A 53990-nucleotide genomic window follows, 5' to 3' on the forward strand; every position below is an offset into this window, starting at 1 on the left:
GCCTGCAGCGCCTACTCCTTCCATCCTTCTGAACAAGCGCCCCCAGGCGCCTTTTCCCGGATAACGCGAACCATGAATACGGCGGATGCCAAGCGCATTCTCGAAACCGCCTTGATCTGTTCGAGCCAGCCGTTGCCGGTGCGCGATATGCGCGTGCTGTTCGACGACGAGCTGGGTGCGGACACCATCAAGGCGCTGCTGCTCGAACTGCAGGAAGACTGGGCGCAGCGTGGCCTGGAGCTGGTGAGCGTCGGCAGCGGCTGGCGCTTCCAGAGCCGGCCGGAAATGCGCGACCACCTCGATCGCCTGCACCCCGAAAAGCCGCCGCGCTACACGCGCGCGGCGCTCGAGACGCTGGCCATCATCGCCTACCGACAGCCCGCCACGCGCGGCGACATGGAAGACATCCGCGGCGTGACGATCAACTCGCTGATCCTTAAGCAGCTGGAAGATCGCGGCTGGGTCGAGGTCATCGGCCATCGCGAAACGGTCGGCCGCCCGGCGCTCTACGCGACCACGCGCCAGTTCCTCGACGACCTGGGCCTGGCCTCGCTCGACCAGTTGCCGCTGATCGAGACGCCCGCGCAGCAGGCGGCGCTGGTCGACGCGCTCGAGCAGGCCTCGGGCGAGCAGCAGGGGCTGCCGATCGATGCGGCGCCGGAGGGCGATGCAGATGCGTCCGGATCGGCGGAGCTGGAACTCTCCTTGGCCGGCGTGCCGGCGGCGGACGCCGAGATTGCTGCTGCGCAACAAGGCGAAGAAGCCGTTGCCGAGACGGCTGAAGCGCTGGAGATGCCTGCCCGGGAGCCCGCGGTCGTCGACACCGCGCCCGAAGTCGTGGAAGCAGTCAAGGCAGCCGAAGCTGCCGAAGCGATCGAGGCCGCCCAGGCACAGTTCGCCGAGAACGAAGCGGGCGCCGAATCTGCCCCCGCCGAGCCAGAACAAGAACCCGCGTCAGAGCCCGATGCCCCGTCCGAGGACGAGACCGACCCTGACGCTCCCTCCCCCGGAAAAACCTCATGAGCACAACCGACACCGAAGACGCAGCGATGCTGCCGGTCGAGCCCGAAGTCAAGAAGAAGAAAAGGGCGACCCCGGCCAGGAAGGCGGTCGATGCAGTCGAGGCGGTAGCGCCGGCCGAGGCAGAAGTCGAGGCACCGAAGAAGCCGCGTGCACCACGCAAGAAGAAGGTGGTCGAGCAGGTTGCGCCCGAAACCGAGGCCGAGACCGTGCCCGTGGCGGAGGCGCCCCGGCAAGTGGGCGAGCCGGAAGTTGTCGCGGCCGTCGTCGAAGAGGCGCCTGTTGCAGTCGTCGCGGAGGTGGCGCGTGATCCGGAGCCTGTCGAGGCGCATCGGGCCGAGCGCCTCGATGACCGCGATGATGACTCCCGTGACGAAGACGAGGAAGACGAAGAGCCGGACGAGGAAGAAGACGACCTCGACCGCGCCCGCCGCGCCGCCGAGCGCGAGCAGCGCAACGCGCCGCCGCCGGAGCCGATCCGCTTCGCGGACGTCATCTCCGGCCAGTTCGACGCCGACGAGGAAAGCCCCGAAGTCCCGCCGCTCAAGCGCGTGCTGCTCCCTGAGGCCGATTCGCCCAAGCTGCACAAGGTGTTGGCGCAGGCCGGCCTGGGCTCGCGGCTCGAAATGGAACAGCTGATCCTGCAGGGCCGCATTTCCGTCAACAACGAGCCGGCCCACATCGGCCAGCGCATCCAGTACGGCGACCAGGTCAAGATCAACGGCAAGCCTATCCGCTATCGCATCGCGCCACCGCCGCCGCGCGTGATCGCGTACCACAAGCCCGTGGGCGAGGTGGTCACGCACGACGATCCGCAGAACCGCCCGACCGTGTTCCGCAAGCTGCCGCGCCTGCAGCAGGGCAAGTGGCAGTCGGTGGGCCGTCTCGACCTGAATACCGAGGGCCTGCTGCTGTTCAGCAGCTCCGGCGACCTGGCCAACCAGCTCATGCACCCTCGCTTCGGCCTGGAGCGCGAGTACGCGGTGCGCGTGCTGGGTGCGCTCACCGCCGAAGAGAAGCAGAAGCTGCTGGACGGCGTGCGCCTCGACGATGGCATGGCGCAGTTCGGTGCCATCGAGGACGGTGGCGGCGAAGGCTCCAACTGCTGGTATCGCGTGACGATCTCCGAAGGCCGCAACCGCGAGGTGCGCCGGCTGTTCGAGTCGGTGGGCCACGCGGTCAGCCGGCTGATCCGCATCCGCTACGGCGCGATGGTGCTGCCGCGCGGCCTGAAGCGCGGCGCCTGGATGGAACTCGACGACCGCGATATCCGCGCGCTGTTCCAGGCCTCGGGTGGCGCGGTCGCCCGTCCGGGCCAGCAGCAGCGTGGCCCGGGGCAGGAGGGCGGTGGCGGCAACGGCCGCGGCGGCCGCAACAAGAAGCGCCGTGGCAATCGCAACGGCGGCGGCCAGCAGCAGCCGCGCGACATGCGCGAAGCGCGTGACGACGGCGGGCGCGAGGCGCCGATCCCGAATCCGCTTGGCGACGGACGTCCGCCGCGCGGCGAGCGGGGAGGGCGTTCCAACCGTGGCGGCGGGCAGCCCCAAGGGCAGGGACGCCGCGGCAACGGCAACCGCCAGGGCGGCGATCGCCAGCAGCAGGGTGGCGGTGGCAATCAGCCCGATCCGATGAAGACCTCGCTGGGCTACATCGGCGCCGACAGCTTCTCGCGCCAGCGCAAGGAGCAGCGCGGAGGAGGTCAGCGCCGCGGAGGCGGCGGGGGCGGTGGCGGCTTCGCAGGCCAGGGCGGCGGACGCCGCCGCGGGCGCTGAAAGTCTGCCGTCGCAGCGCGGCCTTTCGCGGGGTTTTCACCAATCCGCAAGGCTGTGCCGGTTAAAATCAGAGGCTTTGTCGACATGTGACGCAACAAACTCGTTGCAGTTGTGACAAAACACTTCAAAATCAAAGCTCCAGGAAGCATTTCAATGGCTATCGAACGTACCCTTTCCATCATCAAGCCCGACGCAGTTGCCAAGAACGTCATCGGCAAGATCGTTTCCCGCTTCGAGGCCGCTGGCCTGAAGATCGTCGCCGCCAAGCTGGTGCACCTGTCGCGCAACGAAGCCGAGCAGTTCTACGCCGTGCACAAGGAGCGTCCCTTCTTCAAGGACCTCGTCGAGTTCATGATCTCGGGCCCCGTGTTCGTGCAAGTGCTCGAAGGCGAGAACGCCATCGCCAAGAACCGCGACCTGATGGGCGCCACGGACCCCAAGAAGGCAGCCGCCGGCACCATCCGCGCCGACTTCGCCGACAGCATCGACGCCAACGCCGTTCACGGTTCGGACGCTCCCGAAACCGCCGCGAACGAAGTGGCCTTCTTCTTCGCCGGCCTCAACGTCTACGCACGCTGAAACCCGGATCTCGCCCCGATTCCATGACCACGGCCAATCTGCTCGATTTCGATCTCGAGGGGTTGGCTGCGTTCTGCGAAAAACTCGGCGAGAAGAAATTCCGCGCCACGCAGCTGTTCCGCTGGATCCACCAGCGTGGCGCCAGCGACTTCACCCAGATGACAGATCTGGCGAAGTCGCTGCGCGAGAAGCTCGCGACCACCGCTCGCGTCGAGGCCCTGCCGGTCATCACGCAGCACGAATCCAGGGACGGCACGATCAAGTGGCTGTTCGACGTCGGTGACGGCAATGCCGTCGAAGCCGTATTCATTCCCGAGGACGACCGCGGCACTCTTTGCGTGTCGTCCCAGGCCGGCTGTGCGGTTGGCTGCCGCTTTTGCTCGACGGGGCATCAGGGCTTCAGCCGCAACCTCAGCACGGGCGAGATCGTCGCCCAGCTCTGGTTTGCCGAACACTTCCTTCGCAAGCACCTCAAGCGCGACGAGCGCGTCATTTCCAACGTGGTGATGATGGGCATGGGCGAGCCGCTGCAGAACTACTCGGCGCTCGTGCCAGCGCTGCGCACCATGCTCGACGACAACGCCTACGGGCTGTCGCGCCGCCGCGTGACGGTGTCGACCTCCGGCGTGGTGCCGATGATCGACCGCCTCGGCGCCGATTGCGCCGTGGCGCTCGCGGTTTCGCTGCACGCGCCCAACGATCCGCTGCGCGACGACCTCGTTCCGCTGAATCGCAAGTACCCGATCGACGAACTCATCGAGGCCTGCAAGCGCTACCTGGCCCATGCCCCGCGCGACTTCATCACCTTCGAGTACTGCATGCTCGACGGCGTGAACGACCAGCCAGAGCATGCACGCCAACTGGTCGAACTGGTGCGCAGGCACGGCATCTCGTGCAAGTTCAACCTGATCCCGTTCAACCCGTTTCCGGCCTCGGGCCTGCTGCGTTCGCCGCAGCCGCGCGTCCTGGCGTTCGCCAAGGCGCTGAGCGAGGCCGGTCTCGTGACCACCGTGCGCAAGACGCGCGGCGACGACATCGATGCCGCCTGCGGTCAGCTCGCCGGCGACGTCAAGGACCGTACCCGCGCGGCCGAGCGCATGGCGCAGCGCCGTGCGGCCGAGCAGCGCCCCGTTGTTTTGCATCCGGTCCGCAAGACCGCCTCCCAGGAGCATTGAACCGATGAGCATGGCCATTTCGATGACGACCGCGAACGTGCAGCGGATGCTGACGGTGGGTTTCGCGGGCGTCGCCGTGTCGCTGCTGCTTGGGGGCTGCGTGAGCACGCGCACCACCACCACCAGCCTGGCCGACAGCAGCAACTCGTCCAAGGGCACCGAGATCGTCACCGAGTCCGACGAGTCCAGCCGCCAGCGCCGCGCGCGCCTGCGCATGGAACTGGCCGCCGGCTACTTCGAGCACGGCCAGACCACCGTCGCGCTCGACGAAATCAAGCAGGCGCTGGCCGCCGACCCGAACAACGCCGACGCCTACAACCTGCGCGGCCTGGTCTACATGCGGCTCGACGACGCCGCCCTGGCCGAAGACAGCTTCCGCCGTGCCATCGCGATCAATCCGCGCGACCCGAACACGCGCCACAACTATGGCTGGCTGCTGTGCCAGCAGAACCGCTATGGCGACGCGGCCGCCCAGTTCGGCGAGGCCCTGGCCGTACCGACCTACACCGAGCGCGCCAAGACGCTCATGACACAGGGCGTGTGCGAGCTCAAGGCCGGCCAGCGCGACAAGGCCGAGCGCACCCTCATGCAGGCCTACGAGATCGACGCCAGCAACCCGGTGGTCGCCTTCAACCTGGCTTCCGTGCTGGCGCAGCGCGAGGAATGGTCGCGCGCGCAGTTCTACATCCGCCGCGTCAACAACAGCGCCGCGGCCAGCGCAGAGACGCTCTGGCTGGGCATCAAGATCGAACGTAAGCTGAACAACCGCGAGGCAGTCGCGCAGTTGGGAGGCCAACTGCAACGACGCTTCCCCCAGTCGCGGGAGGCAACAGCGTACGAGCGCGGGAATTTCAATGACTGATCGGGTTTCGGAGTTCGGCACTTCCGCAGCATTGCCACTGGAAGCTGGCGATATCGCGAACAAGACGGCCGGTGACCTGCTGCGCGAGGCGCGCGAGGCCCACGGCCTGCACATCGAGATGGTGGCCGCGGCCCTGAAGGTTCCGCCGCAGAAGCTCATGGCGCTCGAGGCGGACGACATCGCCTCGTTGCCCGACCCGGTCTTCGCCCGCGCACTGGCCAGCAGCGTCTGCCGCGCCCTGCGCATCGACCCGGCCCCCGTGCTCGCGAAGCTGCCCAGCACGCAGAAGGTGTCGCTCGCCGAAACCGACCGCACCCTCCGCTCGAACATCAATTCGGGCACGCCGCGCTGGAACGGCAACGGCCGCTCCAGCGGGCTGCCTTCGCGGCCGCTTCTGATCGTCGTGCTGCTGCTGCTGATCGGCGCGGGTGCGCTGTTCTGGCTGCCGCAGTCGGTGTTCGATCAGCTCGGCGCTTCCGTGTCGCGCCTTGCGGCGCGCGGCGATTCCGGTGCGGAATCGCCTTCCGCCAACGGTCCGGCCTCGGCCGGCGGATCCGTGGCCGAAACCGTGCCCACACAGGCCGTGGCGCCCAGTGGTCCGGTGGCCAGCGAGGCTCCGGCCGCGGCGCCTGCTTCCGGTGCGCCCGCGGCTACCGCTGCCGCGCCGGCTGCCACGGCTGCTGCTGCACCTGCGGCCACGCCCGTGGCTGCAGCCTCGAGCAGCCAGCAGCTGGTCTTCGTGGCTCGCGAGGAATGCTGGATCACCGTGACCGAAGCCGGCGGCAAGCAGTTGCTGCGCCGCAGCCTGCAGGCAGGCGAAACGGTGGGGCTGTCGGGCACGCTGCCGCTGTCGGTCGTGGTCGGCCGCGCTTCGAGCGTCGACGTGCAGGTCCGTGGCCAGCCCTTTGACCTGAAGCCCTTCACCAAGGGTGGTGGCGTGGCGCGTTTCGAGGTGAAGTCGTGACCTCCACTGGCAATTGCCTTCCCGTTCCGATCGAGGCCGCGGCTCCCAAGGCCCGCCGCTCGCGCCAGGCCAGCGTGGTCTGGGGGCCGCGCGTGGTCACCGTGGGCGGCGACGCCCCGGTGCGCGTGCAGTCCATGACCAACACCGACACCGTCGATGCCATCGGCACGGCGATCCAGGTGAAGGAGCTGGCCCAGGCCGGCTCCGAGATGGTCCGCATCACGGTCAACACGCCCGAGGCCGCCGCGCAGGTCCCTTACATCCGCGAGCAGCTCGACCGTATGGGCATCGACGTGCCGCTGGTGGGCGACTTCCATTACAACGGCCACCGCCTGCTGACCGACTATCCGGCCTGCGCCGAGGCGCTGAGCAAGTACCGCATCAACCCGGGCAACGTGGGCAAGGGCGACAAAAAGGACAGGCAGTTCGGCCAGATGATCGACGCCGCCATGCGCTGGAACAAGCCCGTGCGCATCGGCGTCAACTGGGGCAGCCTCGACCAGGAACTGCTCGCCAGCCTGATGGACGCCAACAGCCGGCGCGCCGAGCCCTGGGACGCCAAGCAGGTGATGTACGAGGCGCTGATCACCTCTGCCATCGAGTCCGCCAGGCTGGCCGAGTCGATGGGCATGGCCGGCAACCAGATCATTCTTTCGTGCAAGGTGAGCGGTGTGCAGGACCTGATCTCGGTCTACCGTGAACTGGCCCGCCGCTGCGACTATCCGCTGCACCTGGGCCTCACCGAGGCCGGCATGGGCACCAAGGGCACCGTGGCGTCGGCCGCGGCGCTGTCGATCCTGCTGCAGGAGGGCATCGGCGACACGATCCGCGTGTCGCTCACGCCGCAGCCGGGCGAGCCGCGCACGCAGGAGGTGGTGATTGCCTCCGAGATCCTGCAGGCGCTCGGCCTGCGCGTGTTCGTGCCGAGCGTCACCGCCTGCCCGGGCTGCGGCCGTACCACCAGCACCACCTTCCAGGAGCTGGCCAAGCAGATCGACGACTACCTGCGCATGCAGATGCCGGTCTGGCGCAAGAAATATCCGGGCGTGGAGACGCTGAAGGTGGCCGTCATGGGCTGCATCGTCAACGGCCCCGGCGAGAGCAAGCACGCCGACATCGGCATCAGCCTGCCCGGCACGGGCGAGGCGCCTGCGGCACCGGTCTTCATCGACGGCGAAAAGGCCCTCACGCTGCGCGGCGACAATATCGCCAACGAGTTCCATCAGCTCGTCGAAAACTACATTGAAAAGCGCTTCGGCCAGCCGCTGGCTGCCGACGTCGCCTGACCGCTTTCTCCTATGGCTGACAAGATCAATGCCGTCAAAGGCATGAACGACATATTGCCGGCGAGCGTGCCGCGCACCGACCGCCTGCCCGATTCGGCGCTGTGGTCGTGGTTCGAACAGAAGGTGCGGCAACTGCTGGCCCGCTACGGCTACCACTACATCGTGACGCCCGTGGTCGAACCTACCGCACTGTTCGTGCGCGGTCTCGGCGAGGTCACCGACATCGTCGAAAAGGAGATGTACTCCTTCACCGACTCGATGAACGGCGACAAGCTCACGCTGCGCCCGGAGGCCACGGCCGGCATCGTGCGCGCGATGGTCGAGCACAACGCGCTCTACAACGGCCCGCTGCGCCTGTGGACCATGGGGGCGATGTTCCGCCACGAGAGGCCGCAGAAGGGGCGCTACCGCCAGTTCCACCAGCTCGACGTCGAAGCGCTCGGCTTCCCGGGCCCCGACGTGGACGCCGAACTGATCCTCATGGTGCGCGCGCTCTGGCGCGAACTCGGCCTGGTCGAGGGCGAGCATGTGCGCCTCGAGATCAACAGCCTCGGCCAGCCGGCGGAGCGCCAGGCGCACCGTGATGCGCTGATCCGCCATTTCGAGGCGCATGCCGACGTGCTCGACGCCGATGCGAAGCGGCGCCTGCACAGCAACCCGCTGCGCATCCTCGACACGAAGAACCCGGCGATGCAGGCCATCGTCGAGGCCGCGCCCCAGCTGATGGACTTCCTCGGCGAGGAATCGCGCGCGCACTTCGACGCCGTTCGCTCCGTGCTCGATGCCGCGGGCCTGGCCTATCGCGTGAATCCGCGCCTGGTGCGCGGCATGGACTACTACAACCTCACCGTCTTCGAGTGGGTCACCGACCAACTGGGCTCGCAGGGCACCGTCTGCGGAGGCGGGCGCTACGACGGGCTCATCGGGCAGATGGGTGGCAAGCCGGCGCCGGCCGTGGGCTTCGGCCTCGGCATCGAGCGGCTGCTGCTGCTGATCCAGGAACTGGGCCTGCCGGTGCCGTCCGCGGCGCCCGCGGCCTATGCCGTCGTTCCCTCGGCCGCGGTGCTGCCGCAGGTCATGGTGGTGCTCGAGCAACTGCGCGCCGCGGGCGTCAGCGTGCTGCAGCACGCGGGCGGCGGCAACATGAAGGCGCAGTTCAGGAAGGCCGACGCGAGCGGTGCGCGCTACGCGCTGATCTTCGGCGACGACGAACTGGCGCGCGGCGAGGTCACCGTCAAGTCGTTGCGCGACGCAGGCGGCGTCCAAGTCGCCCGGTCTCTTTCGGAAGTGGCCGCCTGGGCCGCCACCCTACAATCGCCGGCTCCCAATACCTGACACGCATGGCAACCCATCTCGACCTCGAAGAACAGGAACAGCTCGACCAGCTCAAGCATTTCTGGAATACCTACGGCACCCTGATCACCTCGGTCGTGCTGCTCGTTGCCGGCGCCTTCGTGGCCTGGAACGGCTGGCAATGGTATGGCCGCAACAAGGCGGCGCAGGCCTCGTCGCTCTACGACGAGATCGAGAAGACCGCGCAGGCGGGCGACCCGGCGCGCATCGCGCTCGTGCTCGACGACATGAAGAAGCGCTTCGCGGGCACCACCTACGCGCAGCAGGCCGGCCTGCTGGTCGCCAAGACGCTGTACGAGAAGGGCAATGCCGCGGGTTCGCGCGCCGAGCTCGAATGGGTGGCCCAGAACGCCATCGACCCCGGCTACAAGGCCGTTGCCCGGCTGCGGCTGGCGGCCGAACTGCTCGACGGCAAGTCCTACGACGAGGCCCTGAAGCAGCTCGACGGCGGCGTGCCGAAGGAATTCGAACCCCTGGTGGCCGACCGCAAGGGCGACATCTACCTGGCCCAGGGCAAGCGCGCAGAGGCTCAGACCGAATACCGCAAGGCCTGGACTGGCCTCGGCGCCGCTTCCGACTACCGCCGCCTGGTGGAGATCAAGCTCAACGCGGTCGGCGTCGACCCCAAGAGCTTGGCTCCTGTAGTCACCGTCACTCCCGCAGCTCCCAAGACTCCCTGACCGCATCATGAATTTCAAGCGCCTCATGCCTGAATCGTCCGCCCTGCGTGCGGGATCAGCTCTCGTTTTGGTAGCGCTCCTGGCTGCCTGCTCGGGTTCGTCCAAGCCGAAGCCGGACGAGCTTCCCGCCAACCCGGCCCTGATGGGCGTGCGCCAGGCGTGGACGGTGCGCATCCCCGAGGTGAAGTTCCCCCTGACCACCGACGTCAGCGGCGACACGGTCACCGTGGCCGGCAGCGACGGCACGGTGGTCGCCATCGACGCGCGCGCCGGCCGTGAAGTCTGGCGCGCCAGCGCTGGCGCTCCGCTGGCGGCCGGTGTGGGCAGCGACGGATCGGTGGCGGCAGTCGTCACCACCGGCAACGAGCTGGTCGCCATCGAGAACGGCAAGGTGCTCTGGAAGCAGAAGCTTTCGGCGCAGGCCTTCACCGCGCCGCTGGTGGCGGGCCGCCGCGTGTTCGTGCAGACCGCCGACCGCAGCATCAGCGCCTGGGACGGTCAGAGCGGCCGCCGCCTGTGGATCCAGCAGCGCGCGGGCGAGAACCTGGTGCTGCGCAAGTCGGGCGTGCTGCTCGCCGTGGGCGATACGCTGGTGGCCGGCATCGGTGGCCGGCTGGTGGGCATCAACCCCGCCAACGGTACCTCGCGCTGGGAATCGCCCATTGCGGCGCCGCGCGGCACCAACGATGTGGAGCGCCTGGTCGACCTGACCGGCAGCGTGAGCCGCTTCGGCGACACGATCTGCGCGCGTGCGTACTACGCGAGCGTCGGCTGCGTCGAAACGGTGCGCGGCTCGCTGGTCTGGAGCAAGCCCGCCTCCGGCGCCGACGGCGTCAGCGGCAACGAGAGCTTCATCTACGGCACCGAATCCGACGGCAGCGTCGTGGCCTGGCGCCGTGCCGACGGCGAGCGCGCCTGGCAGATGTCGCGCCTCAAGAACCGCGTGCTGACTTCGCCGCTGGCCGTGGGCCGCTCGTTGATCATCGGCGAGGACACCGGCACCCTGCATTTCGTCTCGCGTGAAGACGGCGCGCTGCTCAACCGCATCACGCCGGACGGCTCGGCCATCACCGTTGCGCCGGCACTGGCCGGCAACACGGTGGTCGTGGTGACCGCCAAGGGTGGCGTGTTTGGCTATCGCCCCGAGTAACCCTCTTTCTTCTTTCCTTCTCTCTTTCCAAGGCCCGACCATGAAAACCGCGCCCTCGAAAGGCCGGCCATGACGCCGGTCGTGGCCCTGGTCGGGCGGCCGAACGTCGGCAAGTCGACCCTCTTCAACAGGCTCACGCAGACGCGCGACGCCATCGTCGCCGACTTCGCCGGCCTCACGCGCGACCGCCACTACGGCAACGGCCGCCTGGGCAAGCGCGAATTCATCGTCATCGATACCGGCGGTTTCGAGCCTGACGCCGGCAGCGGCATATACAAGGAGATGGCCAAGCAGACGCGACAGGCCGTCGCCGAGGCCGACGTCGTGATCTTCGTGGTCGATGCACGAGAAGGACTCTCCGCGCAGGACCATGACATCGCCAACGAGCTGCGCCGTATCGGCAAGCCCTGCGTGCTGGTGGCCAACAAGGCCGAGGGCATGCACGACGGCACCAAGCTGGTGGACTTCTACGAACTCGGGCTGGGCGAGGTGCACGGCGTGTCCGCGGCGCACGGGCAGGGCATGCGCGGCCTGGTCGAGCTGGCGCTGGCGCCGCTGAACCTTCCCGACCCCGATGACGAGGAGGAAGAGGACGACGTCAACAAGCCGATCAAGCTGGCTGTGGCAGGTCGTCCCAACGTGGGCAAGTCGACGCTGATCAACACCTGGCTGGGCGAAGAGCGCCTCGTGGCCTTCGACATGCCGGGCACCACGCGCGACGCAATCTCCGTACCCTTCGAGCGCAACGGCCAGCGCTTCGAGCTGATCGATACGGCAGGCCTGCGCCGCAAGGGCAGGGTGTTCGAGGCGATCGAGAAGTTCTCGGTGGTCAAGACGCTGCAGGCCATCGAGTCGGCCAACGTGGTGCTGCTGCTGCTCGATGCCACGCAGGGCGTGACCGACCAGGACGCGCACATCGCGGGCTACATCCTCGAAAGCGGCCGCGCGGTGGTGATCGCCATCAACAAGTGGGACGCGGTCGACAGCTACCAGCGCGAGCAGATCCAGCGGCAGATCGAGACCCGCCTCGCGTTCCTGAAGTTCGCGGCGCTGCATTTCATCTCGGCCATCAAGCGCCAGGGCCTGGGCCCGGTTTGGCAGGCCATCGCGCAGGCCCACAAGTCGGCCACGCGCAAGATGTCGACGCCGGTGCTGACAAGGTTGTTGCTGGAGGCGGTGCAGTTCCAGGCGCCCAAGCGAAGCGGGATGTTCCGTCCCAAGCTGCGATATGCGCACCAGGGGGGCATGAACCCGCCGGTGATCGTGATCCACGGGAATTCGCTCGAACATGTGACCGATGCTTACAAGCGCTTCCTCGAGGGACGCTTCCGCAAGGAGTTCGATCTCGTGGGTACCCCCTTGCGCATCGAGTTCAAGAGCTCCCACAATCCCTTCGTCGACAAGGACGACTGACTGAATTTGGCGGCGGATGGCCGCCGTTGAGTTCTGACCGGGGTGGAAGTTCCGGCTTTTGAGAGACGTTATTTTTCAAAGGCTTTTGGGTGCGATTGCTGCGGCGCGGAAACCCTGTGTTAAGGTCTTCTCCTCCAACAACTACTCTTGAACACGGAGAATATCGTGAGCAATAAAGGGCAACTTCTACAAGACCCGTTTCTGAACACCTTGCGTCGCGAGCATGTGCCGGTCTCCATTTACCTGGTGAACGGTATCAAGCTGCAGGGTCAGATCGAGTCTTTCGACCAGTACGTCGTGCTGCTTCGCAACACGGTGACGCAGATGGTCTATAAGCACGCCATTTCCACCATCGTGCCAGGTCGTGCCGTCAACTTCTCGGCTACCGAGAACGACGACAACGCCGCCTGATCGCGCGGAGCGCGGCGGCACCGCTGCCGCGCTTTTCCCTATTTCTGATCCCGCTTGTCTGAACTGACTTCCCGCCAGGAAGGCGCCGCCGTTCTCGTCGGCGTCGATTTCGGGCTGCCCCATTTCGACAGCGAACTCGAGGAACTCGGCCTGCTTGCGCAGACCGCGGGCCTCACGCCCGTCGCCCGCCTCGCGTGCAAGCGCAAGGCGCCCGACGCGGCATTGTTCGTTGGCAGCGGCAAGGCCGAAGAAATCAAGGAGCTGGCTGCCCTGCACGGGGCGAGCGAGGTCATCTTCGACCAGGCCCTGAGCCCTGCGCAGCAGCGCAACCTCGAGCGCCAGCTCGACGTCGCTGTCTACGACCGGACCTTCCTCATCCTCGAAATCTTCGCCCAGCGCGCGCGTTCGCACGAAGGCAAGCTGCAGGTGGAGCTCGCCCGCCTGCAGTACCTCAGCACGAGGCTGGTTCGTCGCTGGTCGCACCTCGAGCGCCAGACCGGCGGCGCGGGCGTGCGCGGCGGCCCGGGCGAGAAGCAGATCGAACTCGACCGCCGGATGATCGGCGAGTCGATCAAGCGCACGCGCGAGCGCCTTTCCAAGGTGCAGAAGCAGCGCGGCACGCAGCGCCGCCAGCGCGAGCGCCGCGACGCCTTCAACATCTCGCTGGTGGGCTACACCAACGCGGGCAAGTCGTCGCTTTTCAATGCGATGGTCAAGGCGCGCGCCTATGCGGCCGACCAGCTGTTCGCAACGCTCGATACCACCACGCGCCATCTCTACCTGGGCGATGCGCGCAGGCAGGTGTCGATCTCCGATACGGTGGGCTTCATTCGCGACCTGCCGCACGGGCTGGTCGATGCCTTCAAGGCCACGCTGCAGGAGGCGGTCGATGCCGACCTGCTGCTGCACGTGGTCGATGCCTCCAACCCGCACTACCCCGAGCAGATGGCCGAGGTGCAGTCGGTGCTGCGCGAGATCGGCGCGGACACCGTGCCGCAGCTTCTGGTCTTCAACAAGCTCGACGCCCTTGAAAGCACGCAGCATCCGCTGCATCTTCAGGACGAGATGGAAATCGACGGCGTGCAGGTCCCCCGCATCTTCCTCAGCGCCAGGACCGGCGAGGGCGTGCCGCTACTCCGAGCCGAGCTTGCCCGGCAGTCAGGCTCCGCACCCGATACGATGACCCCTGCTGCGGACGCTGAATTGCACGATGCAACCGATGGATTGGGCACAATCCCGCCACTGACAAGAGAACGAAGCGAATGAATTCAAAGCCAGCGCGGAGAGGGTTTCTGGGCATGTTCAACCTGAACGACGGCCGATGGGGGCGCGGCGACGAGCCGTCCTCCTCCAACGGCGACCGCCCGGCCGGCAACCGGCCCCCCGATGCCAATCCCCCCGGCGGCCCCACGCCTCCGCCCCAAGGCAACAACGGCAACGACAACCGTCCCCGCGGCCAGGGCCCCAACCAGGGCCCGCCGGACCTCGATGAACTCTGGCGCGACCTCAACCGCAAGCTCGGCGGCTTCTTCGGCGGCAAGGGCGGCGGCAACCGTCCCAATGGCGGCGGCGGCAACGGCTACAAGCCCGACATGAAGAACGCAGGCTTCGGCATCGGCCTCGTGGCGGCGGTGGCCGTGCTGATCTGGCTCGGCACCGGCTTCTTCATCGTGAACGAAGGCCAGCAGGCCGTCATCACCCAGTTCGGCAAGTACAAGAGCACCGTGGGCGCAGGCTTCAACTGGCGCCTGCCTTATCCCATCCAGCGCCACGAAGTCGTGGTGACCACGCAGATCCGTTCGGCCGACGTGGGCCGCGACGCCATCGTGCGTTCCACCGGCCTGCGCGAATCGGCCATGCTGACCGAAGACGAGAACATCGTCGAGATCAAGTTCGCCGTTCAGTACCGCCTGAGCGACCCGCGCGCCTGGCTGTACGAGAGCAAGTCGCCCGCCGACACCGTCGTGCAGGTGGCCGAGACTTCCGTGCGCGAGGTGGTTGGCAAGATGAAGATGGACGCCGCGCTCGCCGAGGAGCGCGACCAGATCGCGCCGCGCGTGCGCGCGCTGATGCAGACCATTCTCGACCGCTACAAGATCGGCGTCGAAGTCGTCGGCATCAACCTGCAGCAAGGCGGTGTGCGTCCGCCCGAGCAGGTGCAGGCCGCGTTCGACGATGTGCTCAAGGCCGGCCAGGAGCGCGAGCGCACCAAGAACGATGCGCAGGCCTACGCCAACAACGTGGTGCCCCTGGCCACCGGTACGGCCTCGCGCCTGAAGGAAGAGTCCGAGGCCTACAAGGCGCGGATCGTGGCTCAGGCGCAGGGTGATGCGGGCCGCTTCAGCGCCGTGCTGTCGGAGTACCAGAAGGCCCCGCAGGTGACGCGCGACCGCATGTACACCGACGCCATGCAGCAGATCTACGCCAGTACCACCAAGGTTCTGGTCGACAGCAAGCAGGGCTCGAACCTGCTGTACCTCCCGCTCGACAAGCTGATGCAGATGAGCGGCGGCAACGCGGCAACGCCGGTCGATGCGGCCAGCCCCAGCGTCGCCGGCACGGCGCCGGCACAGTCCTCGGTCATCCCGGTGGCCCCTGCCACGAACGACGTGCGCGGCCGCGACGGCCGCTCGCGTGACCGCGACGTGCGTTGAGAAAGGCCCGCAAGAACATGAACAGAATCGGATTCATCGCAACCTCGATCCTCGTGCTGCTGGTACTGGCAAGCTCGACGCTCTTCGTGGTCGACCAGCGCCAGTTCGGCGTGGTCTATGCCCTCGGCCAGATCAAGCAGGTCATCACCGAGCCCGGCCTCAACTTCAAGCTGCCGCCGCCGTTCCAGAACGTGTCGTACATCGACAAGCGCCTGCTGACGCTCTCCAGCGTCGACACCGAGCCCATGCTCACGGCCGAGAAGCAGCGCGTGGTGATCGACTGGTACGTGCGCTGGCGCATCAGCGACCCGCAGGCCTACATCCGCAACGTCGGCCTCGACGAGAACGCCGGTGCCATGCAGCTCAACCGCGTGGTCCGCAACGCCTTCCAGGAAAACATCAACAAGCGTACGGTGCGCGACCTGATCTCGGTGCGCCGCGAGGCCCTGATGGCCGATGTGCAGCGCGAGGTGCTCTCGGTGGTGAAGGGCAGCAAGCCCTGGGGCGTGGACGTGGTGGATGTGCGCATCACGCGCGTCGACTACGTGGAAGCCATCACCGAGTCGGTCTACCGCCGCATGGAAGCCGAGCGCAAGCGCGTGGCCAATGAACTGCGTTCCACCGGCACGGCCGAGGGCGAGAAGATTCGCGCAGACGCCGACCGCCAGCGCGAAGTGATCGTGGCGAACGCCTACCGCGATGCCCAGAAGATCAAGGGCGAAGGGGATGCCCAGGCTGCCGCCACCTACAGCGAGGCCTTCGGCCGCGACCCGCAGTTCGCGCAGTTCTACCGCAGCCTCGAGGCCTACAAGCAGAGCTTCAACAAGAAGAGCGACGTGATGGTGCTCGACCCGTCGTCGGACTTCTTCCGCGCCATGCAGGGCTCGGGCTCGACCACCAGCGCGCCTCGCCGTTGATCACTTACGGCCGCAGCCGACTTCAGGAGCCGTGAGCGCCGACACTTTCTGGAGCGCGCTGGCGCTCGTCCTGGTGATCGAGGGCATCCTGCCTTTCGTGTCGCCGGGAGGGTGGCGGCGCGGCTTCGGGCAGCTCATGCAGCTGCGCGACGGCCAGCTGCGTTTTTTCGGGCTCTGCAGCATCGTTCTGGGCCTGGTCCTGCTCTGGATCCTGGGCTGATCCGGCCCGCCGATTGACGCCCGTGCCGGACCGGGTGCCCGGTGCCGGTAGAATCCCGTTTTAACCACGCCCCCGATCCCCATGTCCGCCTGGGTCCTTCCGGATCACATTGCCGATGTGCTGCCCTCCGAGGCCCGCCACATCGAAGAACTTCGACGCCAGCTGCTCGATACCGCCCGTGGCTATGGCTACGAGCTGGTGATGCCGCCGCTGCTCGAGCATCTCGAATCGCTGCTCTCCGGTACCGGCGAGGCGCTCGACCTCCAGACTTTCAAGCTCGTCGACCAGCTTTCCGGCCGCAGCATGGGCCTTCGCGCGGACACCACCCCCCAGGTGGCGCGCATCGATGCCCACCTGCTGAACCGCGACGGCGTGGCCCGCCTGTGCTACTGCGGCCCGGTGCTCCACACCCGGCCTGACCGCCCGCATGCCACCCGCGAGCCCCTGCAGTTCGGCGCCGAGATCTACGGCCACGCCGGCCTCGAGGCCGACACCGAAACCCTGCTGCTGGCGCTCGACTGCCTCGATGCCGCCGGCTTGCGCGAGGGCGTGATCGTCGACCTGGCCGATGCCCGCATCGTGCGTGCCCTGTTCGCCGGCGTGCCGGTCGACGGCGCCACCCTGGCGCAGGTGCATGCAGCACTGGCGGCCAAGGACGCGAGCGAGCTCGAGTCGCTCACCAGGAACTTCCCCGCCGCCTCGCGCGAGGGGCTGCGCGCGTTGATCCGGCTCTACGGCGACGAGGCCGTGCTCGACGAGGCCGCCGAGGCCCTGAAGGGCACGCCCGCGGTCGGTGCGGCGCTGGCCGACCTGAAGCAGCTTGCCGCCGGCCTGCAGGGCGTGGCCGGCCGCCAGATCAGCTTCGACCTGGCCGACCTGCGCGGCTATGCGTACTACAGCGGCATGCGCTTCGGCATCTACGTGCCCGGCGCGGCCGATTCGCTGGTGCGCGGCGGCCGCTACGACGAGGTGGGGGCCGTGTTCGGCCGCAACCGCCCGGCCGTCGGCTTCAGCCTCGACGTGCGCGAACTGGTCGGCGTGCTGCCGGCCCGCCCGCTGCGCGCCGCCATCCGCGCGCCCTGGAGCGACGCGGCCGGCCTGAGTCAGGCCATTGCCCAATTGCGCAAGGCCGGTGAAACGGTAGTCTGCGTGCTGCCGGGCCATGGCAGCGAAATCGATGAATTCCACTGCGACCGCGAGCTCGTCGAGCAGGGCGGCCAGTGGAGTGTCCGAGCGATCTGATTTTTTGAAGTAATGGAACGAGCATGAGCGTAACCACCGGAAGAAACGTGGTCGTCGTCGGCACCCAGTGGGGCGACGAGGGCAAGGGCAAGCTGGTCGACTGGCTGACGGAGAGCGCCCAGGGCGTGGTCCGCTTCCAGGGCGGCCACAACGCGGGCCACACGCTGGTCATCAACGGGGTGAAGACCGCGTTGCACCTGATCCCGAGCGGCATCATGCGGCCCGGCGTCAAGTGCTACATCGGCAACGGCGTGGTGCTTTCGGCCGCAAAGCTGTTCGAGGAAATCGAGGGGCTTGAAAAGGCTGGTGTCGAAGTGCGCTCGCGCCTGCGCATCAGCGAGGCCTGCCCGCTGATCCTGCCGTTCCACGCTGCCCTGGACATCGCGCGCGAGGCCTACCGCGAAAAGGGCGGCATCGAGAAGATCGGCACCACCGGCCGCGGCATCGGCCCGGCCTATGAAGACAAGATTGCCCGCCGCGCGCTGCGCGTGCAGGATCTGAAGCACCCCGATCGCTTCGCCGCCAAGCTGCGCGTGCTGCTCGAGTTGCACAACCACGTGCTGACCCAGGTGCTGGGCGCGCCCGCCATCGACTTCGACGAAGTCTTCAACGAAGCGATGAAGCACGCCGAGCTGCTCAAGCCCATGATGGCCGACGTTTCGCGCGAGCTGAACGATGCCAACCGCGACGGCGCCAACCTGCTGTTCGAAGGTGCGCAGGGCACGCTGCTGGACGTGGACCACGGCACCTATCCGTACGTCACCTCCAGCAACTGCGTGGCCGGCAACGCCGCCGCCGGTTCGGGCGTGGGCCCGGGCATGCTGCACTACATCCTGGGCATCACCAAGGCCTACTGCACCCGCGTGGGCGGCGGTCCGTTCCCCACCGAACTCGACTGGGCCACGCCCGGCACCCCCGGCTACCACATGAGCACCGTGGGCGCCGAGAAGGGCGTGACCACCGGCCGCAGCCGCCGCTGCGGCTGGTTCGACGCCGCGCTGCTCAAGCGCTCGGCACAGGTCAACGGCCTGTCGGGCCTGTGCATCACCAAGCTCGACGTGCTGGACGGCTTGGAGAAGCTGGAGCTGTGCACCGGCTACGAGCTCGACGGCGAAACCACCGACATCCTGCCCATGGGCGCGGACGAGATCGAGCGCTGCACGCCGATCTACGAAACGCTGGAAGGCTGGAGCGAAAGCACCGTGGGCGTCACGCAATACGACAAGCTGCCGATCAATGCGCGGCTGTACCTGCAGCGCATCGAGCAGGTCACGGGCGTGCCGATCCACATGGTGTCCACCAGCCCCGATCGCGACCACACGATCATGATGCGCCACCCCTACCTGGCCGACTGATCTGCCAAACCCCCAGGCTTGCCCACTTCGCGTGGCCGCCAACCCCCTTGCAGGGGCAACACCAGCGGCCCGGCGAAGCCGGTTCCGCGGTGCTCCCCAGAAGAAGAGACATTGAAGGAAAAACCACGCTATGTTGACTGAAGACGGCAAGCATCTCTACGTCAGCTACGACGAGTACCACAACCTGATCGAGAAGCTCGCGATCAAGGTGCACCAGTCGGGCTGGCAGTTCGACACCATCCTTTGCCTGGCGCGCGGCGGCATGCGCCCGGGCGACGTGCTCTCGCGCATCTTCGACAAGCCGCTGGCGATCATGTCGACCAGCTCGTACCGCGCCGATGCCGGCACGGTGCAGGGCCATCTCGACATCGCCCGCTACATCACCACGCCCAAGGGCGAGATCGCCGGCAAGGTGCTGCTGGTGGACGACCTGGCCGACTCGGGCCACACGCTGCACGCGGTGATGGACATGCTGCGCAACAACTACAAGCCCATCACCGAGCTGCGCAGCGCCGTGATCTGGACCAAGGCGCTGTCGACCTTCACGCCCGACTACTCGGTCGAGTACCTGGCCACCAACCCCTGGATCCACCAGCCCTTCGAGGGCTACGACTCGCTCGGCGCCGAGAAGCTGATCGAGAAGTGGTCGGTCTGATCCGGCAATGCCGGCGCCGGATCACCCGGCGTCGGTGAACATGGCGGTGTAGCGCCGCTGCATCTCCTGCGGCGTCAGCTTCTCGATGCTGTGCCCCACGTTCCAGCGATGGCCGAAGGGGTCATGGAAGACGCCGGAGCGTTCCCCATAGAACTGGTCCTGCGGCGCCATGTCCAGCGTGGCGCCCGCGGCGACCGCGCGCGCCACCACCGCGTCGGCGTCGTCCACGTGCAGATGCAGCGAGACTGCGCTGCCTCCCAGCGTCTTCGCGCTGAGGATGTCGAACTCGGGGAATTCCTCCGAGATCATGAGGATCGCGCCGTTGTGGAAGTCCAGCTCGGCGTGGCCGATGCGGCCGCTGGGCTCGGTCAGGCGGAAGATCTCCTTCACCTCGAAGACCTTGCAGTAGAACTCGATGGCTGCGTTGGCGTCGTTGACGCAGAGGTACGGAAACAGTTCGTGGATGGCCATGGCGTCGTTGTCCCTTCGGGTTGTGATGGGCGCGATTCTGGTGCTCGCGCTCCGCGTCGTCTTGAACAAATTTGACCTGCTGCGCGGCGCCTGCTCCGGCGCTCGGCTCAGATGCGCACGTGCCGTGAAGAAACCGGTGCCGCCCGCCGGTAGGCCTGCGGCGACATGCCGGCAATGGCCAGGAAGTCGCGGTTGAAATGCGCCTGGTCACTGTAGCCGGCCTCCAGCGCCAGCTCGACCCAGGGTCGGGCTGGCTGGATGGCGAATTGCCCGAGCACATGGTCGAAGCGCAGCATGCGCGCGTACTGCTTGGGCGCCAGCCCGGTCATGCCGCGAAAGAGAGCGATGAAGCGCCGGTGGCTGTGGCCGCTTTGCTTCACGAGCTGGCCGATGGCGCCGGTCTGTCCGTCGTCGTCGTTGGCGCTCGCGCCGGACATGCGCGCCAATGCCTGCGCCACCGCGGGGTGCAGGCCATGCATCGCGGACGAGGCAAGGCGTGCTTCGAGCAGCGCGACGACGATGGCAAGCTGCCGCGGCAGCGAGTCGGTGCCGTGCAGCTGTTCGAGCGCGAAGTTCGCGTCCGCGCCCCAGAGCGCTTCGAGCGGGGTATGCCGCTCGGCCAGAGCGTCTTCGGGAGCGCCGAGAAGGGCCCGGGCCGCCCCCGGCTGCAGCATGACGCCGACCGAGCGCGTCGTCACCGACACGTCGCGCACGAAGAAGGCTGAGCGGGTTCCGCCCACCATCGCGTAGCCCACCGTGAATCCCTGCACGTCGGCGCCGTCGTGGAAGAGGCGCAACGACGGCCCCGAAAGCCTGAAGACCAGATGCATGCCGCCGGTGGGCAGCACATGCTCGCGTGCGCCCGGCTGCTCGACGGGCGTGCCGTCGGGCGACGAGGCCCACATCAGCCGCACGAAGGGCCGCAGGTGGGGAGGGGCGAGGCGTGTCAGCTGCACTGTCTCGGGCTTCTTCCATGAAACGGGATGAAGGGGAGGGCCGGTCCGCGCATTGTGCGACGGAAGCTCCGCGCAAGGCCCCGAATGCGGGTCGCGCTAGCATGCACCCATGAGCAAGCCTTCCACGAACCTGATCCACCACCCCTACGTTCCGCCCGCCACCTTCGCCGCGCCGCAGCCCGGCGTGTTCAAGGCATCGACCGTGTTCTTCGCCGACGTCGCCGCCATGCGCGCGCGAGACTGGCGCACCAAGGCCGGCTACACCTACGGCCTGCACGGCACGCCCACCACCTTCACGCTGGAAGAGCGCCTGGCCACGCTCGAAGGCGGTACCGAGTGCCTGCTCGTGCCCAGCGGTCTGGCGGCCATCTCGCTGGTCTCGTTCGCCTTCCTGAAGACCGGCGACGAAGTGCTGATTCCCGACAACGCCTACGGCCCGAACAAGGCGCTGGCCACCGGCGAGCTGGCGAACTTCGGCATCACGCACCGCATGTACGACGCGATGAACCCGGCCGACCTCGCGGCCAAGCTCTCGGAGCGCACCCGGCTGGTATGGCTGGAAGCGGCGGGCTCGGTGACCATGGAGTTCCCCGACCTGCCGGCGCTGGCCAGCATCTGCCGTGCGCGCGGCGTGATGACCGTGCTCGACAACACCTGGGGCGCAGGCCTGGCCTTCGCGCCCTTCGATTTCAACGGCAGCGGGCAGGGCGTCGACATTTCCGTGCACGCGCTCACCAAGTACCCCAGCGGCGGCGGCGACGTGCTCATGGGCAGCGTGACCACGCGCGACGAGCGCCTGCACCGCGCGCTCAAGCTCACGCACATGCGCATGGGCTTCGGCATCGGCGTGGGCGACGTCGAGACGCTGCTGCGCTCGCTGCCCAGCATCGCGCTGCGCTATGCCGCGCACGACCGCGCCGCGCGCGAGCTGGCCGGCTGGCTCAACGGCTGCGAGGAGATCGCGCAGGTGCTGCATCCCGCGCTCGAGGATTCCCCGGGCCATACCCACTGGCGCGCGCTGTGCGGCGAAACCAACCTGGCCGCCGGCCTGTTCTCGGTGGTGTTCGACGAGCGCTACAGCACCGAGCAGGTCGACCGCTTCTGCGACAGCCTGCAGTTGTTCCGCCTCGGCTATTCGTGGGGCGGACCGATCAGCCTCGTGGTGCCCTACGACATCGGCCTGATGCGCGATGCCAGCGTGGCGCGCTGGCCGTACAAGGGCACGCTCGTGCGTTTTTCCATCGGCCTCGAAGACGTGGAAGACCTGCGCGCCGATCTTCAGCAGGCGCTGGCTCGGATGTAAGAAATCGCATCCTGCCGTCGCTCCTGTCGCCTCGAGCGCGTCATGGGGTACCTCCTCGAGACTGCACCTTTATCGCTTACAGTAGGCCACGGCAGTCAACCCGACTGCCTCGCCTCAAGGAGATCCAGTGGCAACACCCAACTACGGCTACGAAAAGCGTCAGAAAGAGCTGGCCAAGAAGAAGAAGAAGGAAGACAAGCTCCGCGAAAAGGCGAACCGCAAGCTCAATCCCAGCAGTGACGGGCTGGCGCCCGGAGATCCCGAAACCGACGTTGCCTCGCTCGAACGCGATCCGCCCACGGTGCCGGACCTGCCCACCAAGAACGGCTGAATTCCCGTCCAGACTTGCCGATCCATCAAGAAAAGCCGCCGCAGGCACTTGCCCGCGGCGGCTTTTTCATTGCTTGGGCAACAGCTTGCGCAACTCGGCCCAGACGTTGTCCAGCAGTTGCGGCTGGGCGGCCGCCGTCGGGTGGATGCGGTCGGCCTGGAACAGCGAGAGCGCGTCGGGCGCATCCGCCACGCCCTTGAGCAGGAATGGCACGAGCGCCGACTTGGTCGCGCTCGCCACCTTGGAGAACACCGCCTCGAAGCGCCGCGTGTAGTCGGCGCCATAGTTGGGCGGCACCTGGATGCCGACGATCAGCACCTTCGCGCCCGCGGCCTGCGCGGCCTTGGTGATCTGCATCAGGTTGCTTTCGGTGTCGGACAGCGGCAGGCCTCGCAGCGCGTCGTTGGCCCCGAGTTCGAGCACCACCAGACTGGGCTTGTGCTGCGCGAGCAGCGGCGCGAAGCGGGCACGGCCGCCGGAACTGGTGTCGCCGCTGATGCTGGCGTTGACCACGGTTGCAGAAATCTTCTGCTGCGCAAGCCTTTTCTCGAGCAAGGGTACCCAGCCTTCGCCGCGCTTGAGGCCGTACTCTGCGCTCAGCGAATCGCCCAGCACCAGGATCACCGGCTTGCCCGAAGAGGCCGCCGTGGAAGACGAGGCCTGGGCCTGCGCCGTCGTCGTCCATATCCCCGCGCTGCCGAGCGCGGTGGTGGTCAAGATAAAGTCACGTCGATTCAAAACCAGAGCCTTTCCATGTCCCAACCCCCGTCTGATGCCATTGTCGCCGTCGAGCATGTGTTCAAGTCCGTCACCGATTCGGCAGGCACGCTGGACATTCTGCAGGACATCGATTTCACCCTCGGCGCGCGGGAAACCGCCGCCATCGTCGGCGCCTCGGGCTCCGGCAAGAGCACGCTGCTGTCGATCATCGCCGGGCTGGATACGCCCACGCGCGGCACGGTGAAGCTGGCGGGGCAGGACATCTTCGCCATCGACGAGGACGAGCGCGCCGCAGTGCGCGCGCAGCGCGTGGGCTTCGTGTTCCAGAGTTTCCAGCTGCTGGGCAACCTGAGTGCTCTGGAAAACGTGATGCTCCCGCTGGAGCTGGCCAACCGCAAGGACGCCCGCAAGGCTGCCACAGAAATGCTCGGCCGTGTCGGCCTGGGCCAGCGCCTGGGCCACTACCCGAAGGTGCTCTCCGGCGGCGAACAGCAGCGCGTGGCGCTGGCCCGTGCCTTCGTCGTGCAGCCCGCGCTGCTGCTGGCGGACGAACCCACCGGCAGCCTGGACTTCGCCACCGGCGAGCAGGTCATGCAGCTGATGTTCGACCTCAACCGCGAGCTGGGCACCACGCTCGTGCTCGTCACCCATGACCGTGGCATCGCCGCGCGTTGCGAACGACGTATCACGATCGAGGCCGGTCGCGTCGCGCTTAATGAAAAAGTGGCTCTGGCGCCTGCCTGACAAGAGCAATAAGCTATTAAATAAATAGCAAGCCACATTCAAGGAGATGTTCATGGAGGAACTTCCGCCCGACGCCGTCCTGGCGCTGCAGCGCGGCAGGATGATCGAGGCCATCAAGATCGTGCGCGCCCGCACGGGCATGGACCTCAAGTCGGCCAAGGAAGCCGTCGATCGTTTCGCCGATCGGCAGGAAGCGGGAGACGACGACAGCAGCGCCATGGGCGGGCGCTGCGTGCCCACGGCGGCCAGGCAGGACCGCGGCTTCGCATCGATGCCCTCCACCGCGCTCACGGCGCTTGCGCAGGGCAACAAGATCGAGGCCATACGCCTCACGCGCGAGGCCACCGGGCTGAGCCTGGCTGCGGCCAAGCGGCTGGTCGACAACCATGACGACCCCACACTGGGCGGCTTCGGGCCCCTGACCCAGCACATGCCCCGCCGTCCCATGGACGAGCCGGGCCGTGTGTACGGCGGCGGCTACAAATGGCTGCCGGTGCTCATCATCCTGCTGGCGGCGGTCATGGTCTGGCTGCTGTTCGGACAGAAGGCTTGAGCCAAGAAAAAACAAGTCGATGATCGTTCCCCAGTACTGGGCCGAAGGCCGCATCCAGGAGCGCGTGGCCGGCAGGCAGATCACCGTGCGGCGCTACGGCTGGTCCGACGAGAGCCCCGTGGCGGCACAGGCGCACGCCGACCAGCGCACCCGCGACGCCTTCGACCGCATCGCCCACAAGGGCGAGAAGCTCGAGCGCCGCGAACGCAAGCTTGCCTACAACGGTGCCGAGGGCGTGCCGATCCGCGAGGAAATCGTCGAGCGGCACGGCGATACCGTCGTCACCCGCAACGGCTACGGCGCGCGCTGCCTCAACACGCCCGACGTGCTCTTCGTCGACATCGACTTCGAGGAGCCTCTGCGCGGCAGCGTGTTCGGCTTCGCGCTGGTGCCTGCACTGATCGCGGGCGTGGTCGGCGGCTGGGCCGCCAGGACCTGGCTGGGCGGGTTGATTGCGGGCATCGTGGTCTTCGCCGTGGCCTGGGTCATCGGCCAGCGCAAGAAGCGCGGCGAGCACAGCGGCAACCCGGCACCCGAGAAGCGGGCCGCCGAGCGCATCGCGCGCTTCATGCAGCAGCATCCCGACTGGAACCTGCGCATCTACCGCACGCCGGCGGGCTTCCGGCTGCTGGCGATGCACGACGTGTTCAACCCGTCCGACATGGCGGTGGCCGACTGCTTCCACGCGCTGGGCGTCGACAAGGTCTACGCGCGCATGTGCCGCAACCAGAACTGCTTTCGCGCCCGGGTGAGCGCCAAGCCCTGGCGCGTCGGCATCGGCGACCACATGCGGCCCCGGCCGGGCGTGTGGCCGGTGTCGCCCGACAAGCTGCCCGCGCGCGATGCCTGGATCGCGCGCTACGAGAAGGCCGCCGAGGGGCACGCCGCCTGCCAGTACCTGGAGAGCGTGGGCAACGCCGCGAAGGTGCATCCGAGGGCGCTGGCGGTGCAGGAACTGCACGACGAGCGCACCCGCGCGCTCAGCGGCCTGCCGCTGGCCTGAGCGGGCGGGTGGGGCCGGCCCCGAGGGGGCAGGGATAATCCACGGATGTCTTCCCCCAAAGTGATCTTCGGCTTCCATGCCGTGGGCGTGCGCCTCAAGACCGCGCCCAAGTCGGTGCTCGAAGTGCTGTTCGACGCCAGCCGGCGCGATGCGCGCATGAAACAGTTCCTGGCCCGCGCGCAGGAAACAGGCGTTCGGCTGATCGAGGCCGACGGCGCGCGGCTTTCCAAGCTCAGCGGCAGCCACGGCCACCAGGGCGTGGTGGCGCGGGTCGAGCCCGTGGCCCAGGTCCGCTCCCTCGACGAACTGCTCGAAGGCCTCGAAGAGGCCGGCACCGTGCCTCTGCTGCTGGTGCTCGACGGCGTGACCGATCCGCACAACCTCGGCGCCTGCCTGCGCGTGGCCGACGGTGCCGGCGCGCACGCGGTCATCGCGCCGAAGGACCACGCGGCCGGCATCAACGCCACCGTCGCCAAGGTGGCCAGCGGCGCGGCAGAGACGGTGCCGTACTTCATGGTCACCAACCTCGCGCGCACGCTGAACGAGCTCAAGGAGCGCAGCATCTGGTGCGTGGGCACCAGCGACGACGCGCCGGGCACCATCTACCAGAGCGACTTCAAGCGCCCGATGGCGCTGGTGCTGGGCGCCGAAGGCGAGGGCATGCGGCAGCTCACGCGCAAGACCTGCGACGAGCTCGTGAGCATTCCGATGGCGGGTGCGGTCGAGAGCCTCAACGTCTCGGTGGCCAGCGGCGTGTGCCTGTACGAGGCGCTGCGCCAGCGCAGCGCCTAGCTCCCCGGCGATCCACCCTTGCGGTGGAAATAGATCAGTTCCGCCACCCGCCGCATCTGCGGCGTGCCGAGCAGGTGGTTGAACATCCAGTCGTTCTGGAAGTGATCGAAGGCCCAGCGCAGTGCGCGCTTGAGCCTGAAGCCCGGATACCCGCGCACGAACCACGTGGCCGGATCGCCCGCTTCCCTCCGGATGAAACGCGCCACCGCCTCGCCTGCGCGCTGCCCGTGCAGCAGGGCGGTGTGGATGCCGCCTGCGGTCACCGGCGACACCATGCCCGCCGCATCGCCCACCAGCAGCGCACGTTCGCGCGCCACCACGGGCAGCACGCCGCCGCAGGGGATCATTCCCGCGCGCACCGCGACCGGCGGCGCATCGCCGGGCGTGACTGCCGGGGCGATCTTGCGAAGCAGCGGATCGAGCTTCAGCGCGCCCGGGTCTCCGTGCCCCACGCGGCGCGCAAGCCCGATCTGGCTCACGCCCACGCCTTCGAGCGCCCAGCCGATGTAGCCGGGTGCCAGCTTGCGGTCGATGAAGCAGTGCAGCAGGTCGGGCGCCATCCTCGCGCCCTGGTATTCGTGCTCCACGCCATAGAGAAAGCGCGTGTTGCGCGACAGGCCCAGTGCCTTCGCGACGCGCGAATGCGGGCCGTCGGCGCCGACAAGATATGTGGCCGTGATGCAGGGACCGCGCGTCAGCGGCACTTCCCAGCGGCCATTGAGCCACAGCGCCTGCTCGAACAGCGTGCCGAGTTGCACGTCGACGCCGCAGGCCCGGGCCGAGTCGACCATCCAGTCGAGCAGGGCGGGCGCATCGGTGGCCCAGAACCAGTAACCCGGCGCATGCAGGTCGACGTGATGCATGTCCGGGGCATAGAGCCGCACGCCCTCGATGCGCCGCACCAGCTCGGGCGGCACATCGGCCAGCCAGGGCACGCTGTCGACCGCGTCCTTGACGATGATGCCGGTGGTGTGAAGCTTGGTGCCCGCGGCGGTCTTCTTCTCCAGCACTACCACGCTCAAGCCTGCGAGTGCCGCGGCCCTGGCGCAGGCAAGGCCCGCGAAGCTCGCGCCGACGACGAGCAGGTCGGCCTTGATGTTGCCCGTGCCGCTGCCGGCGGAAGAGGCCGGTGCGGGCGCCGTCGAAGCGGCGGAGGGAAGAAGCGGAGCGAAGAGGCTTGGTGATGTATGCATGGGGCCGCTGACTTGAAGCAATGCGCACCGCTTGCCGCGGCGCGCTGCGAAGTTAGCGGCCCTCTGTGCGGGCGGCGTGAAGCCCGCGTGAACTCAGGACGCTCAGGACGGGTCCTTGCCGCGCGTGCGGCCCACCGCGCTGAAGATGCCGATGCCCAGCAGGATCACCGCACCGATCCCGATGTAGAGCGTGGGCACGCCGGCCACGGAGGCGCCCCATGCGACGCCGGCCAGGAAGATCAGGAAACCGATCATGTAGAGCGCGAAAGACATCGTCGTTCCTCCGAAAGTCTGGATGCCTTGCAGTATTCAGGACGAGGCCGTCCGCAGCACCGGCGCGCGCCGGATGTGCATGTGGGAGCCTGCCTACCGCGTGGGTACGCCGATTCCGCGCGTCGTCGGCTATTCCGGGCTTGCCACCAGCAGATAGCGGCAGGCGCCGCGCCCCAGCGCCTTGAAGACCAGCGGCCGGTCCACGCCGAAGTCCAGGCAGTCGCCCGGCGCGAGTTCGAAGCGCTCGTCGCCGTAGTCCACCCGCAGCTCGCCTTCGAGCATCCACAGGCATTGCCGGTATGGCTTGCCGCTCCAGCGTGGGTAGTCGACCTGCACCGAGCGCGGCAACTCGATCTCGACCATCTCCACGCCGCTGCCCGCCTGGCGCTCGGCTACCTGCCGCCGCAGGTAGCCGGCCTGCGGGTCGCGCCACACCTCCTGCTCGGCGCGCGTGCGCAGCCGCTTCGGTTGCCCTTTCTCCTCGGTCAGCAACTGCGCCAATGGCACGCCGAGCCCGGCGGCCAGCTTGCCCAGCAGCACGGCCGTGGGGCTGCTCTGGGCGCGCTCCACCTTGGAAATCATGGCCTTGCTCACGCGCGAGCGTTCGGCCAGGTCCGCGAGGCTCAAGCCCTGCGACTGGCGCAGCGCCAGCAGGCGGTTGGCGATGAGCAGGTCGATGTTCTGGCCGGAAACTTCGGCGGGAGATGGTTCAGGAGATGGATCAGGAGATGAATCGTTTCTCATATGAGATTATTATTCTCCTATATTGAACGAAATTTCAACGAAGGCCAGCACCATGCGTCTCATCTCCTGCACCGAAGAAGCCCACGCCGCCGCCATCCTGGCCATCCTCAACGAGGCCATCGTCACCTCCACCGCGCTGTACGACTACAAGCCTCGCACGCCCGAGAACATGGTCACGTGGTTCGCCACCAAGCGCGCCAACGGCTTCCCGGTGATTGGGGCCGAGGACGAGAGCGGCAAGCTGCTGGGCTTTGCGAGCTACGGCAGCTTCCGCGCCTTTCCCGCCTACAAGTACACGGTGGAGCACTCGGTCTACGTCGACAGCGCGTACCGCGGCAAGGGACTGGGCCGCACGCTGATGGAGGCGGTCATCGCCGAGGCGGTGGCGCGCGACGTGCACGTGATGGTCGGCGCCATCGACGCGGCCAACGCGGGCAGCATCGCGCTGCACCAGAGCCTGGGCTTCGAACACTCGGGCACGGTGCGCCAGGCGGGCTTCAAGTTCGGGCGCTGGCTCGACGTGGCCTTCTATCAGCGCATCCTCTCGACGCCGCTGAACCCCGTCGACGGCTAGTTCAACGCGAAGAAGCGCATCACCACCTCGGCCGGATGGCGCACGCCGGCTCCGGTGAACATGCGCTCGTTGATCCATTTCAGCGAAGCCGAGGCAGTTTCGAAGCGCGGGCTGCAGCGGAAGTACACCTGCGACGGGTCGACCGGCTCGCCGCGCAGCAGCCTGCCCATCACCTGGGGCGGGGCGCTGCGCATTGCGCTGTTGTGCACGTAGACCAGGTCGCCCGCATCGGTCTCCAGACCGTAGCGCGCGTCGAGTACCGAGAGCGTGTCGCTCACGATCAGCTGGAAGTCGCTGCCGCCCGGCAGCACGCGTGCCCGCCACCCGTGGCCCATGGCTTCGCCGCCGGTGATCGGCACCACGCGGCGCAATCCGCGCGGGCTGTTGCCCAGCACCTGTGGCACGCCCACCTCGATGCGCAGGTCGGCGAAATGCTCCAGCGTGGGGGCGGCGATGGAATCGAACGCGCTCATCAGGCTGCGGGCTTCGCGATCTCGGCGCTGGCGCGGTCGAGCATCTCGATGGTGCCTGCGTCCAGCTTCAGCTGCGTCGCGACCACGAGTTCCTCGAGCTGCGCGACGGAGGTCGCGCTGGCAATGGGCGCCGTCACGCCCGGGCGCGCGATCTGCCACGCGATGGCGACCTGGCCCGGCTTGGCGTTGTACTGCTGGGCCACCTTGTCGAGCGCGTCGAGGATGCGCAGGCCGCGCTCGTTGAGGTACTTCTTCGTGGTGTTGGCACCGCGCGCGCTCTTGGCCGCATCGGCCTCGGTGCGGTACTTGCCGGTGAGGAAGCCGGCGGCCAGCGCGTAGAAGTTGATCACGCCCACTTCGCGCTTGATGCACAGTGGCTCCAACTCGTCCTCGAACACGGCGCGGTCGTACAGGTTGTACAGCGGCTGCAGGCTCTCGTAGCGGGCGATGCCCAGGCGCTCCGACACGTCGAGCGCCTCGGCCAGGCGCGGTGCCGTGTAGTTCGACGCGCCGATCGCGCGCACCTTGCCTTCCTTGATCAGCTTGTCGAAGGCGCCGAGCGTTTCTTCCAGCGGGGTGCTGGCGTCGTCGTCGTGCGACTGATACAGGTCGATGTAGTCCGTCTGCAGGCGCTTGAGCGAGGCCTCGACGGCTTCGCGGATGTACTTGGGCGCGAGGCCCACCTTGCCTTCGCCCATCGGCTTGCCGACCTTGGTGGCCAGCACCACGCGGTTGCGCTTGCCGCTTTGCCTGAGCCACTTGCCGATGATGGTCTCCGACTCGCCGCCGGTATGGCCCGGCACCCATGCCGAATACACGTCCGCGGTGTCGACGAAGTTGAAGCCGGCGTCCAGCCAGGCATCGAGCAGCTTGAACGAGGCCGCCTCGTCGACGGTCCAGCCGAACACGTTGCCGCCGAAGGCGAGCGGAGAAACCTGGAGGCCGGAGCGGCCGAGCGGGCGAAGTTGCGACATGTCGATGTGTTCCTGTTGAAAGGGGAAGGAAGAACGGTCAGACGAAGCCCACGGCGCCCAGCACAGCCCCGGCGCCGAGCAGCCAGAGCAGGTGGACGCGCGTGCGCCAGACGATAAGCGCGGCGGCGCCGGTCAGCAGCCACAGGTGCCACGCGGGCGCATCGCCGGCATGGTTTCCTGCCGCCAGCACCCAGCCGGTGGCGATCAGCAGCCCGACCACCACGGGCGCCATGCCCTGCTTGAAGGCGCGAACCTCGCGGCGCGTGCGATTGCGGTGGCCCCAGCGGGTGGCGAAGTAGGTGAGGGTGGTGCTCGGCAGCATGATGCCCAGCATCGTGACCAGCAGTCCGAAGAGGCCGAGCACCCAGGCGTGCGGCCCGGCGCCGATTCCGCCGCCCGCGTTGAGCCCCGCGTTCCAGCCCATCAGCGCCACGAACAGCACGTTGGGTCCGGGGGCGGCCTGCGCGATGGCCACCGAGGAGCTGAACTGTGCATCGGTGAGCCAGCCGTGCTGCGTGACGAGGTAGCGGTGCATGTCGGGCACCGTGGTGATGGCGCCGCTGATCGACAGCAGCGACAGCAGCATGTACTGCCCGAAGAGGGCCAGCCAGTCGTGCCATTGCATCGCGATGGTCATGGGGCGATCCTCTTCCAGGTCCAGATGCAGGCCACGCCGCCGACCACCAGCAGCACCCAGCCCAGCGGAACCTTCAGCACCGCGATGGCCACGAACACCAGCGCCATGATGACCAGGCAGGTCGCGAAGCCCAGCGGGTGCTTGCGCAGCTGGGGCACCAGCTTGACGCCCGTGGCGGCGATGAGCCCGCCCGACACGGCCCCCATGCCGCGCAGCGCGGCCGCCACCTGCGGGTTGCCGGCGTAGTGCGCGTACAGCACGGCCAGCGCGAGGATCACCACCAGCGGAATGGTCAGCATGCCCGCCACCGCCGCCAGCGCGCCGCGCAGGCCGAAGTAGCGGTCGCCGATCATCAGCGCGAGGTTGATCACGTTGGGCCCCGGCATCACCTGCGCCACGGCCCAGTCCTCGAGGAACTGCTCGGGCGTGAGCCATTTCTTCTTCTCGACCATCTCGCGCTGGACGATGGCGAGAACCCCGCCGAAGCCCTGCAGCGCGAGCCATGTGAACGAAACAAAAAGGTCGCGCGGCGACTGGGGATGGGCTGCGGGGGGAGACGGTTGCATGTCGAGCGATTATCGTAGGCGGGCATCCAGCTGCTTCAAGCGTTTCACGGAGGACATTCCAGCATGGTCACGCAAATGGTCACGCAACTGCGCGCGCTCTTCGATCTCTGCCGCCGGGCCTTCAATTCGTGGTCCAACGACTACGCTCCGAGCATGGGCGCGGCGCTGGCCTACTACACGGTGTTCTCGATCGCGCCGCTGCTCTTGATCGTGATCGCTGTGGCGGGCCTGGTCTTCGGGCAGGAGGCCGCGCGCGGCGAGATCTTCGCGCAGCTCTCGGGCCTGATGGGCGAGCAGGGCGCGGCCGCGGTGCAGGGCATGCTCAAGGCCGTGAACAAGCCGACCGAGGGCATCGTGGCCACGGTGGTCGGCATCGGGCTGCTGGTGGTAGGCGCCACCACCGTCTTCGGCGAACTGCAGGACGCGCTCGACCGCATCTGGCGCGCGCCGGCGCGCACCAACACCAAGGGGCTGTTCAACATGCTGCGCGTGCGGCTGCTGTCGTTCAGCATGATCATGGGCATCGGCTTCCTGCTCATGGTGTCGCTGGTGGCGAGCGCGGCGCTCGCCGCGCTGGGCAAGTGGTGGTCGCCGATGTTCGGCGCCTGGGAGACGACGGCGCAGGTCGTCAACTTCGTCTTCAGCTTCGCGATGGTGACGGTGATCTTCGCGATGATCTACAAGATCATGCCGCGCGTGAAGGTGCAGTGGCGCGACGTGTGGGTGGGTGCGGCGGTGACGGCGCTGCTGTTCACCGTGGGCAAGCACCTGATCGGCCTGTACATCGGCAAGAGCAGCGTGGCCTCGGGCTACGGCGCGGCGGGCTCGCTGGTGGTGGTGCTGGTGTGGGTGTACTACTCGGCGCAGATCTTCCTGCTGGGCGCGGAGTTCACCTGGGTCTATGCGCGCACCTATGGCTCGATGAAGGACATGAAGGACCTGCCCGAGCTGAACCCGTCCCCCACGCGCGAAGCGCCGCTGCCGCACAACGACGACTGACCGGCGCTGCCTTGCGGGCGGCTCAGCCTGCGAAGCCGCCTTCGTCCAGGAACTTCTGTTCTTCCGGGGTGCTGGCGCGCCCCAGCATCCTGTTGCGGTGCGGAAAGCGGCCGAAGCGCGCGACGATGTCGCGGTGCAGCACGGCGAAGCGCTGGGTGTTGTCGTCGAGCGCGGCGTTGAGCTCCACCGAGCGCTCCTGCTCGGCCAGCACTTCCGAGTGCATGAAGGGCAGGTAGAAGAAACGTTGCAGCACGGGCTCGCACTGGCGATCGAAGCCCGCCTCGATCGCGGCCTTGGCCACGGCCATCGGTGGCCAGCATGTGCGGATTGCCGCGCCAGGCGTTGCGCGGGAACTGGTCGAGCAGCACCAGCAGGGCCAGCGCACCCTGGGCATCGGCCGCCCAGTGGTCGAGCTCGCCGCGGGCTGCGGCCTGGTGGGCTTCGGCGAAGCGGGAGATGAAGTCGGCGTCGAAGGCATCGTTCTTGGCGAACCAGCGCTCGGGGCCGGCTTCGCTCCAGAAACCGACTACGTCGCGGGCTGAAGGGACTGCAGGGGCTGAAGAAGTCATCGACACATTCTCTTTCAGGTTGTGCACGCCGGGCCAAGTCGGGGCGATGGCCGACAGGAAAGGGCCCAGGGAGCTGCCTATGCTGTGGACGCTTTCACAACCAGGAGATCAAGCTCATGACCCAATATCGCTCTCTTTTGCGTGCGGCTCTCGTCGCCGGCGTTGCCAGCGCCGCGCTGGCCGGCTGCGGAATGATGTCGAAGTCGAACGTCGCGAGCTTCAGCGGTGCGATGAACGCGGCCAGCGAAGTCCCGCCGAACATGACGCGCGGCACCGGCATGGCCGAGGCCTGGCTCAACCGCGACACCAACGTGCTCAAGTACAAGATCACCTACTCCGGCCTGAGCGGCCCGGCCACCATGGCGCACTTCCACGGCCCGGCCGCGGCGGGTGCCAATGCCGGCGTGGTGCTGCCTTTCGCCAACCCGGCCAGCCCGATCGAGGGGCAGGCCACGCTCACGCCGGCACAGGCGGCCGACCTGTCGGCGGGCAAGTGGTACGCCAACATCCATACGGCCGCGAATCCGGGCGGCGAGATCCGCGGGCAGATGCTGCCGAAGATGTGAAATCGTTCCAGGGGCAACAACCCCTGGTCAGGTTTGTGTCTCGGGGGTGGTGTCAAATGAACGCATGACGACGACACCACCGAAGAAGAAAACCCGTGCCGCCTCCACCGCTTCCAGGAAGCCCCTCGACCCCTTCGCCTCGCGCCGCGAGGACATGCGCACCGCCCGCAAGGCGCTGGTGCTGCAGGGCGGGGGGGCGCTCGGCGCCTACCAGGCCGGCGTGTACGCGGCGCTCAGCGAGACCGAGTTGCAGCCGCACTGGATCGCGGGCGTCTCCATCGGCGCCATAAATGCAGCGCTGATCGCGGGCAACGCGCAGGAAAACAGGGTCGACCGGCTGCGCGAGTTCTGGCACCTCGTGTCTTCGGGGCCTTCGCAGCGACTGCCTTCGTGGCTGGGCGACCGGGCCACGCAGAACCAGTACAGCGCCACCATGGCCTCGCTGGTGGGCATTCCTGGCTTCTTCGAACCGCGCTATTCGCCAGCCTTCCTGATGGGCGGCGCCGCGCCGCTTCTGAGCTACTACGACACCTCGCCGCTGAAGTCCACGCTGGAGCGGCTCGTCGACTTCGACCGCATCAACGCCTGCGAGGCCCGTTTCAGCGTGGGCGCGGTGAATGTGCGCACCGGCAACTCGGTGTACTTCGACAACACGCGCCAGCGCATCGGGCCCGAGCACATCATGGCCAGCGGCGCGCTGCCGCCGGGCTTCGCGCCGGTGAGCATCGACGGCGACGACTACTGGGACGGCGGCATCGTCTCGAACACGCCGCTGCAATACGTGCTCGACACGCACCCGCGCAACGAGCCGCTGGTGGTGCTGCAGGTCGACCTGTTCAACGCGCGCGGCGAAATGCCCCGCACCATGGCGGGCGTGCTGGAGCGGCAGAAGGACATCACCTACTCGAGCCGCACGCGCATGAACACCGACGCGCTGGCCGCCAACATGAACCTGCAGCAGGCGATTGCCGACCTGATCTCCAAGCTGCCCGCCAGCCTGCGCAACGACCCGAGCGTGCACGAGGTGCAGTCGCAGCTCACGCACGAGCCCATCGACATCTTCCACCTGATCTACCGCGACAAGCCCTACGAGTTGGAGTCGAAGGACTACGAGTTCTCGCGCGCCGCGGTGGAGGAGCACTGGGAGGCCGGCGCGCGCGACATGCGCGTGACGCTGGCGCACCCGGAGACGCTGCGCGCCGACGCCACGGTCAACGGCGTGACCACCTTCGACCTCGGCGAGCACGGCTCGGGGCGCGTCAAGCGGCCGGGGTTGTCGCGCTGACTTGTCGGGCCGAGTCGCGCGGCGATTCAGCCCCGGCTAAGAAACCAGCGCGAGACTGGGCCGTCATTTCACCGCTTCAGCTTCACCAGGAGGAAATGTTTGCATCATGAACATTGAAGACGTGCGAAGAACGGCATTCGCGATGCCGCTGACCAGTCCGGCCTTTCCGCCAGGGCCTTACCGCTTCATCAGGCGCGAATTCCTGATCATCACGTACCGCACCGACATGGACGCCCTGCGCGCCGTGGTGCCCGAGCCGCTCGAAGTGGTCGAGCCGCTGGTCAAGTACGAATTCATCCGCATGCCCGATTCGACCGGCTTCGGCGACTACACCGAGTCGGGCCAGGTCATCCCGGTGCAGTTGCGCACCGCCAAGGGCGTGGAGAAGGGCGCGTACGTGCACGCGATGTACCTGAACGACCATCCGCCCATTGCCGGCGGGCGCGAGCTCTGGGGCTTTCCGAAGAAGCTCGCCTCGCCGGTGCTCGACTACGAGACCGACGTGGTGGTCGGCACGCTCGACTACGGCAAGGTGCGCGTGGCCAAGGCCACGATGGGCTTCAAGCACCGCACGCTCGACCCCGCGCCCATCCTCGCGGGCATCGCGCAGCCGAACTTCCTGCTCAAGATCATTCCGCACGTCGACGGCACGGCCCGCATCTGCGAGCTGGTGCGCTATCACATGGTCGACGTGACGCTGCACGGCGCGTGGGGCGGGCCCGGCTCGCTCGAACTGCATCCGCATGCGCTCGCGCCGGTGGCCGATCTGCCTGTGCGCAAGGTGGAGTCGGCGGTGCACTACATCGCCGACATGACGCTCGCGCTCGGCACCGTCGAACACGATTACCTCGCCTGATTCTTGCTGGCGGCTTCAGGTCGCCGGCTTTCCAACCCCAACCCTCAAGGACATCACCATGCAACTCAAGGACAAGGTCGCCTACATCACCGGCTCGGCCAGCGGCATCGGCAAGGAAATCGCCATCCTGTTCGCGCAGGAAGGCGCCAAGATCATCATCGCCGACCTCAACAAGGAAGCGGCCGACGCCACCGCGGCCGAGCTAAAGGCCACTGGCGCGCAAGCCATCGGCGTAGGCGTGGACGTGACGAACGAAGACCAGGTCAACGCCTCGGTGGAAGAGGGCGCTGCGGCCTTCGGCGGCATCGACATCCTCATCAGCAACGCAGGCATCCAGATCGTGCATCCGGTGGAGGAGTTCAGCTTCGCCGACTGGAAGAAGATGCTCGCCATCCACCTCGACGGCGCCTTCCTCACCACCAAGGCCTGCCTGAAGCACATGTACGCGCAGGGCCGCGGCGGCAGCGTGATCTACATGGGCTCGGTGCACTCCAAGGAGGCTTCGCTGCTGAAGGCGCCCTACGTGACGGCCAAGCACGGCCTCATCGGCCTGGCCAAGACGGTCGCGAAGGAGGGCGCCAAGCACGGCGTTCGCGCCAACGTGATCTGCCCGGGTTTCGTGCGCACGCCGCTCGTCGAGAAGCAGATTCCCGAACAGGCGAAGACGCTGGGCATCACCGAGCAGGAAGTCATCAAGAACGTGATGCTGAAGGAGACGGTCGACGGCGAGTTCACGACCACGGAAGACGTGGCGCGCGTGGCGCTGCTGTTCGCAGGGTTCCCGACGAATGCGCTGACCGGGCAGTCGCTCGTGGTGAGCCACGGCTGGTTCATGCAATAACTTTTGCTCGCCCCCAGGCTGCGCGCACTTCGTGTCGCTTCGCCAACCCCCTACCGGGGGCAACACCGGCGGCCCGGCAAAGCCGGTTCCGCGGTGTTCCTGGCACTACAGCTTCAGCTCCCAGGTCTCGCCCACCAGCGGCGTGCCGTATCCCTCATGCGGCTCGGAACCTGTGAGCTCGAAGCCACGGCTGGCGTAGATGCCGCGCGCGGCCGTCAGGCAACTGTTGGTCCACAGCACCATCTTGCGGTAGCCCTTCAGGCGCGCGAAGGCGATGCACTCGTCCACCAGCTTGCCGCCCAGCCCCAGCCCGCGCGCTGCGGGCGTGAGGATCAAGAGTCGTAGTTGCGCCACCGTGGCCGACTTGCGCACAACGAAGATCGAGCCGACCCGCTCGCCATTGAGCTCGGCGATCCAGCAGCGCTCCCATTCGGGCTGGAACTTGAGCAGGAACTCGCCTGCGATGCTCGCCACGAGCGCCTCGAAGGTGCTGTTCCAGCCGTATTCACGCGCGTAGATCTCGCCGTGCTGCTGCACCACCCAGCCGATGTCGCCGGGGCCGGGGTCGCGCAGGATGGCGGCCTGCGGCTTCGCGGGCGGCGCCTCGGGGTCGAGCAGCGATTGCACCGTGCCCATGGCGTGCACCAGCTGCTGGCGCTGCGCAGGTGCGAGCGTGGCGAGCAGGGCGGCAGCCTCCTCGCGTGATTTCTGCTGCAGCGGCGCGAACGCGGCATGGCCCGCGTCGGTCAGGCGCAGCACGCTCTGGCGCGCGTCGCGAGGATGGGGCTCGCGCACCAGCCAGCCCTCGTTCTCGAAGCGGCGCAGGATGCGGCTGAGGTAGCCGGCGTCCAGCCCGAGGTCTCGCCCGATCTCGCTCGCGACGGCCATTTCGCGGTGCGCCAGCTCGTACAGCACGCGCACATCGGTCAGCGACATGGCGCTGCCAAGGTAGGGGTCCAAGGCGCCGATGCGGCGGGTGTAGAAGCGGTTGAACTGCCGGACCGCCTTGACGGCAGTGGTATCGATGGGCGGCGAAGATGTGGACATGGTTGCCATTGTCATTCAATTACTTGACTTTGGCAATCAAATTGGCGGAGCATGAGTCCTTCGGGAAAGTCCGGTCACAGGTCACACGGGGCGACAGGCATGGTGGAAAACCCTAAAATCGAGGGTTGCCCACAACGGCGCTCCCGCGGCGCTGTCAACTCCCACCGATGAACGCTCCCGTCGACGTCTCCTTCTTCGCGCGTGCCGCCAAGCCGCTGACCAGCTACCGCAAGTACTGGGCGGCGCGTTTCGGCACGGCGAAATTCCTGCCGACCTCGCGCAAGGAGATGGAAGCGCTCGGCTGGGACAGCTGCGACATCATCGTCGTCACGGGCGACGCCTACGTCGACCACCCCAGCTTCGGCATGTCGGTCATCGGCCGCATGCTGGAGGCGCAGGGCTTCCGCGTGGGCATCATCGCGCAGCCCGACTGGCAGAGCGCCGAGCCTTTCAAGGCGCTGGGCAAGCCGAACCTGTTCTTCGGCGTCACCGCCGGCAACATGGATTCGATGATCAACCGCTACACGGCCGACCGGAAGATCCGCAGCGACGATGCCTACACGCCCGGCGACGTCGGCGGCGCTCGCCCCGACCGTGCGGCCATCGTGTATTCGCAGCGCTGCAAGGAAGCCTGGAACGACGTGCCGATCATCCTCGGCGGCATCGAAGGCTCGCTGCGCCGCATCGCCCACTACGACTACTGGTCGGACAAGGTGCGCCGCTCCATCGTGGTCGACGCCAAGTGCGACCTGCTGCTGTACGGCAACGCCGAGCGCGCCATCGTCGAGATCGCGCACCGCCTGGCGGCCAAGGAGCCGGTGCAGCAGATCACCGACGTGCGCGGCACCGCCTTCGTGCGCCGCGAAACGCCTGAGGGCTGGTTCGAGATCGACTCCACCAGCGTCGACGAGCCCGGCCGCGTCGAGGCGCATGTCAATCCGTACCTGATGGTGTCCGACCAGGCCAAGGCCAACGGCGCCACCTGTGTGAAGGAAGACGAGGCCGAGGCGGTGGCCAAGGCGGCCGAAGCCGCCGGCTCATCCGTGGTCAATCTCGCCATCAAGCCGCTGAACTTCGTGCCCAACCCCGCGCTGCAGGGCAAGGGCAAGACCAAGGTGCCGCCGCGCGAGCGCTCGGTGATCCGCCTGCCTTCGTACGAGCAGGTGCGCAGCGACCCGGTGCTCTATGCGCACGCCAACCGCGTGCTGCACCTGGAGACCAACCCCGGCAACGCCCGCGCGCTGGTGCAGGCGCACGGCGAAGGCACCACGGCGCGCGACGTGTGGATCAACCCGCCGCCCATTCCGCTGACCACGGCCGAGATGGACCACGTGTTCGACCTGCCGTACGCGCGCAGCCCGCATCCGCGCTACGCCGACGAGAACGGCAGCCATGATGGCGCGACCAAGATCCCCGCATGGGAGATGATCCGCTTCAGCGTGAACATCATGCGCGGCTGCTTCGGCGGCTGCACCTTCTGCTCCATCACCGAGCACGAGGGCCGCATCATCCAGAGCCGCTCGGAAGACTCGATCATCAAGGAGGTCGAGGCCATCCGCGACTCGGTGAAGGGCTTCACCGGCACCATCTCCGACCTCGGCGGCCCCACGGCCAACATGTACCGCATCGGCTGCAAGTCGCCCGAGATCGAGGCCGCCTGCCGCAAGCCGAGCTGCGTGTACCCGGGCATCTGCCAGAACCTCAACACCAACCACGACCCGCTCATCAAGATCTACCGCCGGGCGCGCGCGCTCAGGGGCATCAAGAAGATCCTGATCGGCTCCGGCCTGCGCTACGACCTGGCCGTGCAGTCGCCCGAGTACGTGAAGGAGCTGGTGCAGCACCACGTCGGCGGCTATCTCAAGATCGCACCCGAGCACACCGAGCAGGGCCCGCTCACGAAGATGATGAAGCCCGGCATCGGCAGCTACGACAAGTTCAAGCAGATGTTCGAGAAGTACTCGGCCGAGGCGGGCAAGAAGCAGTACCTCATCCCGTACTTCATCGCCGCGCATCCGGGCACGAGCGACGAGGACATGATGAACCTCGCGATCTGGCTCAAGAAGAACGGCTTCCGCGCCGACCAGGTGCAGACCTTCTACCCGAGCCCGATGGCCACGGCCACCGCGATGTACCACTCCAACCGCAACCCGCTGCGCAAGATCACGCGCGAGAGCGAGACGGTGGACATCGTGCGCGGCGACAAGCGCCGCCGCCTGCACAAGGCCTTCCTGCGCTACCACGACGCCAACAACTGGCCGCTGCTGCGCGAGGCGCTGAAGTCGATGGGCCGCGCCGACCTGATCGGCAACGGCAAGCACCACCTCATCCCGACCTGGCAGCCGCTGACCGATGGCGGCTACACCAGCGCGCGGCGCAAGAACTCGACGGCGGCTGCGGCAACCGCCAAGGCCGCGCCGGTCAAGCTGGCACCGGTGAAGCCCTCCAAGGGCCGCATCCTCACGCAGCACACCGGCCTGCCGCCGCGCGACAACGGTTCGGGTTCGGGGCCAGCCACGCGCAAATCGGCCGGCCCGGTGCGCGGCAACATCCGCAAGCCGCGCTGAGCGGCGCCTACAGCGCCGGCACGAGCTTGCCGACCCAGGCTCCGACGGCCGCCATGTGCGCCAGCACGGTGGCCCAGTAGATGGCCATGAAATTCGTTTTGCTCACCTTGTGGCGGAACAGCCGCTGCGCGATCCACGCGCCCGGCCAGCCGCCGGCCAGCGATAGCAGGTGCAAGGTGTTCTCCGCAGTACGCCAGCGGCCCGCCTGAGCCGCGTTCTTGTCGAAGCCGTAGACGAAGAAGGTCAGCAGGCTGAGCAGCAGCAACACGCCGAGCGCGATCGGCGGGATTCGCCCGGTCCACACGCCGTAGCCGAGCAGCGCGGCGTACCCGACGAGCAGCAGCGCCATCGGCAGCGAGGACGAGGCTGAACGGGGAGAGCGACGTTGCGGTTGCTGCTGCTGCTGCTGGCGTCGTTGCGGGCGCTGCTGCTGTGCTCCGGCTGCTCGGACCGCCACTGCGCGCGGCCCCTTGCCGCCCACATGGATCTCCTCGAAGTCCAGCCGCATGCCGACCTGCGGCGAGGTGCCACGTTCCGAGAAGTCGCGCAGATGCACGAACACATCGGCGGAGATGTCGGGACAGCGGATGAAGCCGAAGCCCCGGTCCTTCTCCCATCGAACGAGCGTGCCCTGGCGTTTCATCGCCGGGATTCTCGCCGCTAGGCGTACTGCATCTCCCCATTGCCGAAGGACCAGTTCTCCTTCGCCACCTCGACAAGGTTGATGAACACGTCCTCGCGCCGGATGCCCAGCTGGCCGTGCAGGTCGTCGGCCACGCGCCTGTAGAAGGCCTTCTTCATCTCGGTGGTGCGCCCCTGGTTCAGCGTGATCTGGATCAGCACGAAGCCCGGCGAATACGTCACGCCGAGGTAGCTCGCCGGATGCACCAGTTCGTGCGGGGCATGCCGCGTGATGACCTGGAACTTGTCGTGCTCCGGCACGTTGATGGTGTCCCGCATGGCCTGGTAGACGAGGTCCCCGATGGCCGGGCCCAGGGTTTCGGGGCTGTCGCTGGAAAGCTCGATCCGCACGAGTGGCATGTGCTGTTCCTTGAAAAAGTCTTGGACGCATAAGATACGCGACATGGTCCGCCATCTTTCTCCCCCGTCCGTCGTCTGCTGCTGAAGCGCGCCTCGCGCTCAGACCCAAGCGGTTGCCGCCAGCCCCGTGCCTCCTCGGCCGGCCGGCGGCTCGGATGGTCACGCCCGCTGCCTGAACCCCGGTCCTGAAGCGACCGGCCATGGCGGGCGTCATGGAGAAAGAACTTTCATCAATGAACGCAAGAACGTCTGCCGCCCTGGCCTGGGGCGGCGTGCTGCTGGCTGGCGCCCTCTGGGGCGGTGGTGCGCTGGTGGCGCAATTCCTGATCGATGGCGGCATCGCGCCGCAAAGCCTGTCGCTGGCGCGCTTCGCCCTCGGGCTGCCGTTGCTGTGGTGGCTGCATTGGCGGGCGCCGGCGATGGCCGGTGCCGGCTGGGCCGATCTGAGCAGCCGGGAGCGGTCGCAGATGCTCGCCACGGGCGCCGCAATGGCGCTCAACGTGAGCTGCTGGTTCGCCGGCATCGTGCACCTGGGGGCGGCGCTGCCAACCGTCATCTCGATCTGCTGCGCGCCGGTGATCGTCACGCTGGTGTCGGTGCTGCGCGGCTATGAGCGCCTCGGCCGCAGGCTGATCGCCGGCCTGCTGCTCGCGCTGGCCGGCGTGCTGCTGCTGGTGATGCCCGCCGGAGGATGGGATCCGCTGGCCCCGGGGCATGCGGCCGGCGTCGCCTGGTCGCTGGGCTCGGCTTTCTGCTACGCGATGGTGGTGCTGGGCAACGCTCGCATGCCGGCGCGGGTGCCGGCCGTCACGGCCTCGGCCTGGGGGATGACGGCCGCGGCGCTCTGCATGCTGGCCGTGGCGCTGCCTTCGGGCATCACCTGGCCGTCCGGCGGCGCTCAATGGCTGGGCGTGGGCTACACGGGCGTGGTGACGACCTCGGTGGCCTACCTGGCCTTCGCCTGGGGCGCGCGGCGCCTGTCGCCGACGGCGGCGGTGGTCGGCACGCTGATCGAGCCGCTGGTGGCAGCCTTGCTGGCGGCGGCACTGTTCTCGCAGGCGATGACGCCGCGCCAGTGGGCCGGGGCCTTGCTGCTGGCCGGCGCGATGCTGCTGCTGGTGCGGCGCAGCAAGCCCGCGCAGTCCGACTGAAGGCGAGGGCGGGGCGCTCCGTTGTATGGTGTGGCCCCATGAGCAGCACCATGAGCACCGTGAGCAGTTCGCCCCACCCGCCGGCTCCATGGACACGCATCCTGGCTGTGGCGGCGCTGCTGCTTTTCGCGGCCTGCCCGATGCAGTCTTCGTTCGCGGCCCCCGCGGAGAACTCTTCCGCCCAGGCGCTGCGCGCTACCTACCAGCGCCTGAGCGACAAGCTGAACCGCAGCAGCTTCGGCCGGCCCGTGCAGCTCGATTCCATGGAGACGGCGGACGGCCTCCAGGGCGACGTCTACGCCGTCGTCGAACATCCGCTCGCCGAGATCAGCACCGCACTCAAAGGCTCCGCGCATTGGTGCGAGGTGCTGACCCTGCACGTCAACAACCGGCGCTGCAGCGTCGCCAGCGGCCCTCAGGGAAGCGAGATGCTCACGCTCTATGTGGTGCGGCGCTACGACAAGCCTGTCGACCAGGCCTTCGAGCTGCCCTTCGTCTACCGGGTCAGCGGCAATTCGCCCGATCACCTGCTGGTGGAGCTTTCCGCCGAAAGCGGCCCGCTGGGCACCAGCAACTACCGCGTGACACTCGAGGCCGTGGCGCTCGACGAGCGCAAGAGCTTCCTGCACTTCAGCTACAGCTACGACCACAACACGATGGTGCGGCTGGGCACCATGGCCTATCTGGCGACCTTCGGCAGCGACAAGGTGGGCTTCACCGTGGTCGGCAAGACGCCCGAAGGCCAGCCCGACTACATCCGCGGCCTGCGCGGGCTGGTGGAGCGCAATGCGATGCGCTACTTCCTGACACTCGACGCCTACCTCTCGGCGCCGGGGCCGGACCAGGCCGAGCGCCGCCAGCGCCGCTGGTTCGCGGGTGCCGAGCAGTACCCGCGCCAGCTGCACGAGATCGATCTGGACACGTATCTCGCGCTCAAGCGCGAAGACCGGCAGCGCGACGGCGCCGCCCGCTGAGCCCGATCGGCCGGATCAGTCGGCCAGCGTGAGCAGCGGCACGTCGCGCTCGCGGCTCATCGCATCGAGTTCGGCGCGCGTGCGCGTCAGCAGCCAGGCCGCCAGCGCTTCGCGCGTGGCCGGCGCCAGCATGTCGCGCGAGGCGATCTGCGCGGCCTCGCAGAGCCGGTCGGCGAAATGCGGCTCCAGCGCCGCCACCGCCACGCGGCCGTCGGCGCAGGGATAGACGCGGTAGCCTGCATGCGCGCCGCCGACCGTGCCGCAGGGCTGCGTCAGGCCCCAGGTGCGGGGCAGGGCGAGCCAGTCGGCCGAGGCGTTCAGCGCCACCTCCAGGTACACACCGCCCGCAGCGTTGCGCGAGCGCAGCAGCATGGCCTTGAGCACCGCCTCGCTGGCGAGCAGGGCGCCGCCCATGTCGGCGTAGAGCGTGGGCGGCAGTTCAGTGCCGGTGACGAGGCCGCTTTCGGCGAGGTAGGTCAGGTCGTGGCCCGGCTCCTCGGCGCGCTCGCCCGGCGCGCCGACGATGGCCACCTGCGACAGCGAAGGATGGTGCGCCTGCAGCGTGGCCCAGTCGAGCTTGAGCTTGGCGAGCGCCGAGGGGCGGAACGAGGTGAGCAGCACGTCGGTGGAGGCAAGCTCGGTGTGCAGCAGTTGCTGGCCGGCCTCGGTCTTCAGGTCGAGGGTGCGGATCTCGATGCCCTCGTGCAGCGCGGCGTAGGCAGGGCGGTTGTAGAGCCCCATCGGATCGCCGCCCGGCGGCTCCAGCTTCAGGCAGGTGGCACCCATTCGGCGGCAGCGCAGCAGCGCGGCGGGCCCGGGCAGGTTCAGCGCGAGGCTGAGGACGCGAACGCCCTCCAGCGGTGCGAAGGCTTGATCGTCGGCGGGGCTCGGCATCGGTCGTCGTCTCCGGAAGAATCGTTTCGCGCATTCTCGCCCGAGGGGCGGAGCCACCTCACGCAAGCCGCGAAAGCACGGCACGCGTAGCATGTGCCGGTGGCGGCGCGTGCCGCCTCTCATCGACCAAGGAGACGAATGATGTTCGAAGCTTCCCTCATGAGCGGCCAGCGCATCCTGGTGACCGGCGGCGGCACCGGCCTGGGCCGGGCAATGGCCGAGCGCTTCCTGAGCCTCGGCGCCGACGTGGCCATCTGCGGCCGGCGCCAGTCGGTCTGCGAGGAGACCGCGGCCGAATGGTGCAAGCAGTTTCCGCAGCGGCGCATCGACACCTTCGGCGTGGACATCCGCATCGCCCAGCAGGTCGACGAGATGGTCGAGAGCCTGTTCCAGAGCGGCGGCCTCACGGGGCTGGTGAACAACGCGGCGGGCAATTTCGTCTCGCCCACCGAGGCCCTCTCGCCGCGCGCCTTCGACGCCATCGCCAACATCGTGTTCCACGGCAGCTTCTACGTGACACAGGCGGTGGGCAAGCGCTGGGTGGCGCAGGCCAAGTCGGGCGAATGGAAGCCGGGCGATGCTTTCCGCAGCGTGATGAGCATCATCGTCACCTGGGTCGACAACGGCAGCCCGTACGTGGTGCCCTCGGCCATGAGCAAGGCCGGCATCGAGGTCATGACCAAGTCGCTCGCGGTCGAGTGGGCGCGCCACGGCATCCGCCTGAACGCCGTCGGGCCCGGCGAGATTCCGACGGAAGGCATGAGCAAGCGCCTGAACCCCGGCGAGGAGCCCGGCGCGCGCAGCAAGCAGAACAACCCGATGGCGCGCACCGGCCGCATGAGCGAGCTGCAGAACCTCGCTTCCTTCCTGATGGCGCCGGGCCAGTGCGACTGGCTCACCGGCCAGAGCATCATGATGGACGGCGGCAACGCGCTGGCCACTGGCGGCAACTTCTACGAGCTGCGCCAGTGGAGCGACGCCGACTGGCTGGCCGCGCGCGAACGCATCGAGGCGCAGAACCAGAAGGACAAGGCGCAGCGCTGAAGGCGGCCGTCTATTGCTTATTTCTTCGGCGGCCTGGCCGCGTGCACGGTGACCCGCTTGTTCACCGGACTGGACAGCACCAGCGAAGTCGTCACCGAACCATCGACCGCCAGCGCGTCAACCACGCGCTCCAGGTCGGCCGGCTCGGCGATCGCGCAGCGCACGAAGAAGCAGTCTTCGCCGGTCACGCGGTCGGCGCTCAGCACCTCGGGCATCGATTCGAACAGCTTCAGGTACCTGGCGATGCCCGCATGCGTGGTGTCGATGCGGATGATGGCCTGCAGCCCTACGCCCAGCGCGCGCAGGTTGACGCGCGCGCCGTAGCCCTCGATCACGCCTGCTTCCTCGAGCTTGCGCACCCGCTCGCTCATGGCCGGCTGCGACAGGCCGATGCGCTTGCCGATGCGCTTGCCGATGGCGGCCAGGCTCTGGCGCGCGTCGGTCTGCAGCGCTTCGAGGATCAGGCGGTCTTTCTTGTCGATGTTCATGGAAGAGGTCGGTGGGGAGGGGCGCGGCCGATGTTTGATCGGTTCGCGAGCGCGATTTTCGATGGATTGCCATTCAACGATCGTGGCGGCGCCGCTATCGTGAGGCCCGTCTTTCAGGAGAACACCCAATGCAACTCGTCGGCATGCTCGACTCACCCTACGTGCGGCGCACCGCCATCTCGCTGCGCCTGCTCGGCGTTCCCTTCGAGCACCGCTCGATCTCGGTCTTCAGCACCTTCGAGCAGTTCAGCGCCATCAACCCGGTGGTGAAGGCGCCCACGCTGGTCTGCGACGACGGCTCGGTGCTGATGGACTCGACGCTGATCATCGACTACGCCCAGGCGCTCAGCGGGCGCAGCCTGCTGCCGGCAGACCCGGCGCGGCGGCTGCGCGAGCTGCGCCTCGCGGGGCTCGCGCTCGCGGCCTGCGAGAAGACGGTGCAGATCGTCTACGAGCGCAAGCTGCGTCCGGCCGAGAAGCTGCACCAGCCGTGGATGGACCGTGTGCAGGGCCAGCTCGCCGCTGCGTATTCGGCGCTCGAATGCGAGATCGCTGCCGAGCCGCTGCCGGCCAGCGAAGAGACGATGACCCAGGCCGGCGTCTCGACGGCCGTGGCCTGGGCGTTCACGCAGTTGCTGACGCCCGATGCGATTTCGCCGACCGGCTTCCCTGTGCTGGCTGCGTACTCCGCGCAGGCAGAGCGGCTGCCGGTTTTCGTCGGCGCACCGATGGTCTGAGCGGAATCAGTCGACGATCTTCGCGCCGCGCTCCGCGAGCAGGCTGCGCAGCACCGAGCGGTGGCATCGCGACTCCTCCTCGCAGTAGCAGCCCACCGAGAGCGACGCGCCGTGCGACAGCGCGGCCAGCAGGTCGAGGCTGCGGCTCGCATCGGGCTCGGCCATCTCGGACTTGAACTTGCGCACGAAGGCGTTCCACTGCGCGGGCGATTCCTCTTTCTGGGCTTCCTGTGCCTGCTTCATCGCCTCGACGGAGGGCGCGAGGTTGGGATACCACACGTCGTACCAGTCCTGCGAAGCGAACTCGGTCTTCGGAACGCCGCGCGGCGGACGGCGCACGGTGCCGACGCGCAAGCCTTCGCCGGGAGCGCGGGGAGTGCCGAGGCGGACGATGCGGATGCTCATGGTGGGTTTCCCTTTTCTCTGCTGGTGCTTGTCTCAGGTGCCGACGATACCGCCATCGCGCCGCCGTATCGCCAGCGTCGCCGAGCGCGGCCGGGCGCTGCCCGGCGTGGTGCCGTCGGGCCAGGCGCTGTTGGGTTTTGTGTCGCCGTCGTCGCGCGCCTCGCCTGGATGCTGGATGTTGACGAACAGCGTGCGGCGGTCGGGCGTGACCACGCAGCCTGTGATCTCGCAGCCGTTGGGTCCGGTCAGGAAGCGCTTGATGCGGCCCGAGGCAGGGTCGGCGCACAGCATCTGGTTGTTGCCCAGCGCGGTGTAGGGCGGCTTGCCGATCACCTGGCCGCTCATGTCGGTCTGGATCCAGAGCAGGCCGCCGCGGTCGAAGTGCAGGCCATCGGGGGCGCCGAAGGCGTCGGCGCCGGCCGAGGGGTAGCGCGCGCCGCTGCCGGGTTGCGCGGGGTCGCCCGCCAGCGCGAAGTGGTCCCAGGCGAAGCCCGTGGCGGCGGCATCGCCCGCGTCCTCGCGCCAGCGCAGGATGCCGCCGAAGAGGTTGTTGGCGCGCGGGTTGGCCGCATCGGGAGCGGGCTTGCCGGCGTCGCCGCGCTGGCTGTTGTTGGTGAGCGTGACGTAGACCTCGCCGCTTTGCGGATGGATGGCGATCCATTCGGGGCGGTCCATCTTCGTGGCGCCGACATGGTCGCCGGCCAGCCGCGCGTGGATCAGCACCTCCGCCTGGTCGGCGAAGCCGTTGGCCGCGTCCAGGCCGTCGCGTCCGTGCGTGAGCTCGAGCCACTGGCCGCGGCCGCCGGCGTCGTAGCGCGCGGCATAGAGCGTGCCTTCGTCGAGCAGGTGCCGGTTGGCCGCTCGCGCGGCAGCGTCGGTGCCGGGGCGCACCTTGTCGCGGCTGATGAACTTGTAGATGTATTCGAAGCGCGAGTCGTCGCCCATGTAGACCACCAGGCGGCCGTCCTTCGCGACGGTGCAGGTGGCGCTTTCCTGGCGCTTGCGGCCCAGCGCGGTGCGCTTGACGGGCGTGGCCGTGGGGTCGAACGGGTCGATCTCGACCACCCAGCCGAAGCGGTGCGGCTCGTTCGGATGGCGGCTCACGTCGAAGCGCTCGTCGAAGCGCCAGTACTCGACCCACTGCGAGCCGGCCACCGTGCCGTAGCGGCGCTGGGCCGGCGTCGCGTTGCGGGCCGCGTCCTTCGGGCCGCCGAAGTAGCCGTGGAAGTTCTCCTCGCAGGTCAGGTAGGTGCCCCACGGCGTGACGCCCATCGCGCAGTTGGCGAAGGTGCCGAAGACCGCGTCGCCCGCCGGATTGGCCGTGGTGCGCATCAAAGGCGTGCCTGCGGCGGGGCCTGCAATGCGCATCGGCGTGCTGCCGTGCACGCGTCGTGCGAAGGGCGAGGGCAGCGCCTGCTGCCAGCCCTTGTCGGTGCGCCGGATCTCGATCACCGAGACGCCCATGGCATGCAGCGACTTGCGGACCTTTCCGGCGGTCCACTCCTTCACGCCGTCGGTGTGCAGCAGCTGCTCGTCGGTGTACTCGTGGTTCATCACCAGCAGGCCGCGCTCGCCGCTCGCATCGAGCGCGAAGAAGTGCATGCCGTCGTGGTGCATGCCGGCCTGCACGGCCTGGTCGTCGGCGCTGTTGCTCGCGTCGGGCGCGAAGCTCGGCATGCGGTTCGCGACGCCGGTGGGCGAGCCCCAGGGGTAGAGCAGCTGCCATTCGTATTCGGGGGGCACCACGATGCCGTCGCGCAGGGAGGCTGGCACGCCGGTGAAGCCGAGCACCTCACCGGAGCCCATGGCTGTGGGCGTGGACGGCGAGGCGCAGCCCTGTCCGAACAGCGCGACCACGGCGGCGGCCGAACCCGATTGAATGAGAAAGTGGCGGCGGTCCAGGGGCATGGCGGAGATGTTGGCGGTGTTGTGTTGGCGACAGGCGCCATCATCGCCTGAGCCCGTGCCCGGCGATACTGGTGCGGCAACCGCCCAGGAGACATCGAATGACCGATCGCATCGAACGCACCCGCCACGCCGACGGCGTGGTCGAACTGCATCTTTCGCGCGCCGACAAGATGAACGCGCTCGATCCTGCGATGTTCGATGCGCTCATCGAGGCCGGCGAGGCGCTGCGTGAAGACAAGGCGGTGCGCGCGGTCGTGATCTCGGGCCGCGGCAAGGCCTTCTGCGCGGGGCTCGACATGGCTTCGTTCGAACGCATGCAGCAGCAGGACGCGGGCGCCGGCGTGCTGGGCGAGGGCGCCGCCGGCGCCGACCTGGTGGTGCGCACGCATGGCATCTCGAATGCCGCGCAGCAGGTCGCGATGGTCTGGCGCGAGGTGCCGGTGCCGGTGATTGCCGCAGTGCACGGCGTGGCCTTCGGCGGCGGACTGCAGGTGGCGCTGGGGGCCGACATCCGCATCGTCGCGCCCGACACCAAGCTCTCGGTGATGGAGATCAAATGGGGCCTGGTGCCCGACATGGCCGGCATGGTGCTGATGCGCGAACTCGCGCGCAGCGACGTGGTGCGCGAACTCACCTTCACCGGCCGTATCTTCTCGGGCGAGGAGGCGCTGCGCCTGGGCTTCGCCACCCGGGTCAGCGCCGACCCGCTGGCCGAGGCGCTGCAGATGGCGCACGAGATTGCCGGCAAGAGCCCGGACGCGATCCGCGCGGGCAAGCGGCTGCTGAACGCATCGCTCTCGCAGAGCGCGGCCGAACTGCTGCTGGCCGAGTCGGTGGAGCAGAAGGCGCTGATCGGCAGCCCGAACCAGGTCGAGGCCGTGAAGGCCAACATCGAGCGGCGCGCGCCGCGCTTCAGCGCGCCGGGTTGACGGCCGGCGGGGCGCCCCGCAAGAAATCCATCGCTGCCGGGTGAACGGCCGGGCGGGTATTCCCCAGCCCGCCAACGCCGTTCTTCGCGCACCCTCGCATCCCCCGTCTTGCGCGGGCGCGGTTACATCTGCGCCTTCTGTTCGGCCGACCCTTCAATTCGGGCCGGAACAGCCGAAAACATCAAAAATCCCACTCGGTGTATCTTTATGTAAGAATAAAGTGGTTGTTTTATGGGGCAAAACCATGCGGATGGAGACAATTTGTGTGCAGAAGGTCACGTCTCCTCCGCTGATAGCTCCTGCGGAGGATGGCTCCAGACAGCTCACTCATTAACAATTGAACGCTTTGCCTAGCGACGGCGATCCTGCATGTCGACGACCACGTTTTTCTGTAACCTCAGCGTGCCCATCCTGGTGGGCGAGGATCGCTACAAGTACGTCCCCATCGTGGGAGTCTTCCGAAGCATTCCGTTCGATCAAGTCGATGAATGGGTGATGCACCCCGACGGCCGGCCGCGCAGCGACCGCGAACTGGCGGCCGAAGTCCTTGTCGAGATCCGCAAGCCGCTCGGCTCGAGTGGACGCACGGCGCCGCACGCCTTCGACGTCGCGGACATCCTGCAGCTCGACCGGGCCGCGGCGATCGTCGTGTCCACCTTCCTTGCGGCGCTCCCGCGCGTCTGAAGACGCCGCAGAGCCTTCAATTCCCTCGATCCTTCTTCAGTCGCACCTGAAGAGCACGCCGCTGCCCGGCGTGGTCGGTGCGTCGGCCTGTGTCAGGAACCGGATCGGGTTCCCGTCGATACGGCAATAGGCCTCCGCTTCCTGCTGGCTCGCAGCCCTGAAGACACCATCGTTGAGACGCTGCACGCCGGCTTGCGGCGTTGCGCAGCTGACGATGAGCAATAGGAGAAAGGCTGGCAGCAGGCGGCGCATGAAGCAAACGGGTCCGTTGGAGAACCCGAGACTTTAAGCGCTCCCCACCGCCCAGTAGAAAGTCGGCCTCGCCCCGTTGAGCAGGTGGTTGCCCACCACGCGCCCCTTGTAGATGGTCGGGTTGTGCGAGGCGAGCGTGCGCGCGTTGCGCCAGTGCCGGTCGAGCCGCCGGTCTTCCTGCAGCGCCGAAGCGCCGCCCACGTCGAAGAGACGCGTGCCCGCCTGCAGCACCGCATCGACGATGCCGGCCTGCGCCTTGGCGGTGTTCAGTTCCACCTCGAACAGCAGGCTCTCGGGCACGGCCTCGCCGCGCTGGCGGAAGCGGTCGACCTCGCCCAGGCCGCGTGCCACGGCCTGCACGGTCGATGCAGCGATGAAGGCCGTGCTCGCGAGCTGGCCGACGACCTGCTGCACCAGCGGGTCTTCACGCGGCGTGTCGCCGCTGCCATGGCTGTAGATGCGCTTGCGCGGCTGCACGAAGGCCACCGCGTCGCGCACGATGGCGCGCGCGATGCCAGCCAGCGTGGCCAGGTGCGTGAGCTGGAAATGCGCGGTCAGCGGCGTGGGCTGGTCGCGCACGTACAGCAGCACGTTCTCGGGCTTCACGCGCACGTTGCGAAAGCGCGTGGTGCCCGATGCGCTCAGCCGCTGGCCGAAGCCGCGCCAGTCGTCCACGCGCTCCACGCCCTGCGCCTCGGCGGGCACGAGCGCGATCACGCGGTCGCTGCTGCCGTCGTCGTTCAGGCGCCGGGCCGAGACCGAGATCCAGTCGGCGTACAGCGTGCCGGTGCTGTAGAACTTGTCGCCGTCTAGCCGCCAGGCATCGCCGTCGCGCCGCAGCGTGGTCCGCAGCTCGCCGAGCGGGCCCTCGCCGAGCTCGGTGGTGGCGTTGCCGAAGATCACGCCCTCGGCCGCCAGCCGCATCCACGGGCCGTGCAGCGCGGGGTCGATCTCGGCGAAGAGCCGTTCGATGAAGCCGAAGTGCGCGCGCAGGATCTGCGGCAGGTTGGAGTCGGCCTCGCCGAGCTCGATCAGCAGGTCGTAGAGCTGCTCCACCGATCCGCCCAGGCCGCCGTGCTCGATGGGCACGCGCAGCGCGCCGAAGCGCTCGGCGTTGAGCCAGGCCACGGGCTCGTAGGCGAGCTCGCGATCGGTCTCGCGCTGGGTGGAGCGCTCGGCGATGCGCTGGAAGACAGGACGAAAGCGGGCGGCAAGCTGCTGGAAGGACGGCGCCTGAGCGCCTGGCGCTTGCGCCGCGGGGCGCGTCGTTGCTTGGATGGATTCCATGGGGCGGGGCGGCCCCGAAAGGCACGCCCGGGAGAAGAGGGACAGCGCTCGACTGTCCCCCGCGGCACGACGCTTGTGAAATACGCTTTTCGAGTTTCCTTATGCCGCTATCGCCTGCCGCGCGCGTCCACCGGCCAGATCGCGACCAGCGTACCGCCCTCGACCACGTGATACGCATCGTGCAGGTTCACCGTCGGATCGCAGTGCGGGGTGACGAACTCCACACGCGAGCCCAATGCCGGTCTTTGCGCCTGCGAACCTTGCGAGCCCGCTGGCGGCATCAGCTTGCCGTGCTCGTCGCCGAAGAAGGCGTAGCGGCTCGCGGCGTCGGCGCCCTTGGCCACCAGCGGCACGCCGCTGTCGGTGGAGAAGCACTTGGTGCCGCCGTCCACCGTCACCCAGTCGGCCGCATTGGTGCTTACCACCGCCGTCTGCACGAAGAGCGATGTCTCGAAGGGCGAGGGCTGGTCGCCGTCGGCCAGCACGCGGCTGTACTCGGCGTCCATGAACACGTACGAGCCGGCCTGCAGCTCGGTGAAGGCGTTTTCCTGCGAATCGAGGTCGTGCGTGCCGGTGCCCGCGCCGGTGACGATGTCGAAGTTCAGGCCCTGGCGCCGCGCCGCCGCGACGATGCCCGCCACGGTCTCGCGCAGGCCGGCGGCCGCCGCGCTGCGCTCCTCGCGCGCCACGATGTGCTGCAGGTTGCCCGCATAGGCCTGCAGCCCGCGCAGCCGCAGGCGCGGCTCGGCGGCGGCCAGTGCGGCCAGCTCGAGCACCTTGGCCTGCGTGGCGGCGCCGGTGCGGTTGTAGCCCGCGCCGTAGTCCACCAGCACGTCCAGCGGATGGGTGAGTTCGCTCGCGGCGCGCGCCAGCTCGGCGAGGTTCTGCGGGTTGTCGACCACCACCATCACGTCGCCCGGGCGCGCCTGCTGCGCCAGCCTGATGAGCCGCGCGATCTTGCTCGGCGTGACCGCCGGCGAGGTGATGAGCACCCCCGGAATGCCGCCCTGGACCATCACTTCCGCCTCGCCCAGCGTGACGCAGCTCACGCCGATGGCGCCGGCCGCCACCTGGCGGCGCGCGATCTCGACCGACTTGTGCGTCTTCACGTGCGGGCGCAGGTTCACGCCGCGCGACCTGGCGAAGGAGGCCATGCGTTCGATGTTGCGCGTCATCGCGGGCAGGTCGATCAGCAGGGCGGGGGTGTCGAGGAGATGGCGGCCGCCGGGAACGCCGATCAGCGGCGTGTTGACTTGCTGCAGGGCTTGGGGCATCGGGGAAAAGCCTTTGTCTCGGTTCTTGTTGTGGGACAGGCACCGGGCGCCCGGTGTTCCGGGGCGAGATGATCGCACCGATTCGCCCGGACCGACCAGGCCGGGTCAGGCCGGATGCGAGGGCCCGTGCCGCCCGGGCCGCCGCAGCGCCAGCCACCACAGCAGCGCGGCGTTCAC

The 53990-nt window shown here is 68.0% G+C and carries 59 protein-coding genes and 1 pseudogene (1 of these 60 cut by a window edge); 38 read left to right on the top strand and 22 right to left on the bottom strand.

The window, feature by feature from the left end; genetic code table 11:
• Positions 1–72: 72 nt before the first annotated feature.
• From scpB to EJP67_RS01930, 19 genes are all read left to right on the top strand, one after another.
• On the top strand, positions 73–1023 hold the full coding sequence (scpB, locus tag EJP67_RS01840; RefSeq protein ID WP_126018817.1) for an SMC-Scp complex subunit ScpB: 951 nt from the start codon (positions 73–75) through the stop codon (positions 1021–1023).
• Positions 1020–2792: a pseudouridine synthase gene (locus tag EJP67_RS01845; protein ID WP_126018818.1), complete on the top strand. Its 1773-nt coding sequence runs from the start codon at positions 1020–1022 to the stop codon at positions 2790–2792. The genes scpB and EJP67_RS01845 overlap by 4 nt, the downstream gene beginning before the upstream one ends.
• 153 nt (positions 2793–2945) lie before the next feature.
• On the top strand, positions 2946–3371 hold the full coding sequence (ndk, locus tag EJP67_RS01850) for a nucleoside-diphosphate kinase (RefSeq protein ID WP_019653122.1): 426 nt from the start codon (positions 2946–2948) through the stop codon (positions 3369–3371).
• 23 nt (positions 3372–3394) lie between these two features.
• A complete protein-coding gene (rlmN, locus tag EJP67_RS01855) occupies positions 3395–4546 on the top strand; it encodes a dual-specificity RNA methyltransferase RlmN (RefSeq protein WP_126018820.1) in 1152 nt (383 codons plus the stop codon).
• 4 nt (positions 4547–4550) lie between these two features.
• On the top strand, positions 4551–5408 hold the full coding sequence (pilW, locus tag EJP67_RS01860; RefSeq protein ID WP_126018822.1) for a type IV pilus biogenesis/stability protein PilW: 858 nt from the start codon (positions 4551–4553) through the stop codon (positions 5406–5408).
• Positions 5401–6372 carry a helix-turn-helix domain-containing protein gene (locus EJP67_RS01865; protein WP_126018824.1) on the top strand — a complete coding sequence of 324 codons (972 nt, stop codon included), beginning with the start codon at positions 5401–5403 and terminating at the stop codon, positions 6370–6372. Before pilW ends, EJP67_RS01865 begins: the two co-directional genes overlap by 8 nt.
• A complete protein-coding gene (ispG, locus tag EJP67_RS01870) occupies positions 6369–7658 on the top strand; it encodes a flavodoxin-dependent (E)-4-hydroxy-3-methylbut-2-enyl-diphosphate synthase (RefSeq protein WP_126018826.1) in 1290 nt (429 codons plus the stop codon). The genes EJP67_RS01865 and ispG overlap by 4 nt, the downstream gene beginning before the upstream one ends.
• A 12-nt stretch (positions 7659–7670) precedes the next feature.
• Positions 7671–8993, top strand: coding sequence for a histidine--tRNA ligase (hisS, locus tag EJP67_RS01875; protein ID WP_126018829.1), 1323 nt, complete (start codon positions 7671–7673; stop codon positions 8991–8993).
• Positions 8994–8998: 5 nt separating this feature from the next.
• Positions 8999–9691, top strand: coding sequence for a YfgM family protein (locus EJP67_RS01880; RefSeq protein ID WP_126018831.1), 693 nt, complete (start codon positions 8999–9001; stop codon positions 9689–9691).
• Between the two features lie 7 nt (positions 9692–9698).
• Entirely contained in the window at positions 9699–10841 is a 1143-nt protein-coding gene (gene bamB / locus EJP67_RS01885) for an outer membrane protein assembly factor BamB (protein WP_126018833.1), read from the top strand.
• A 69-nt stretch (positions 10842–10910) separates the two neighbouring features.
• Positions 10911–12254 carry a ribosome biogenesis GTPase Der gene (gene der, locus EJP67_RS01890; protein WP_126018836.1) on the top strand — a complete coding sequence of 448 codons (1344 nt, stop codon included), beginning with the start codon at positions 10911–10913 and terminating at the stop codon, positions 12252–12254.
• 165 nt (positions 12255–12419) lie between these two features.
• On the top strand, positions 12420–12665 hold the full coding sequence (gene hfq, locus EJP67_RS01895) for an RNA chaperone Hfq (RefSeq protein WP_026346229.1): 246 nt from the start codon (positions 12420–12422) through the stop codon (positions 12663–12665).
• Positions 12666–12719: 54 nt separating this feature from the next.
• A complete protein-coding gene (hflX, locus tag EJP67_RS01900; RefSeq protein WP_126018839.1) occupies positions 12720–13931 on the top strand; it encodes a GTPase HflX in 1212 nt (403 codons plus the stop codon).
• A 32-nt stretch (positions 13932–13963) separates the two neighbouring features.
• On the top strand, positions 13964–15319 hold the full coding sequence (gene hflK / locus EJP67_RS01905; RefSeq protein ID WP_126018841.1) for an FtsH protease activity modulator HflK: 1356 nt from the start codon (positions 13964–13966) through the stop codon (positions 15317–15319).
• A gap of 17 nt (positions 15320–15336) precedes the next feature.
• Positions 15337–16236: a protease modulator HflC gene (gene hflC / locus EJP67_RS01910; protein ID WP_126018843.1), complete on the top strand. Its 900-nt coding sequence runs from the start codon at positions 15337–15339 to the stop codon at positions 16234–16236.
• A 31-nt stretch (positions 16237–16267) separates the two neighbouring features.
• Positions 16268–16456 (top strand): DUF2065 domain-containing protein, encoded by a 189-nt coding sequence (locus tag EJP67_RS01915; RefSeq protein ID WP_126018845.1) that lies wholly within the window; start codon positions 16268–16270, stop codon positions 16454–16456.
• Positions 16457–16537: 81 nt separating this feature from the next.
• The gene (locus EJP67_RS01920) at positions 16538–17698 is read left to right on the top strand and encodes an ATP phosphoribosyltransferase regulatory subunit (RefSeq protein WP_126018847.1); all 1161 of its coding nucleotides are present in this window, start codon (positions 16538–16540) and stop codon (positions 17696–17698) included.
• 23 nt (positions 17699–17721) lie between these two features.
• Entirely contained in the window at positions 17722–19053 is a 1332-nt protein-coding gene (locus EJP67_RS01925; protein ID WP_126018849.1) for an adenylosuccinate synthase, read from the top strand.
• A gap of 130 nt (positions 19054–19183) precedes the next feature.
• A complete protein-coding gene (locus tag EJP67_RS01930; RefSeq protein ID WP_126018851.1) occupies positions 19184–19708 on the top strand; it encodes a phosphoribosyltransferase in 525 nt (174 codons plus the stop codon).
• 21 nt (positions 19709–19729) lie between these two features.
• On the opposite strand, the gene EJP67_RS01935 is transcribed toward EJP67_RS01930, so the two are convergent.
• Both EJP67_RS01935 and EJP67_RS01940 read right to left on the bottom strand, forming a co-directional pair.
• The gene (locus tag EJP67_RS01935; protein WP_126018853.1) at positions 19730–20179 is read right to left on the bottom strand and encodes a VOC family protein; all 450 of its coding nucleotides are present in this window, start codon (positions 20177–20179) and stop codon (positions 19730–19732) included.
• 107 nt (positions 20180–20286) lie between these two features.
• Positions 20287–21135 carry a helix-turn-helix domain-containing protein gene (locus EJP67_RS01940; RefSeq protein ID WP_206169437.1) on the bottom strand — a complete coding sequence of 283 codons (849 nt, stop codon included), beginning with the start codon at positions 21133–21135 and terminating at the stop codon, positions 20287–20289.
• A gap of 109 nt (positions 21136–21244) precedes the next feature.
• On the opposite strand from EJP67_RS01940, the gene EJP67_RS01945 reads away from it, so the two are divergent.
• Positions 21245–22438 carry a PLP-dependent transferase gene (locus tag EJP67_RS01945; RefSeq protein ID WP_126018855.1) on the top strand — a complete coding sequence of 398 codons (1194 nt, stop codon included), beginning with the start codon at positions 21245–21247 and terminating at the stop codon, positions 22436–22438.
• Positions 22439–22565: 127 nt separating this feature from the next.
• Positions 22566–22769 (top strand): hypothetical protein, encoded by a 204-nt coding sequence (locus EJP67_RS01950; protein WP_126018857.1) that lies wholly within the window; start codon positions 22566–22568, stop codon positions 22767–22769.
• 66 nt (positions 22770–22835) lie between these two features.
• On the opposite strand, the gene EJP67_RS01955 is transcribed toward EJP67_RS01950, so the two are convergent.
• A complete protein-coding gene (locus EJP67_RS01955) occupies positions 22836–23486 on the bottom strand; it encodes an arylesterase (protein WP_420824250.1) in 651 nt (216 codons plus the stop codon).
• Positions 23487–23522: 36 nt separating this feature from the next.
• Here EJP67_RS01955 and EJP67_RS01960 point away from each other — a divergent pair, with 36 nt between their 5' ends.
• Genes EJP67_RS01960 through rlmB form a run of 4 tightly spaced genes read left to right on the top strand, consistent with a single transcriptional unit; the run spans position 23523 to position 26581 of the window.
• Positions 23523–24233, top strand: coding sequence for an ABC transporter ATP-binding protein (locus tag EJP67_RS01960; RefSeq protein WP_026346226.1), 711 nt, complete (start codon positions 23523–23525; stop codon positions 24231–24233).
• A 52-nt stretch (positions 24234–24285) separates the two neighbouring features.
• Positions 24286–24786, top strand: coding sequence for a ribosomal protein L7/L12 (locus EJP67_RS01965; protein WP_240650468.1), 501 nt, complete (start codon positions 24286–24288; stop codon positions 24784–24786).
• 19 nt (positions 24787–24805) lie between these two features.
• On the top strand, positions 24806–25789 hold the full coding sequence (locus tag EJP67_RS01970) for a hypothetical protein (RefSeq protein ID WP_126018863.1): 984 nt from the start codon (positions 24806–24808) through the stop codon (positions 25787–25789).
• Between the two features lie 45 nt (positions 25790–25834).
• A complete protein-coding gene (rlmB, locus tag EJP67_RS01975; protein WP_126018865.1) occupies positions 25835–26581 on the top strand; it encodes a 23S rRNA (guanosine(2251)-2'-O)-methyltransferase RlmB in 747 nt (248 codons plus the stop codon).
• Here the strand turns inward: rlmB and EJP67_RS01980 are convergent.
• The 3 genes from EJP67_RS01980 to EJP67_RS01985 form a co-directional block, all read right to left on the bottom strand.
• Positions 26578–27774 (bottom strand): NAD(P)/FAD-dependent oxidoreductase, encoded by a 1197-nt coding sequence (locus tag EJP67_RS01980; RefSeq protein WP_126018868.1) that lies wholly within the window; start codon positions 27772–27774, stop codon positions 26578–26580. The genes rlmB and EJP67_RS01980 overlap by 4 nt on opposite strands.
• A 102-nt stretch (positions 27775–27876) precedes the next feature.
• A complete protein-coding gene (locus EJP67_RS33520) occupies positions 27877–28047 on the bottom strand; it encodes a hypothetical protein (RefSeq protein ID WP_019653095.1) in 171 nt (56 codons plus the stop codon).
• 129 nt (positions 28048–28176) lie between these two features.
• A complete protein-coding gene (locus EJP67_RS01985) occupies positions 28177–28791 on the bottom strand; it encodes a helix-turn-helix domain-containing protein (RefSeq protein ID WP_126018871.1) in 615 nt (204 codons plus the stop codon).
• Positions 28792–28843: 52 nt separating this feature from the next.
• Here EJP67_RS01985 and EJP67_RS01990 point away from each other — a divergent pair, with 52 nt between their 5' ends.
• Positions 28844–29365: a GNAT family N-acetyltransferase gene (locus EJP67_RS01990; RefSeq protein ID WP_126018874.1), complete on the top strand. Its 522-nt coding sequence runs from the start codon at positions 28844–28846 to the stop codon at positions 29363–29365.
• Here EJP67_RS01990 and EJP67_RS01995 read toward each other — a convergent pair.
• The 4 genes from EJP67_RS01995 to EJP67_RS02010 are packed head-to-tail and all read right to left on the bottom strand — an operon-like array spanning position 29362 to position 32015.
• The gene (locus EJP67_RS01995) at positions 29362–29838 is read right to left on the bottom strand and encodes a DUF3237 domain-containing protein (protein ID WP_126018876.1); all 477 of its coding nucleotides are present in this window, start codon (positions 29836–29838) and stop codon (positions 29362–29364) included. The two genes, EJP67_RS01990 and EJP67_RS01995, sit on opposite strands and share 4 nt — an antisense overlap.
• On the bottom strand, positions 29838–30812 hold the full coding sequence (locus tag EJP67_RS02000) for an aldo/keto reductase (RefSeq protein ID WP_126018879.1): 975 nt from the start codon (positions 30810–30812) through the stop codon (positions 29838–29840). The genes EJP67_RS01995 and EJP67_RS02000 overlap by 1 nt, the downstream gene beginning before the upstream one ends.
• Before the next feature lie 37 nt (positions 30813–30849).
• Positions 30850–31449, bottom strand: coding sequence for a chromate transporter (locus EJP67_RS02005; RefSeq protein WP_126018881.1), 600 nt, complete (start codon positions 31447–31449; stop codon positions 30850–30852).
• Complete coding sequence (locus EJP67_RS02010) at positions 31446–32015, bottom strand: chromate transporter (protein WP_126018884.1); 570 nt, start codon at positions 32013–32015, stop codon at positions 31446–31448. Before EJP67_RS02010 ends, EJP67_RS02005 begins: the two co-directional genes overlap by 4 nt.
• 75 nt (positions 32016–32090) lie before the next feature.
• Here EJP67_RS02010 and EJP67_RS02015 point away from each other — a divergent pair, with 75 nt between their 5' ends.
• Positions 32091–33014 (top strand): YihY/virulence factor BrkB family protein, encoded by a 924-nt coding sequence (locus EJP67_RS02015; RefSeq protein ID WP_126020367.1) that lies wholly within the window; start codon positions 32091–32093, stop codon positions 33012–33014.
• A gap of 22 nt (positions 33015–33036) precedes the next feature.
• On the opposite strand, the pseudogene EJP67_RS02020 reads toward EJP67_RS02015, so the two are convergent.
• A pseudogene (locus tag EJP67_RS02020) lies at positions 33037–33583 on the bottom strand (DUF924 family protein).
• A 116-nt stretch (positions 33584–33699) separates the two neighbouring features.
• Here EJP67_RS02020 and EJP67_RS02025 point away from each other — a divergent pair.
• The 4 genes from EJP67_RS02025 to EJP67_RS02040 all read left to right on the top strand — a co-directional run bounded on the left by EJP67_RS02025 (position 33700) and on the right by EJP67_RS02040 (position 37131).
• On the top strand, positions 33700–34149 hold the full coding sequence (locus EJP67_RS02025) for a CHRD domain-containing protein (RefSeq protein ID WP_126018886.1): 450 nt from the start codon (positions 33700–33702) through the stop codon (positions 34147–34149).
• Positions 34150–34213: 64 nt separating this feature from the next.
• Positions 34214–35434 (top strand): patatin-like phospholipase family protein, encoded by a 1221-nt coding sequence (locus tag EJP67_RS02030; RefSeq protein ID WP_126018888.1) that lies wholly within the window; start codon positions 34214–34216, stop codon positions 35432–35434.
• A 106-nt stretch (positions 35435–35540) separates the two neighbouring features.
• Complete coding sequence (locus EJP67_RS02035; protein WP_126018890.1) at positions 35541–36290, top strand: acetoacetate decarboxylase; 750 nt, start codon at positions 35541–35543, stop codon at positions 36288–36290.
• A 58-nt stretch (positions 36291–36348) separates the two neighbouring features.
• The gene (locus tag EJP67_RS02040; protein ID WP_019653083.1) at positions 36349–37131 is read left to right on the top strand and encodes a 3-hydroxybutyrate dehydrogenase; all 783 of its coding nucleotides are present in this window, start codon (positions 36349–36351) and stop codon (positions 37129–37131) included.
• 105 nt (positions 37132–37236) lie between these two features.
• Here EJP67_RS02040 and EJP67_RS02045 read toward each other — a convergent pair whose 3' ends face one another.
• Positions 37237–38178 carry a bifunctional helix-turn-helix transcriptional regulator/GNAT family N-acetyltransferase gene (locus tag EJP67_RS02045; protein ID WP_420824251.1) on the bottom strand — a complete coding sequence of 314 codons (942 nt, stop codon included), beginning with the start codon at positions 38176–38178 and terminating at the stop codon, positions 37237–37239.
• Between the two features lie 167 nt (positions 38179–38345).
• On the opposite strand from EJP67_RS02045, the gene EJP67_RS02050 reads away from it, so the two are divergent.
• Complete coding sequence (locus EJP67_RS02050; protein WP_126018892.1) at positions 38346–40745, top strand: YgiQ family radical SAM protein; 2400 nt, start codon at positions 38346–38348, stop codon at positions 40743–40745.
• 7 nt (positions 40746–40752) lie between these two features.
• Here EJP67_RS02050 and EJP67_RS02055 read toward each other — a convergent pair whose 3' ends face one another.
• Both EJP67_RS02055 and EJP67_RS02060 read right to left on the bottom strand, forming a co-directional pair.
• Positions 40753–41388 carry a DUF1294 domain-containing protein gene (locus EJP67_RS02055; RefSeq protein WP_126018894.1) on the bottom strand — a complete coding sequence of 212 codons (636 nt, stop codon included), beginning with the start codon at positions 41386–41388 and terminating at the stop codon, positions 40753–40755.
• Between the two features lie 17 nt (positions 41389–41405).
• Positions 41406–41786, bottom strand: a complete 381-nt coding sequence (locus EJP67_RS02060; RefSeq protein ID WP_126018897.1) for a tautomerase family protein — start codon at positions 41784–41786, stop codon at positions 41406–41408.
• A gap of 233 nt (positions 41787–42019) precedes the next feature.
• On the opposite strand from EJP67_RS02060, the gene EJP67_RS02065 reads away from it, so the two are divergent.
• Both EJP67_RS02065 and EJP67_RS02070 read left to right on the top strand, forming a co-directional pair.
• Complete coding sequence (locus EJP67_RS02065) at positions 42020–42937, top strand: DMT family transporter (RefSeq protein ID WP_126018899.1); 918 nt, start codon at positions 42020–42022, stop codon at positions 42935–42937.
• A 38-nt stretch (positions 42938–42975) separates the two neighbouring features.
• On the top strand, positions 42976–43911 hold the full coding sequence (locus EJP67_RS02070; protein WP_240650469.1) for a hypothetical protein: 936 nt from the start codon (positions 42976–42978) through the stop codon (positions 43909–43911).
• Between the two features lie 15 nt (positions 43912–43926).
• Here the strand turns inward: EJP67_RS02070 and EJP67_RS02075 are convergent, their stop codons facing one another.
• The gene (locus tag EJP67_RS02075) at positions 43927–44805 is read right to left on the bottom strand and encodes a CoA transferase (RefSeq protein ID WP_126018901.1); all 879 of its coding nucleotides are present in this window, start codon (positions 44803–44805) and stop codon (positions 43927–43929) included.
• A gap of 141 nt (positions 44806–44946) precedes the next feature.
• On the opposite strand from EJP67_RS02075, the gene EJP67_RS02080 reads away from it, so the two are divergent.
• Positions 44947–45849 carry an SDR family oxidoreductase gene (locus EJP67_RS02080; RefSeq protein ID WP_126018903.1) on the top strand — a complete coding sequence of 301 codons (903 nt, stop codon included), beginning with the start codon at positions 44947–44949 and terminating at the stop codon, positions 45847–45849.
• Positions 45850–45866: 17 nt separating this feature from the next.
• Here EJP67_RS02080 and EJP67_RS02085 read toward each other — a convergent pair whose 3' ends face one another.
• Positions 45867–46337: an Lrp/AsnC family transcriptional regulator gene (locus EJP67_RS02085; protein ID WP_126018905.1), complete on the bottom strand. Its 471-nt coding sequence runs from the start codon at positions 46335–46337 to the stop codon at positions 45867–45869.
• A 128-nt stretch (positions 46338–46465) separates the two neighbouring features.
• On the opposite strand from EJP67_RS02085, the gene EJP67_RS02090 reads away from it, so the two are divergent.
• On the top strand, positions 46466–47074 hold the full coding sequence (locus EJP67_RS02090; RefSeq protein ID WP_126018907.1) for a glutathione S-transferase: 609 nt from the start codon (positions 46466–46468) through the stop codon (positions 47072–47074).
• 6 nt (positions 47075–47080) lie between these two features.
• Here EJP67_RS02090 and EJP67_RS02095 read toward each other — a convergent pair whose 3' ends face one another.
• Both EJP67_RS02095 and EJP67_RS02100 read right to left on the bottom strand, forming a co-directional pair.
• Entirely contained in the window at positions 47081–47479 is a 399-nt protein-coding gene (locus EJP67_RS02095) for a DUF488 domain-containing protein (protein ID WP_126018909.1), read from the bottom strand.
• 33 nt (positions 47480–47512) lie between these two features.
• Positions 47513–49387: a PhoX family protein gene (locus EJP67_RS02100; protein ID WP_126018911.1), complete on the bottom strand. Its 1875-nt coding sequence runs from the start codon at positions 49385–49387 to the stop codon at positions 47513–47515.
• Positions 49388–49485: 98 nt separating this feature from the next.
• Between EJP67_RS02100 and EJP67_RS02105 the strand changes: the two genes are divergently transcribed.
• Both EJP67_RS02105 and EJP67_RS02110 read left to right on the top strand, forming a co-directional pair.
• Positions 49486–50316 carry a crotonase/enoyl-CoA hydratase family protein gene (locus EJP67_RS02105; RefSeq protein WP_126018913.1) on the top strand — a complete coding sequence of 277 codons (831 nt, stop codon included), beginning with the start codon at positions 49486–49488 and terminating at the stop codon, positions 50314–50316.
• A gap of 369 nt (positions 50317–50685) precedes the next feature.
• The gene (locus EJP67_RS02110; RefSeq protein ID WP_019653070.1) at positions 50686–51000 is read left to right on the top strand and encodes a hypothetical protein; all 315 of its coding nucleotides are present in this window, start codon (positions 50686–50688) and stop codon (positions 50998–51000) included.
• 36 nt (positions 51001–51036) lie between these two features.
• Here EJP67_RS02110 and EJP67_RS02115 read toward each other — a convergent pair whose 3' ends face one another.
• The 4 genes from EJP67_RS02115 to EJP67_RS02130 all read right to left on the bottom strand — a co-directional run.
• A complete protein-coding gene (locus EJP67_RS02115; protein ID WP_126018915.1) occupies positions 51037–51252 on the bottom strand; it encodes a hypothetical protein in 216 nt (71 codons plus the stop codon).
• 33 nt (positions 51253–51285) lie between these two features.
• A complete protein-coding gene (locus EJP67_RS02120; RefSeq protein ID WP_126018917.1) occupies positions 51286–52539 on the bottom strand; it encodes an acyl-CoA dehydrogenase family protein in 1254 nt (417 codons plus the stop codon).
• Positions 52540–52646: 107 nt separating this feature from the next.
• Positions 52647–53813 carry a DSD1 family PLP-dependent enzyme gene (locus tag EJP67_RS02125; RefSeq protein WP_126018919.1) on the bottom strand — a complete coding sequence of 389 codons (1167 nt, stop codon included), beginning with the start codon at positions 53811–53813 and terminating at the stop codon, positions 52647–52649.
• Positions 53814–53918: 105 nt separating this feature from the next.
• On the bottom strand, positions 53919–53990 hold the 3' portion of the coding sequence (locus EJP67_RS02130) for a hypothetical protein (RefSeq protein ID WP_126018922.1). The gene runs 234 nt beyond the window's last position; the window shows 72 of its 306 coding nt (coding positions 235–306); its start codon lies beyond the right edge, outside the window; it ends in the stop codon at positions 53919–53921.

It is taken from the genome of Variovorax guangxiensis (assembly GCF_003952165.1).
GTDB lineage: Bacteria > Pseudomonadota > Gammaproteobacteria > Burkholderiales > Burkholderiaceae_C > Variovorax > Variovorax guangxiensis.

Excerpts from the sequence above, each read along its gene's own strand:
- scpB (WP_126018817.1), top strand. The coding sequence starts at position 73 with ATGAATACGGCGGATGCCAAGCGCATTCTCGAAACCGCCTTGATCTGT.
- EJP67_RS01845 (WP_126018818.1), top strand. The coding sequence starts at position 1,020 with ATGAGCACAACCGACACCGAAGACGCAGCGATGCTGCCGGTCGAGCCC.
- ndk (WP_019653122.1), top strand. The coding sequence starts at position 2,946 with ATGGCTATCGAACGTACCCTTTCCATCATCAAGCCCGACGCAGTTGCC.
- rlmN (WP_126018820.1), top strand. The coding sequence starts at position 3,395 with ATGACCACGGCCAATCTGCTCGATTTCGATCTCGAGGGGTTGGCTGCG.
- pilW (WP_126018822.1), top strand. The coding sequence starts at position 4,551 with ATGAGCATGGCCATTTCGATGACGACCGCGAACGTGCAGCGGATGCTG.
- EJP67_RS01865 (WP_126018824.1), top strand. The coding sequence starts at position 5,401 with ATGACTGATCGGGTTTCGGAGTTCGGCACTTCCGCAGCATTGCCACTG.
- hisS (WP_126018829.1), top strand. The coding sequence starts at position 7,671 with ATGGCTGACAAGATCAATGCCGTCAAAGGCATGAACGACATATTGCCG.
- EJP67_RS01880 (WP_126018831.1), top strand. The coding sequence starts at position 8,999 with ATGGCAACCCATCTCGACCTCGAAGAACAGGAACAGCTCGACCAGCTC.
- bamB (WP_126018833.1), top strand. The coding sequence starts at position 9,699 with ATGAATTTCAAGCGCCTCATGCCTGAATCGTCCGCCCTGCGTGCGGGA.
- der (WP_126018836.1), top strand. The coding sequence starts at position 10,911 with ATGACGCCGGTCGTGGCCCTGGTCGGGCGGCCGAACGTCGGCAAGTCG.
- hflK (WP_126018841.1), top strand. The coding sequence starts at position 13,964 with ATGTTCAACCTGAACGACGGCCGATGGGGGCGCGGCGACGAGCCGTCC.
- hflC (WP_126018843.1), top strand. The coding sequence starts at position 15,337 with ATGAACAGAATCGGATTCATCGCAACCTCGATCCTCGTGCTGCTGGTA.
- EJP67_RS01920 (WP_126018847.1), top strand. The coding sequence starts at position 16,538 with ATGTCCGCCTGGGTCCTTCCGGATCACATTGCCGATGTGCTGCCCTCC.
- EJP67_RS01925 (WP_126018849.1), top strand. The coding sequence starts at position 17,722 with ATGAGCGTAACCACCGGAAGAAACGTGGTCGTCGTCGGCACCCAGTGG.
- EJP67_RS01930 (WP_126018851.1), top strand. The coding sequence starts at position 19,184 with ATGTTGACTGAAGACGGCAAGCATCTCTACGTCAGCTACGACGAGTAC.
- EJP67_RS01935 (WP_126018853.1), bottom strand. The coding sequence starts at position 20,179 with ATGGCCATCCACGAACTGTTTCCGTACCTCTGCGTCAACGACGCCAAC.
- EJP67_RS01945 (WP_126018855.1), top strand. The coding sequence starts at position 21,245 with ATGAGCAAGCCTTCCACGAACCTGATCCACCACCCCTACGTTCCGCCC.
- EJP67_RS01960 (WP_026346226.1), top strand. The coding sequence starts at position 23,523 with ATGTCCCAACCCCCGTCTGATGCCATTGTCGCCGTCGAGCATGTGTTC.
- EJP67_RS01965 (WP_240650468.1), top strand. The coding sequence starts at position 24,286 with ATGGAGGAACTTCCGCCCGACGCCGTCCTGGCGCTGCAGCGCGGCAGG.
- EJP67_RS01970 (WP_126018863.1), top strand. The coding sequence starts at position 24,806 with ATGATCGTTCCCCAGTACTGGGCCGAAGGCCGCATCCAGGAGCGCGTG.
- rlmB (WP_126018865.1), top strand. The coding sequence starts at position 25,835 with ATGTCTTCCCCCAAAGTGATCTTCGGCTTCCATGCCGTGGGCGTGCGC.
- EJP67_RS01980 (WP_126018868.1), bottom strand. The coding sequence starts at position 27,774 with ATGCATACATCACCAAGCCTCTTCGCTCCGCTTCTTCCCTCCGCCGCT.
- EJP67_RS33520 (WP_019653095.1), bottom strand. The coding sequence starts at position 28,047 with ATGTCTTTCGCGCTCTACATGATCGGTTTCCTGATCTTCCTGGCCGGC.
- EJP67_RS01985 (WP_126018871.1), bottom strand. The coding sequence starts at position 28,791 with ATGAGAAACGATTCATCTCCTGATCCATCTCCTGAACCATCTCCCGCC.
- EJP67_RS01990 (WP_126018874.1), top strand. The coding sequence starts at position 28,844 with ATGCGTCTCATCTCCTGCACCGAAGAAGCCCACGCCGCCGCCATCCTG.
- EJP67_RS01995 (WP_126018876.1), bottom strand. The coding sequence starts at position 29,838 with ATGAGCGCGTTCGATTCCATCGCCGCCCCCACGCTGGAGCATTTCGCC.
- EJP67_RS02000 (WP_126018879.1), bottom strand. The coding sequence starts at position 30,812 with ATGTCGCAACTTCGCCCGCTCGGCCGCTCCGGCCTCCAGGTTTCTCCG.
- EJP67_RS02005 (WP_126018881.1), bottom strand. The coding sequence starts at position 31,449 with ATGACCATCGCGATGCAATGGCACGACTGGCTGGCCCTCTTCGGGCAG.
- EJP67_RS02010 (WP_126018884.1), bottom strand. The coding sequence starts at position 32,015 with ATGCAACCGTCTCCCCCCGCAGCCCATCCCCAGTCGCCGCGCGACCTT.
- EJP67_RS02015 (WP_126020367.1), top strand. The coding sequence starts at position 32,091 with ATGGTCACGCAACTGCGCGCGCTCTTCGATCTCTGCCGCCGGGCCTTC.
- EJP67_RS02025 (WP_126018886.1), top strand. The coding sequence starts at position 33,700 with ATGACCCAATATCGCTCTCTTTTGCGTGCGGCTCTCGTCGCCGGCGTT.
- EJP67_RS02030 (WP_126018888.1), top strand. The coding sequence starts at position 34,214 with ATGACGACGACACCACCGAAGAAGAAAACCCGTGCCGCCTCCACCGCT.
- EJP67_RS02035 (WP_126018890.1), top strand. The coding sequence starts at position 35,541 with ATGAACATTGAAGACGTGCGAAGAACGGCATTCGCGATGCCGCTGACC.
- EJP67_RS02040 (WP_019653083.1), top strand. The coding sequence starts at position 36,349 with ATGCAACTCAAGGACAAGGTCGCCTACATCACCGGCTCGGCCAGCGGC.
- EJP67_RS02045 (WP_420824251.1), bottom strand. The coding sequence starts at position 38,178 with ATGTCCACATCTTCGCCGCCCATCGATACCACTGCCGTCAAGGCGGTC.
- EJP67_RS02050 (WP_126018892.1), top strand. The coding sequence starts at position 38,346 with ATGAACGCTCCCGTCGACGTCTCCTTCTTCGCGCGTGCCGCCAAGCCG.
- EJP67_RS02055 (WP_126018894.1), bottom strand. The coding sequence starts at position 41,388 with ATGAAACGCCAGGGCACGCTCGTTCGATGGGAGAAGGACCGGGGCTTC.
- EJP67_RS02060 (WP_126018897.1), bottom strand. The coding sequence starts at position 41,786 with ATGCCACTCGTGCGGATCGAGCTTTCCAGCGACAGCCCCGAAACCCTG.
- EJP67_RS02065 (WP_126018899.1), top strand. The coding sequence starts at position 42,020 with ATGAACGCAAGAACGTCTGCCGCCCTGGCCTGGGGCGGCGTGCTGCTG.
- EJP67_RS02070 (WP_240650469.1), top strand. The coding sequence starts at position 42,976 with ATGAGCAGCACCATGAGCACCGTGAGCAGTTCGCCCCACCCGCCGGCT.
- EJP67_RS02075 (WP_126018901.1), bottom strand. The coding sequence starts at position 44,805 with ATGCCGAGCCCCGCCGACGATCAAGCCTTCGCACCGCTGGAGGGCGTT.
- EJP67_RS02080 (WP_126018903.1), top strand. The coding sequence starts at position 44,947 with ATGTTCGAAGCTTCCCTCATGAGCGGCCAGCGCATCCTGGTGACCGGC.
- EJP67_RS02085 (WP_126018905.1), bottom strand. The coding sequence starts at position 46,337 with ATGAACATCGACAAGAAAGACCGCCTGATCCTCGAAGCGCTGCAGACC.
- EJP67_RS02090 (WP_126018907.1), top strand. The coding sequence starts at position 46,466 with ATGCAACTCGTCGGCATGCTCGACTCACCCTACGTGCGGCGCACCGCC.
- EJP67_RS02095 (WP_126018909.1), bottom strand. The coding sequence starts at position 47,479 with ATGAGCATCCGCATCGTCCGCCTCGGCACTCCCCGCGCTCCCGGCGAA.
- EJP67_RS02100 (WP_126018911.1), bottom strand. The coding sequence starts at position 49,387 with ATGCCCCTGGACCGCCGCCACTTTCTCATTCAATCGGGTTCGGCCGCC.
- EJP67_RS02105 (WP_126018913.1), top strand. The coding sequence starts at position 49,486 with ATGACCGATCGCATCGAACGCACCCGCCACGCCGACGGCGTGGTCGAA.
- EJP67_RS02110 (WP_019653070.1), top strand. The coding sequence starts at position 50,686 with ATGTCGACGACCACGTTTTTCTGTAACCTCAGCGTGCCCATCCTGGTG.
- EJP67_RS02115 (WP_126018915.1), bottom strand. The coding sequence starts at position 51,252 with ATGCGCCGCCTGCTGCCAGCCTTTCTCCTATTGCTCATCGTCAGCTGC.
- EJP67_RS02120 (WP_126018917.1), bottom strand. The coding sequence starts at position 52,539 with ATGGAATCCATCCAAGCAACGACGCGCCCCGCGGCGCAAGCGCCAGGC.
- EJP67_RS02125 (WP_126018919.1), bottom strand. The coding sequence starts at position 53,813 with ATGCCCCAAGCCCTGCAGCAAGTCAACACGCCGCTGATCGGCGTTCCC.